Raw genomic sequence first — 57,671 nt, 5'->3', positions numbered from 1 at the left:
CTGAAGAGGAACGGATTTCGCCTTGCATGTCTGTATCAATGACACCAGGACTATAGGCAAGAATAGTATGATCCTTCCCTTCCTGCTCGAGAGCCAGAGTTTGTGTAAAACGATTGATGGCTGCTTTGGAGCTACTATATGTACTCCAGCCATGAATCGTCTTCTCTGCTGCACCAGAGGTAATGTTTATGATCCCAAGAGAAATGTCTCTTTCATTCGCTTCTTTCACAAAACGATTAACGGTAAGAATGGGCGCCGTTACATTCACTTGCATATGTTTTTGAACGGCATCTGCTTCCAATTCACCCACCGTTTCAATGGGTTCGATGACTCCTGCATTATTGACGAGATAAACATAATGCGTGTCCTTGTTGAAAACTAGATCGACCATTTGATTGAGCCCTCGATTTAAATCGTCCATGTCACTTAGATCACAGCTGACATGATGAAAACCCACCCCTTTTTCCTCTGCCAATGCTTTCAACTCTTCATTCTCTGAACGCGAAACGGCCACCACATTCACATTCTTTAAAATGTATTGACGTGCAATCGCTTCTCCTAAACCACGAGAAGCCCCTGTTACAACGGCGTATTGCATACGTATCATCCTTTCTTTCATTCTCTTTCTTGTTTTCCCATCTGAACAATCGGCAAACGCTCCGTTCAGAAACTTTACATCGCAGAATCCAGACGATATGATAAACGGAGCACAAGTGGACACATAAAGGAGTCTACCTATGAAATATTTGTTTCTATTTATCATCTATGTTGCAGGACTTGTCGTTTCAAGTCTTGGTCTTGCGCTGATCATAAAATCCGGTTTAGGAGTCGGTCCGGGAGACAGCATTGCTGTCGGTCTCTCCATGCATTTCCCTGTAACTGTCGGAAGCGTCATGATCGTCGCTTTTGTTATCTTATTACTTGTTAATGCCAAGTTGGAGCATAAACGCCCTCAATTCGAATCATTGATCCCGATTATCATCCGCGGAAGAACACTGGATATCTTTCTATACGGAATGCTTGAGAATATGGAGTATGAAGCATGGTGGGCTCAATGGGGCATTTTCTCACTCGGCCTCTTAGCCACAGCTATAGGAATCTCTGTTTATTTACGAACGCCATTCCCCCGCATTCCTCTGGATCACTTCATGATGATTATGAATGAAAAAACGAACCAATCGAAAAGTAGGGTGCGCATTTTCTCCGAATCTGGAATGGCTCTCATTGGTTTTTTGCTCGGAGCCCCGGTCGGTTTCGGGACATTGATTGTCGCCTTGCTATTAGGACCGCTCATTCAATGGTCTTTCCAGTGGGCCAGGCCGATTGCTGCCCTATGGACACAACCAAAGAAGAAAATGACACAGAAAGCGTGATGGAAGCATCACGCTTTTTTTCATTCCTCAAAGGAGAGCTTCGTCACACCTGTCTCTTCAAGCTTTCGACCGATTTCTTCCTCAATGGTCAGTCGCTTTTCCATTTGATCTTCTGTCAGTTTCCCTTCTAGGGGGCCGTAGATTTCCGTCATCTCTTTTTCAGCGAGTTTCTCGACCAACTTGTCCCAGAAGCTGAACTCATCGTATTCTTCCACGTGCGTATCTAATAGTTTCGATTCATAATCCACATCAAGGTCATGGACACCTATTTGTTCCTGATAGGAAACCTTGTCCTCAAGATTCCCTTCCTTATATTTCGACAAGACGAGTTCTCTTACATCTTCGAACTGTTCATCCAGCTCCAACTTTGTCGAATTGACCATCCATGTCCCTAAAAACACCATTTCAACCAGTGTTTCATATTGTTCTTTTGTCATTTCAAGTTTTACATTTCCCATAAAAGACCGCTCCTTTCCTCTTTTCCTTAGCATTATAGCATATCCAAAAGCCTCTATTTATTATCCCGCTTGCTCCCTTTTCTCACCGTTTACTCTCATGATGTCCCACACACCGTGGCGTACCAGGTACACGGTTTTCCTTTTCTGTACCTGGTACGCCATGGGCAGGGTAGTACGCACTTCTGTACCTGGTACAACCTGCAGGTTTATGGGTGCCAGCTATGATGCTCATTTATTCACAAAGGAAATAACGAAAAAGCCCGGCAGCCTAAAGCTACCGGGCTTCTATTATTCAGCTGCCGCCTGGCTTGTAAAGATTGAATCCTCCTGATTTATATGAGCATCTGCCTCATAACACTTTTGCAGCTTCCGCGTAACCGCGCCAGGCTGACCATCACCAATGGTTTGCCCGTCAACTTTCAATATCGGCATAATTTCTGAGGTACTGCTGGATAAAAACAGTTCATCCGCATAAGCAAGGTCCTCTACTTGGAAGGCTTCTTCAATAAAATCAATATTCTCCCTCTTACAAAAAGCCTCCACCCTCATTCTTACACATCCATGTAAAATGTTCTTCTTAGCCGGATGGGTGTACACTTTCCCCTGGCGCACAAAATAAACGTTGGAAGAGCTGCATTCTGTCACTTCTCCATTTTTATGGAGAATCGCCTCATAGCAGCCTTGTTCTTTGGCCGTCTGTTTAGCGAGGACATTCGGAAGCAAATTTAAACTCTTAATGTAACACCAGTCCCAGCGGACATCTTCCTGAGTAATGGCACTGACGCCCTCGCGTAAGAATGATTCTGGACGAGGGAGATCTTTCACATAGGCATATAAGTTGGCTTGTGTTTGATCAGGAAAGGCGTGATCCCTAGGCGCAGAGCCTCTGGTAATTTGCAAGTATACTTTGGCATCCCCTTTGATCCCGTTTTTCTTGAGCAGTTCATACAGCCTTTCATACATTTCTTCCTTTTTATAAGGGACATCGATTTTAACAGCTGCCGCTGACCGGTACAGCCGATCAATGTGTTCATCGATTAAGTAATAGCTTCCGTTATACACACGGATGACTTCATAAATCCCGTCACCGAATTGAAGCCCCCGTTCCTCAAATGGGTACTTCAATGTATCCTGTTTTACAAAATCATTCTCTGTCAATATATGGTCATGAATCGTCATTACTTTGCCTCCTCAAGTCATCTCTAGGTTTAACGAATAGTTTATCAGAAAAAAGGCCGGGGTTGGACCCTCAGTTGAAAAACTTTTTAAATGGTACCGTTCGACCTATTCCAATGTTTGAAGCTTGGAAGGTCGATGTGAAATGAGAGTACCCTCATCTGTACCCATACAAACCCTCTTCATCAGCCCTGGATGATCAAAATTGAAGATGTGGACAGGCAGCTTAAAGTCTCGTGCAAGAATGAGAGCGGACTGATCCATGATCTGGATGTTATGGAGAAGTATATCATCATAATTTAACGTGCCATACATTTGGGCTCCTTTATGTTTGACAGGATCCGATGTGTACACACCATCCACCCCTTGTTTCGCAACAAGGATCGCTTCACAATCCAATTCAATCGCCCTTTGTACCGCAGGATAATCGGTCGTCACAAACGGCTGCCCGTTCCCTCCCGCCAAAATGACGACCATTCCTTTACTCAGGTGATGCAAAGCCTTCAAACGAATATACGGCTCAGCTACACTTGCCACTGGTATGGAAGTCATGACCCGAATTTCTTTTTTTGATTTTTTCTTCAACACACCCCTTAGCATCAGACTATTAATAATCGTGCCGATTGTACCTATATTGTCAGCCTCTACCCGTTCAATCCCCCAGTCTTCAGCGGTTCTACCTCTGAAGATATTGCCACCTCCGACGACGACCGCAACCTCCATTCCACTTTCTAGAAGCGAGAGAATTTCGTTTGCGATATGGTCCAGTCGTTGATTGTCGAAGCTGTCCTTGCTGTCCCCTTTCAAGGCACCACCACTAATTTTTAGTAAGACACGAGAATATCTCATTAGGAGTCCCCTTTTCATTGACCATTGTTTATTCGAAAAAAAGAGCCTAGACCTGTGTCTAAGCTCAGCATAAAAAGAACCTTTCCACTAACATTCTTCAATGCTATCTTATGCGCTGGCAAGCTTTAATCATTCCACTTCTACAGTGGTTTCCAACCAGGGATGTTCGTAGGGGACCCCTCCCTTACCATCATCCATCATAGGATAAAAAGCCAAATCAAGCTCGTCCAGCTCCTTGTCATAGCGGAAGTCATCAAATTGGATATACCGGAACGTGGTGAACGTGCCTTCCTTGGTGCCAATCGTGTGTCCATTATACGTGGTGCCGTTGGAATCGACAGCTTTTACTAAAAATTCTATATGACCTTTCTCTCTCAACCAATCCTTTTCCTTATTTTTCATCACCGCATTTCTGTCTCCATACCACATTCCAAGATATAGTCCTTTTGCATCGTTCCTGCTGTAAAGCTTGGTCAAATGGACTTTCGTATCCCCAATTTCCTGAGAAGAAACCGTAATAGGTTCGGGGTGTTGTCGGGGGGCTTCCACCATCGGATAGGTCTGGTTGTTTTTCAGTGCGTTGACCTCTTTGTTGTCTACATAAAAAAAGACAGCGGCAATCAATACAGCAATCAAACCGAATATAGCCACGCGCACTTTTTTCATCCATTTCACCTCTTTTTATAGGAAGGTAAATCTTACCGTCATTATATCAAATTCCTTTTCTCGACGTTGTCAAATGAAGGGAGAGGTTTTGTCGATTTCTTACCGATTAAGTCTATTAAGTCTCTGACATGCTCAAACGCACAAAAAAACTGCTCTTTCTTTTAAAAGAGCAGTTTACGTTCTATAGATATTTCTTCTGTACTTTTTTACCACCGTAGCTGAAAACAACATCCCGTCCCTCAACTTTCGTTTCTATGTGGACATTTCGCCCCCACAGCTGATAAACATAAGGCAGTGTTTTTTCCAAATACCCGACATCGAGTTCAACTTCTTCATAATGGTGTTTTAAGTAAAGTTCCCCACCCTTCACATAATCACCATCCTGGACAGTGATATATGGGAATCCTCCATTCACCCTCATGGTGACAAGCTGATCGCGGACCGCTTCATGATCTTTATCTGTTATTTTATATTTTTGCCCTTGTTTTTGGAAAAGGTATAAATCCTCTCTCCGAACTAGTTCTTTCGTTAAATAATTGCGGATGAAGCTTTGATCCGATTCTATTTCCCGAACCTCGAACATTTTTTCTCTTCCTGAACCGGGTTCGATCCCGTGTTTGATCATTTCCTCCGTCGGATTGTCATACCGATCTTCAATATCCTCAAAAACCTTCAAACCTAGATAATACGGGTTCAGCTGGGTCTTACTAGGCTGCACAACGCTCGCATTAAGTTTAGCGAATTCAACAGACTCATCACTCGTTAAGTCCATTTCCCTTAAGATTCGCGCATGCCAGTAAGAAGCCCATCCTTCGTTCATGATCTTCGTTTCCAACTGTGGCCAGAAATACAACATTTCCTCCCGCATCATCGTCAAGATATCCCGCTGCCAGTCCTCAAGTTCACGGCTGTACTGTTCAATAAAAAGCAGCAAATCCTTCTCAGGCCTTGGTGGAAATTTCTTTTTCTTTCTAAACCTTGGCTGCTCCTCTGATGAAGACTCGTCGATCTTCCAAATATCATCATATTCTGTTTGAAGCGGTTTCTCTTCACTTTCTTCTTCGTCCATGGACCAGGCGAGTTTTGGCCGGACGAGAGATGGATCAATATGTTCCTGAATGGCAAGGACAGCATCAAGGAATGATTCGACCTCATGTTTGCCATATATTTTATCGTAAGTAGCGATTCGTTCCGCAGTCGCCGCCATACTCTCAACCATATCCCTTTTCGTATTCTGGAACCGGGCATTATTTTTAAAGAAATCACAGTGAGCCAGGACGTGGGCAACAATCAGCTTATTTTGGATTAAACTGTTTGAATTCAGCAAAAAGGCATAACAAGGATTCGAGTTGATGACAAGTTCATAAATCTTGCTTAATCCGAGATCATATTGTAGCTTCATCTTGTAGTATTGCTTTCCAAAGCTCCAGTGGGAAAAGCGTGTCGGCATCCCGTACGCTCCGAATGTATAAATAATATCATCAGGACAGACTTCGTAACGCATTGGGTAGAAATCAAGCCCGAAACCTTTAGCGATTTCTGTTATTTCTCTGATCGCATATTCGAGCTTCTTTTGGTCATCTGGTCTCAAAGATGCCCCCTCCTTCGATTTCGCTTATTTTACTATATGAGGGTAAAGCAGCGAACATGAAGGTTCAGACCATCTTCTTGTCCCCTATACTAGAATTTTAGCCATGACATACTCATCGACAGGCCTTCCACTGACGATAAGGGACTGTCTCTTCACTCCTTCTTTTTCAAAACCCATGCCTTCATAAAAGTGAACAGCTCTTTCATTATGGACCATAACCGTAAGTTCAAGCCTTATCACTCCTTTTTCTTCCGCCCATTCAAATAGACGAAGGAAAAGCTCCTTAGCGGATCCTTGGCCATGGAATTCCTTCAATACTCCCGTAATTACGCTCGCTGTATGTAAAATCCTTGGTGCACCCCCGCCAAAAACGGTGACATGCCCGATGACTTCCCCGTTTAATTCGGATAGGAAGATCGTAGAATTTTCTTCTTTCTCCACCTTTTGAATCAAGCCTTCCACCTGTTCTATGGTGGATTTTCTTTCGCCTTTACCAAACAGTAAAAAATCGGATTCTGCCTCCAGATTTTCAATGAGATCTCTATAGTCTGACGCATCACAGACCTCTGCCATTCTAATCATTATCCAATCCCCCTTTTTTCACATTTTATCAGAATAATGGATTGGCAACGTCACTCTTTTTCTTACTTCACCTGTTTGATGACAGCGGTGCTTTCCCCTAAAAAAAGACTACAATATACGAAGGTGCCTGAACAAAAAAAGAGAGCAAAAAGCTCTCTTTTTATACGGCCTCCTCCTGAAGGGAAGCGTTTAGTTTTCGATTTTTCAATACAAAATACATGACCGATAGTACGGAAGCTCCTAAAATGAAAGCTGTCAAAATAGAAGCATTCTGCAACATGAAGGCGAAATTGCCATCGGATATGATGGATTTGTATCCAGCCACTGAGTAAGTCATAGGTAAAAGTGGATTAAACCATTGTAACGGTTCAGGAATCAATTCTAGAGGAAAGGTCCCTGCACTCGTCGTCAGTTGAAGAATTAAAATCAAAATAGCCATGAATCTTCCTGGGTCCCCGAGCCAGGTCACGAGCATCTGTACCAACGTCATAAAGGTCAAACTCGTGAGGATACTGAACAAATAGAAATACCCTACATGTGTAACTTCTAGTTTCAACCCATACAGTATCACACTTGCCGCAATCACAGCTTGAATGGTGCCAGCCACAAACAAGACACCAAATTTCGCCGAGAACCACCCAAGCCCGCTTCTCGGATTTTCTACGGGATCACGGACAGGGTAAACAATCGTAATTAACAATGCGCCTACGAATAAGCCTAGTGACAAGAAATAAGGGGTGAAGCCTGTACCGTAATTCGGCACATGATTAAGGGATTCTTTCTCCACACCTACAGGTGATCCCATCATTTCTCCTGTCTCATCATCAGCTTTCACCTCATTCGCTTCCGATGAAGCTGTAGTTAGATTCGATTCGAACTCTTTCGTTCCGGCTGTTAATGCATTTGTCCCTTCTGACAAATCACCTGCTCCTTCTTGAAGTTGCCTAGAACCGTCAGCCAGCTGGTTGGACCCATCGAAGATCCGACTCGCTCCTTGATTGATGTCAGATGCTCCGGAGGCCACTTTCACAGCTCCCTCCTGAGCTTTGGCCAGTTCTTGAGAAAAGCGACCCATAGAGTTCCCCAACTTCACTTGCCCATCGGAAAGCTTGACGGATCCTTCATAGAGATTCGTTTGACCAGCGACTAGTGAATCAGCCCCTTTTTGCAGTTGAGTTTGTGCCTTGAGGAGTTCTTGAATTTCCCCGGTCAGCGGCCCAGTAGATTCGACGACACTTGCTGTTGCTGAGTTGAGAGAACTTGCTCCTTGAACAAGGCTGCCAGCTCCAGCCTCCAGGTCTTCAATCTTTTGGAGAAGAGCTTTTTGTTGTTCTTCAGGCATGGTTTCAACTAAAGGAACCATCTCTTTTCTTAGACTAGTGATACCTTCAGCCACCTGTTGGGCAGAAGTGGATACCTGACCTGCGCCTTGATTCAGCCTGACCATACTTTCATTAAGCTTTTCTGCGCCACTTTTTAACGGAGACGTTTTTTCAACCATCAAAGAGATGCCTTCGCTTAAAGATTCGGCTCCTTCTTTAGATTGAGCTATGCCCTCTTGTAAGTCTTCCGCGCCACCTTGGGCATCAGCTGTTCCTCTTTCAAGTTGCGAAAATCCTTCTTGTAATCTTCCCAGTCCATCACTCAAGTCAGACGACCCGGCAGCCAAATCAGACGCACCGTTCCGCAGCGTTTGCGTCCCACTTGCAAGCTCCAGTTGTTTCTCCGAGAATGTTTTTAATTTTTCTTCCAATTGTTTGGCTCCCTGGTCCAAATCGGCCGCTCCCTGGTCCAGGCTTCCTGCTTTCTCACTTGCTTCTGCTAAACCTTTTTGAAGTACATTGAACTGCTCAAACATAGCACTCGCATAGGTTTCTGTCATTTCACTGGATAATTTAGCTTTCATTTTTTCTGTTGCCGATTCTCCGATTTGGGCAGATAGGAAGTTAAACCCTTCATTCGGTACGTATTTCAACTGCAACGGCTTCGGCGTATCATCCATCACCGTTGTAGCATCCTCAGAAAAATTGGATGGAATCTCCACAAGCATATAATAATCTTGCTTTTCAAGACCTTCATAACCTTTATCCTCTGAAACGAGATGGTACTCAAAATCACCACTGTCTTCTAATTGACTCACGAACTCTTCCCCTACTTGAAGAGGCTCTCCACTGAACTCCGCCCCTTCATCAAGGTTGACAATGGCTACGGGCAATTGATCCATACTGCCATAAGGATTCCAAAACGCCCACAAAAACATGGCACTATAAATCAGCGGTATAAGAAGCACCGCTAAAAACGGTACGAGTACTTTTTTGTTCTTTCCGATATGTTTCCACTCTGAGATCCAAAGTTTCCAACCATTCATTTTCCATCCCCCAATAACATATGACTAAAATATTCATTTGGTCATTTTCGTGCAAAAAAAGAGGACCATCATTCGGGTGACAATCCTTTGAACACATAATCATCAAATAAATGAAGGATCTTTTCCTTAGATAAAGGCTCATGTCCTTCTTCCCAATCAATAATCAGTGCCGTGTATAACTTCAACATCATAAATGCCGTAATTTCCGGATCACATTGGCGAATATCTCCCTCTGCCACCGCTGCTATAACTTTTTCCTTTAGATAATCCAAAATTAGAGACTCTATATTTTGAAGGGCTTCCTTCACAGCTGCCGTTCCTATTTCACGAGCTTCGTACACGAGTTTCACTGTCAATTGATGGCTTTTACGGTATTGAAGCAATTCGACCAGTGATCGATGTACATTTTCTTTCAGGGATTGTTCGTCATCCATGACGGATTCAGCTTTTCTCTTCATTTCCAAAAGGAGTTCCGCGATAATGTCCTGAAACAGTTCTTCTTTGTTTCGGAAGAAGTTATAAATCGTCCCTTTTCCTACATTAGCGGCTTTGGCGACATGATCCATCGTTGTCGCTTTATAACCCAAGATTGAAAAAGATTGACGTGCAGCGTCACGAATTTCTTCTTTTCTATCCATATCAATCTCACCACCTGACCATTTGAACGAATTAGTCATTTTTACTACAGAATTGATTATACGCTCTTTTATTAGAGTTGCAACCTTTTTTTGAGGTACACTGAAAGAAATAAGAACAGAAGGGAGTTTTCATATGAAAAAGAATGTCCTCCACTCCTATGAGCATTTATCTTCGCATTATGAATTCGAAGTTGACCGAAAGCCCTACAATGCTTATCTTGAACGTCCGGCCATGGTCGATCTACTCCCTGATCTTCAAGGGAAAAAAGTTTTGGATGCAGGCTGTGCAGCAGGATGGTATGCGCGTTACATGGCCGATCAAGATGCAGACGTCACAGCGATAGACCTCAGTCCTTCGATGATTGCCGCAACCAAGCGGAGAGCAGGAAATGCCAAGGTCCACGCTTTCGTTCACGACTTAACAGACCCTCTGCCAATGGATGATAGATCCTTTGATCTTATTATCAGTTCACTCACTTTGCATTACATAAAAGATTGGGCACCCATTTTTCAGGAGTTCCATCGCACATTAAAACCAGGAGGCACCCTTCTTTTCTCTACCCATCATCCGTTCATGGATTATATGAACCATGAGGTGGATTCTTATTATGCCTGCCATGAAATCCAAGATGAATGGACAGTTGATGGAGAAAAAATTCCGATGACTTTCTACAGACGTCCGCTTGATGAGATTATTTCCTCAGTGACGGATCATTTTCATTTAATCAAACTCTCCGAGCCAAAGCCTACATTGGAATTTAAAAAAGTACACCCAGAAGGATTTCATAAAGTTTCAACAAAGCCTAATTTCATGATCTTAAAAGCTGAAAAGCCAGAACTTTAAAAAAGTCCTGGCTTTTCTTTATTATGAACGTTGGTCAGGGAAAATCCGGTCAACCATTTCTCCGAATTCACGGAAAAATCCTGTGACAGGCTCACCGTTTTGAGAGTCTTCCACATAATTGTTCGTCAAGTCAACAAAATCTGGATTTGTTGAAATGTAAACATTGTTAATGTCCTGGTCCGATGCTTTGACTGCTTTTTTGATTTGCTTTTCCATTTCATCAGAGACTTCGTTCTTGTCTCCTTTAGGATTATCAAGCTCTGCCGCTACATAGGCATTATCGCGTGTTTTCAGCACATAAACACGATCCACGCCATCGACATTCTTTTCGATACGGTTTGCTGCATCCTTGGCCACTTTATAATTCGTGTTATGAACCATTCCGCGATCATTGTCATACTGGTTCGCTTTTTGACCATTTTCGGCCATGTCATCAGCTGTACGTTCGAAGCTTGTATTTTCTACTCCGTTGTAGTTGCCATTGTCACCAGCTTCTTGTTCCGCCTGGCAGGCGACAAGAGATCCAGCTGCTAAAAGACCGATGGCTAATACTTTGATCTTCATGTTTTTCAACCTCCTTCCATCCATGTTTACGGTTAGTATGTGTGGTTGGAAGGCAAATATGCGATTGCTAAAAACAGGAAGTCAGCTTGCATATAAAGAAAATCCTCAGTTGAATGAGAACTGAGGATTAGCTATTCAGAAACGGGATGCTCCACCATATTTGAATGAAAATTAAATAAACGAAAAAAATAGCATTAATAAATAAAAGGAAAGCAGAAACAAGTTTATAATGACCCTCTATTTTTTTGTAACCGATCCGAATAAAGATAAAGCCCACAATTAGAAGAATGTACAATCCAATAAACCATATCCACGTATAAGGTGTTGCAGCATCAAACCCTACTTCGTAACCGATCCCATACAACAACCAGGGAGCTAAAAAACATAAAATGGATAGAGGGAGAAACCGTTGATCACTTTTTATGTAAAAAAGAGAAAGAATGGCAACAACCAGGGTTATTCCTCCAATGATTTCCGAAATGAGAATCATCACCTGTTGGGTGGCATCAGCTTCAGCTGTTACAAAGCCCAGGAATAATAACAATCCCAATAAGATGACACACCCCACATTTGCATAAAGCAGATTTTTTTCTGACATCACGAAGACTCCTTCCGTCAAAAGCAAAACTTTTCCATACTATCATAACAAAATTTCCAATGCTTTGCGGAAGAAAAAAGCAAAAATGTGTCGGGATTCCCAGAACTGTGACGAACTCTCTGATTGAGTAAGAACGCTCGCGGGGATAATAAGACCACTCCTTTCATAAAGGAAGTGTCATCCAATGAATCACTATGATTACGACAAAGCCCTGCATTTCATGATCTGGGGGCAATGGGACGACTTGCTCGTCCTCATGGTACGCACAAGGGATGAATTTCTTTCTAAAAAGATCGAAACATTCCTTCACTCGGCTTATTATCCGAGCAAACAAAGCGAAATGCTGGAATCTCACGAAGCCTTGTTAAGCTATATCGATCATGCTCAAGCGACTACACTAGAGCCCAGCTTTTTCACATAAATAAACAGACCAGGTCATCCATTTTTTGGATGACCTGGTCTTCATTTATACCCGTGGGTAATCTTGGATGAGCGGGTGGAGATGCATTTCATCAATGACCATATGTTTCGGCGCAAGCGCCATGTAGACGACGGCTTCCGCAATATCATGAACCTTGAGCCATTCTGATTTTTCAGGATCGCCTTGAGTCCCATTCGCAAAATAAGTATCCACCATTCCAGGATTGATGGTACCTGCCCGGATGCCATCTTTTCTCACTTCTTGAGCGAGTGACCCCATAAACCCTTGAACAGCGTATTTTGTGGATGTGTATAGGGCACCACCTTCTGGAATCGTATATCGAGAGACATCAGAGGCGACCGTAATGATCGTACCGAACTGTTGCTTTTTCATGATAGGAAGAACGGCTTTGGTCGCGAGAAATACACCCTGTACGTTGATATCGTACGTACGACGCCATTCTTCTACCGTCACTTCTTCAATTGGTTTAAAATCACCGATTCCAGCATTGTTGACAAGAATGTCTACTTTGCCATACGCTTTCTTGGTCCCTTCCACCACCTGGTCGATTTCGTTTTCATCACTGACATCGGCCATATAAGCCAAAACGTTTGTGTGCCCTTGCTTCTTTAAATCTTCCTTCGTTTGGTGAATTTCTTCAGAGCTGCCTATGATGGATAAATAAGCCCCTTTTTCAGCGAGTTGGAAAGCAATTTCTTTTCCGATTCCTCTTGAAGCTCCTGTAACAATAGCCACTTGTTTGTCCAACATCATCAAAATTCCTCCCTTACGTTCGTTCTGGCTTTTCTTCTGTGTCTAATTTAAATCGAAGATCAAATAAATCCCGACGTCTGTCCCGTAGCTGCCGGACAGTTCCTGACTTCCGCTGTCTTCTCAGTATTTCTAAATCAACATCTCCAACAACGACCGTTTCCACATTCGGATTACATTCACCAATAATTCCATCACGGGCAAATTCGAAGTCCGATGGAGTAAAGATGCCCGATTGTGCATATTGGATATCCATATTCTCCACTTGCGTCAGATTTCCTACCGTACCTGCAATAACGGTGTACACCTGATTTTCGACCGCACGAGCCTGGGCACAATAACGTACACGTAAGTATCCTTGTCTGTCATCCGTACAAAACGGGACGAAAATAATGTTCGCTCCTTGATCGACTGCATAGCGAGCGAGCTCAGGAAACTGGATATCATAACAAATCTGAATCGCGATTTTGCCACAATCCGTATCAAAGACTTTGACCGCATCTCCAGGCTGAATGCCCCACCATGTCCGTTCGTTCGGTGTTACGTGAATTTTGTATTGCTTTTCGATCGTACCATCGCGTCTGAATAGATAAGATATGTTATAAATCTGCTCTTCTTCCTCCACGAAGTGGGACCCGCCGATAATGTTCACATTGTATTTCACAGCAAGGTGTGTGAACATTTCAATATACTCTTCGGTATATGCACTCAATTTACGAACGGCTTGAGACGGGACTTTTTCTTCTAAGAAGGACATAAGCTGCGTAGTGAAAATTTCGGGAAATACCGCAAAATCAGATCCGTAATCAGCAGCAACATCTACGTAATACTCACATTGCTTTGCAAACTCTTCAAAGGAATCGATATTTTTCATCATATATTGAATGACCATAATTCTCACTGGATGACTTGTCTTAAAATAGCGTTTTGTACGGGCACGATAATCAATATTATTCCATTCCATCAGCGTCGCATACTTCAAAGACTGCTCGTCATCCGGAAGATAATCAGGGTTGATCCGCATGACAGTAAAGCCATTCATGATTTGGAAGGTAAGGACAGGATCATAAATGTTTTGATTGCGGACTTCCTCCACATATTCACGTGGGGACATTTCATCTTCGTACTTGTGGTAGTTCGGAATACGTCCTCCGATGATGATACTCTTCAAGTTCAACGCGCGGGCTAATTCTTTCCTTGCTTCATATAAACGTCTTCCTATTTTCATCCCTCTGTATTCAGGATGGACCATCACTTCAATTCCATACAGATTGTACCCGTCTGGATCATGATTCGTGATATACCCTTCATCTGTAATGTCATCCCACGTATGTTTATCATCATATTCATCAAAATTAACGATCAAACTTGAACAGCTTCCAATGATTTTCCCATCAAACTCAACGACAAATTGCCCTTCCGCAAAATGTGTCAAGTGGCTCTCCAGATGTTCCCTCTTCCATGGATCCATATCAGGGAAACAAACTTTTTGTAACTTAAAAATCTGTTCGATATCTTTATCCTGCATGTTTCTAACAATCATTTTCTTTTCATACTGAGTCAGATCAAGCTTCGACATCTAATCTTCCTCTCCTCATCATGATCATTCAACCATTTTCATCGTACTCAACCTCTATCCTTCTTGTCTAGTTTTTAACAAAGTTATTCAACTATATGGAAGGATTGTGGAAGACTCGATTTCGAGACTTTTCGGGGTTCGTTTGCCGTGTTGAGCGTTAGGGGGGGCTGGGAAGCTACTCGTCTAGCTCCACCGCCCAGACACTCGCGTCATAAGCCGAACAGCAAAGGAATGAAAAGGCACATTCCGTTGCTGTTCGGCTTATGCCAGTCGTGTCTACCAAGGCGGTTCCGCATTTGAACACTTTCCTGTGGGGGAGTGGCAAGCTTCCTCGGACTTCGTCCTGCGGGATCTCGCCTATCTCCTTTCTCCCACGGGAGTCTCGCAGCTTCCCAACCACCCCATTCGATGCATATGTGAAACGAACCCCTTTCCCGAGGATGAATGTCTTTCACAATTCCTGATTTATAGTAATTAAGCGCTCTATAGCAAGCTTTTTATCCAGAATAGCGGTTATGGGAATTCATATAGCTCTACTTTCCTTGTCAGTAAAAACATCCTATACCGTAAGTGGTTTCGAGACACTTATTGGATAAAGGGGCGGAGGGGAATGGGGAGACTCCTACCTTAAGTGTGCAGGCGCCTTGATCAGCGGCGTATGGACTGGACTGAGCTGGCGGAGATAAAGGAAACACGAAGAACGAAGTGATTCGATGTTGACTTATCGTACAGAAGCGAGGGAAGTCTCACTAGCCGCTAGGCGCCGGAACCGGATATCTAAGGGAAAAAAGTGCTTGGTGAGACCCCACAGGACGCAGTTCGAGGAGGCTCAAGAGAATAGAGGAAGTTCGATTATGTTCGGCACGTCCTGTGCCAACATCGAACGACCCCACTTCGTATGGGGCCCCGCGGAAAGCGAGCCATTCCCCTCCGCCCCCATCCACTCAACAAAAGTCTCGAAACTGAGTCTTCCACAATCGGGAGCTTATGTGGAAGATGGAGTAGTAAAGTCAGGGGGAGCGGAAATGAAATGTATGAATTGAATCGGTTCATAACTTCGTGTATGATGGTTTAAGAAGAGGTGTAGACAATGAATGGATTTGAAAGACGGAAAGAACGCAAAAAGCAAAATATCTTGAACGCCTCCCTGAAGTTGTTCTCAGAATATGGGGTGCAGAAAGTCAGCATCCAGGAAATTGCAAAAAAAGCACAAGTTTCTCAAGTCACCATTTATAATTATTTTGGCGGCAAAGATGAACTCCTATTCGAGACGGTTAAAAAATTCATTTACGAACGATTGGATCGTTTTCGTGACGTCGTCCACAATGACGACATGGACTTCAAAAAAAAGATTCGATTTGTCATTCAAGATAAAAAAGAAAACATCCTCCATATGGACCCTGGATTTCTTCAAACAGTGATGAGGGACCAGCCTGAGTTACAGGAACTGATTCAAACCTTCACAGAAAAAGATGCTGTCCCTTTACTGATGGAACTCGTGGAACAAGGAAAAGCCCAAGGGTACGTTCATCCGGATATTTCTTTCCGCTCCATCATGTTTTATATAGAAATGTACTACCAGGCGATGCGCTCGAAGGAAGATCTCTTCGACCATTCTTTACCGGAATTAAGTGAAGAGATTACCCATATGTTTTTCTATGGTCTGATGGGGAATCAGGACGAGCATTTGCATGAGGACAAAGACAATGAATAGCTGATATAAAAAATGCGTAGAGATTGTTTCTCTACGCATTTTCAATCCCTTGTTTATCTCCATTTTTTCACATACCAACGAATAAGATCATTCCATTTACTTCCGAACAGTTTCTCTCTCCAATAAAGGTCTGCGGTTTGAGAGACGACATTGTTTTTAGCAGGGTAAGGATGTACGACATTCGAGATGCTTTGAAACTTCTTATTGAGCGCCTGCACAGTCCCAACTTCCTGCATCCATTCTCCAGCCCCTTCACCAATAGCATGAGCTCCGACGATTTTTCCTCGGTCCGTTGTCAAAACTTTTACAAGTCCCTCTTTTTTCCGTTCCGCCATAAAACGATCGTTGTCAGCTAATTTTGTTTTGAAGGTCAACAAGTCTTCCCCATACTTCTCTTGTGCTTCTTCTTCAGTCAAACCGAGATGATAAATTTCAGGGTTCGAGTAGACAACCCATGGAATCTTTTCATAAGAAGCTTTTCTAGAAAGGCCCAAAACGGCATTAGATACGGCGATTTTACCTTCCATTCCTGCGACATGAGTGAAAGGCATCGATCCATTACAATCACCTACAGCATAAATATGTTTCTTATTGGTTCTTAAAGTTGCATCCACTTGAATCGAGCCTTTTTCAGTTACAATACCTGCCTTGTCCAGTCCAAGACTTCCGATGTTCGCTTTTCTTCCAGCCGCTACAAGGATGGTATCTGCAGTGATGCTGTTTTGAGCACCATCTTTCTTATAGTGGATGTGAACCTGATCCCCGTTTTTCTCCACGCGTTCAGCCTTTGCATTCGTTAAAATATTCAGTTCTTCAGATAACAAGCGTTGAGACAAGCTTGCTATCTCCTTATCCTCTTTAGATAGAATTTGTTCACTACCCTCGATCATTGTTACATCCACACCTAAACGACTCATCGCCTGAGCCAGTTCCACTCCGATAACTCCTCCGCCAATAACCACCATAGAAGAAGGTTTCTGATTCAGTGAAAAGATGGTTTCATTTGTTAAGTAATCCCCTTCCTCCAAACCATCGATCGGAGGTATAGCTGGGGAAGATCCAGTAGCTATGACAAAACGTTTGGCAGTAATCGTCTTTTCCCCTACTTGCAATGTGTGTTCATCTAAAAAGGTTCCTTCTGCTTCATAAATATCAATACCAAGGTTGATAAAGCGATCCTTTGAATCATGTTCTTGGACATCTTGTAAAGCATCTGCGACCCGTTCCATCGCTGATTTGAACAATTTTTTATATTCATCTTCCGTCCATTCAGCGTATTTAGCGGACTCTTTCACCTCTTTAGCCGCTTGAATCAATGCCTTTGAAGGCATGCATCCATAATGAAGGCAATCCCCACCAAGTTCGGTTTTTCGTTCAATAAGAGCTACTTTCGCCCCAAAGCTTGCCGCGCCTGCTGCGACCGTTAAGCCGCCTGAACCGCCACCTATGACGGCGATTTGATAATCAAACGTCATGGGATTCTCTCCTCATGGACTCATAATGTTCAGAGATGGCCTTCATTCGTTTCTTATTGACTCCAAAGTCGGAATGCCCCACTCTTGAAGCAGATCTGAAATGTATGACCTCTTCCTCCTGATCGAAATAGAACTCAACATCGTCCTTGAATTTCATCCACTTGGATTCGACCACGGCATGTATATAATTTTCGGTTTCCGTTTCAACTGCCGTCCTCTCCATCTCACTCAAGACTTTTTTGATTACAGACTTTGTTGTCTCCAAATCTTTAGAAAAAGCAAGCGCTGTCATCTTCTTTTCTTCTTGATCCGTTTGAGTACTCACACAGTTCGGAGACTTCGGACAGTCCGACAATCTCCCATTCTTAACGCCTATATAAGGTTTACTCATTATTACTCCTCCTTTTCTACACGATACCCTTATACTCACTGCTTCATCAACAAAAAAGCACTCCTAACTGTCTAGGAGTGCTTTCCATTCGAAGAATTCCCGTTACCGCGAGGAGGTTTCTCTTTTTCGTTCGAGCCTTTCCCTCTATTTCGGTCATCCTGCTTATGATTATGTTTCGAACCTGAATTCTTATCTATCTGCTTTTCTTTTTCTTTCTCTTTCTCTTTCTCTTTTGGTTTAGGAGAAGTTTTAGGCTTTCCCTTTGGTTTATCGCTCGCTTTCTGATCTTCTTTTCGTTCGTTTTCATTTTCTTTATGTTTTTTCTTGTTCTCTTTCTTTTCTATGTGCTTTTTCTCGTTGTCTTTCTTTTCTATGTGTTTTTCCCCTTGGTCAGGCTTTTTTTTCTGCTGACCAGGAGCTTGCGCTTTTCCTTTTTGGCCTGCTTGTTCGGGTTTCTTATTTGTTGCACCCTGTTTTTCAGGCTTCACATCAACAGCAGGTGGGACCACTGATTTCACATCAGAATCACGTACTTCCTCTTGTTTTTCTTCAGATGAATCATCTTTATAAAAGGATTGAATAATTTCTCGATCATCATCTTCAACATGAACAGGGAGTTCTGATTCTTCTGATTGGTCCATTTCTTCATTCTTTATTCGGTCTGCAACCATTTCATTGACAGATGCCTTTTGGTCTATGGCTTTTCTTCTTAGATCCTTCGGCACTAAGAAGGTAGCAATGCTTATATTTGTGGCTTTTTCCATAAGATACGTTTCAATCTCTTCCGTGTAATTTTGATTCACTTCTTCTTTTAAATAACTGATACCAATCAGGACTTGGTTCGCATCATTCACATACCCCCTTGCTTGACTCAATTCAAGCAACTCAAAGGTAACTTCCGATGCATCTTTCTTTTTCCAATCCTTCAGAGCGGAAACGATTTCTTCAGCCTCATCATTTTGAGGAATCATATCTATGACTTGCATTTGATCATTCAATTCAAGTTCAACACTAGGATTAATATCAATATTCATATAAGCAAACGCTTGGTTGCTTCCATACCACGAAAAAACAGGAAAAACCATCAGTAGAAACATAATGGCTACAACAGCTGCTCGCGTATGATGATTACGCAAAACCTGCGTCCATCGATGCAGGACTTTACGCTCATTAGCTGTTTTGAATTGCACTTCCATCCCAATATCTGCATGGTCAACCTTCTCAGCTCTATGAAATTTGCCATCACTAGTCATGACAATCATATATTCATTCTGCTGTTCCATGACAATACCTTTTTTCACATACCCACCCCTTTCAGATAATCCTTAAGATATACGTAATCCCCGTTCAGGATGAGAACTAATGCGATGATGAATTTACGGTTTCGTTCTAATGTTTTTTTACTAACATCGACACGATCGACCAGATCTTTGATCGGTAATCGTCCTTTGTCTATGACTTGCGAACACAAAAATTCATCTTCATAAACGAGCCTCGCCACCTGAACAGCGGATTCTCTGGCATCTCTATGTTTAGGAGAGGCATCAATCAGCTCATCAAAGGATAGCTTATACTTTTGCAATTGAGACTGAAATTCCATAATTTCCTCTTTACGATGCCAAGCTTCTGTTTCCAATTGGAACTTTTCCTTAGCCGCTGAAATTTCTAAAGGATTTTCCATTTGTTCTTCATCATGAAAATCCTCATCGAGCGAAGTGACTGGCACACGTCTTTGTTCATTACGAATATAATCAATCACTTTCCGCTTGATTACAAGTCTCGCAAAAGAAAGAAATGAACTTCCCTTATCACAAGAATAAGATTGGATGGCTTCATTGAATGCAAGCAAACCGATACTGAATTCATCATCTTTTTTAGGGTCTATATATCTTTTACAAACTTCAGAAACACTTTTGGCGATGAAAGGTTGATACTGTTTCAGCATTTCATTACGTGCATCATCATCTCCCTGTTTGGCTGAAGCTACTTGTTCATCCAGGGAGGGATCTGCTTTTTGAAAAAGACGTTTGATCAACCTTTATCACCTCCAGCCTATTAATGTTTTCGATTATGGCTTTTATTTTTTGGGTGTCTTTTTTAAGATTATTTCAATTGTGTTACAAAATCGTATCAACCAAAATTTCTGAAGTTTGTCTTTATGGGGTCAGGTAAAAAGGTATTGTCCTTGACCATGACCATTTTACTGAACAACACCTGAACGGTCTACTTCATAGGGGTTACATTTTATTAAATAACCATTTCAAAAAATAAGTCCTAAGACTCTTCCATGGTGTACAAAGATAGAAAAGAGACGAAAAAGCCCATTTAATAGGTATATATACTCATTAAAGTAGTTTGGAGCTTCTAAGTAATAAAAAGTAAAAACAAAAAGGAAACCTAAGGAAGGTTTCCTTTTTCCGTCTGTTCATAATAATAATCAATAGGTACCGCGAGGCCGACCCGCCCCTCTTCATCATCATGGAGTGTGGCGAAAACCACTCCGATCACTTTTCCTTGATCATTGATGACCGGGCTCCCTGAGTTTCCTCGGTAGATCGGAGCATCAAGCATGAGAACTTGTCGATCCCAATCAGCCAACTGTTTATAGCCAATCACATTCCCCTCATTAGCAATCCCTGTAAACTTTAGCGGATTCCCAATAAAGTACACATGTTCACGTGCATCAAAAACCGTTTCATCAGCAAGTTCTAAATGAGGGAGATTTTCTCCTTCGACATCAAGAACAGCGAGGTCGACTTCAGGATAAGATTCTACTACTTCCGCACCGAAAAGCCCATCATCTGGAAAGCCAACAGAAATTCTTTTTTCATCTTCTATGACATGATGGTTCGTAAGGATATAGCCGTCTTCAGTAAAAGCAAATCCCGTTCCTTTACTTTCTCCCGCCTCCACCACTACAACGGATTCCTTATAGGTCTGTACCTTTTCATCTGTCGAAAGTTTTGCTGAAGTCATAAGGAAGTCAATCGCTGGAATAGAAAAAGTATTCGGAAGAACGGCGACAATATTCAATACCATCATGAAAGCGATCAACCAAAATATCCATTTAGGAAAAGGACGTTTTTCCTTTTGCTGTTCTTTCTCCATCCTTTCCCGTTCATAAGCTTTTCTTTTCTCTTCCTGAACGAGTTCATACAATTCGTCGTCATCTATTTCTTCATACAGGTCATCATCGATGATGTCTTTCTTCTCGTATTCTTGCTCATGCATGTAACCTGCCTCCATGTAAGCAGTTTTGAGACCTATACCGCTTCGATACCCAGCGCCTTGCTGCATCTGGTACATACGATAGTACTCACCCTTGCTATGAATCAATTGCTGGTGGGTCCCTTGTTCCATTATTGTACCATGATTCAATACAAAAATTTGGTCCGCTTGTTGAATGGTAGACAAACGATGAGCAATCACCAGAGTTGTTCTTCCTTCCTTCAATACCTCCAGCGCTTTTTGTATCAGTTGTTCTGTTTCCGTATCAATGTTTGCTGTCGCTTCATCCAAAATCAAAATGGCAGGATCAAAGGCTAACGCGCGAGCAAAAGATATCAGCTGCCTTTCTCCCATCGACAAAGTATCCCCTTTTTCATTAACAGGTTCATCATATCTTCCGGGTAATTTTTCCACAAAGTGATCAGCACCGACAGCTTTCAACGCTTGTATGGCCATTTCCCGGGAAATACGCTCATCCTTCATGGTTACATTCGACATAATTGTTCCACTAAAGATAAAAGGATCTTGAAGAACAATTCCCATGTGGCTACGAACTTGCTGTCTCGACCACTCGTTCGTCGCCTTTCCATTGATCCGGATTGTTCCCTGCTGTGGATCATAGAAACGGAATAACAGATTCATTATGGAGCTCTTTCCTGAACCTGTATGACCAACGAAGGCAGCTGTCTCTCCAGAACTCACTTTGAATGAAAGATCTTTAAGCACATCATTCCCCTTTTCGTAGGAAAACGTCACTTGATCAAAGTGAATATCCCCTTTGTACCGTTCAATCGGTGTAGTTTCGACAGGCTCTCCATTTTCATTCAGGATTTCAAAAACACGCCCTGCAGCTACACGGGCTTCTTCGAGCTGCGGCAATTGATTGACAAGGTCTGTCACCGGCTGGAAGAGTCTGTTCAGATAATCAACGAATGCATAAAGCACGCCAGCAGTAACGATGCCTTCAGGACCGATGGAACCTGCTCCAAAGTACCAAATAAAAGCGACGAAAGCGAGATTTCTCAGTACATTCACGAGATTAAATGATGTTAGAGCATTTAGTCTGATCAATTTCCTCTGGTAGACAAAGTGACGCTCATTCAAGTTTTCAAAATCTGCTGACGTCTGTTTTTCCTGCCGAAAGGATTGGATGATTGACATTCCCTGGATCGCTTCATTTATATTTCCGTTCATGTCACTGAGGGTGGAACGCACGACTTGGTTATACCTTCCTGCATACCCTTTGAACAACTTCATCCAAATCAGCAATATCGGGATTAATAATAAGCTCAACAAAGCTAGTTTCCAATCTAATAACAGCAATGCGATATAAATGCCGCCCATATAAAAGAAACTCGTCACGAATGTCGCTAACACTTTTACATACAACTCACGGATCGACTCTGTATCATTCGTTACCCGAGCGACCACCTTGCCTGCCGGTTGGTCGACAAAGAATTGGATCGGCAGTGTCTGTATATGCGTGAAAAGATCATCTCTCATTTTTCTAATAATTCTATTTGAAGACTTTTGCAGCAAAAACGTATGTGAAAACTGAAACACGGATGAAATGAGCAGTAACCCCACGTATATACTGAGGAGCCAATAGATGGACTTCATTTCAGGAAGAAAAAAACGGTACAATTCCTGAAGCTCTATTTTTTCAGCACCTACAACATACGTACGGTTTGACGTTTCAACGGTCAATACCCCGTCCTGCCATTGACGACTGCCAGCGATGGGCACTTGTTCCTCCGTGAAATAATAGCTTCGATCAACTTGCAGAATCGTCCGAGTTTGAAGGATTTCATCCGACTCATTACTTCGATCGGAGCGTTTATACATATCCCCTCTGTACGTAACGGTATGTTCATCTTTTGTTTCGACCTGATGCCATTGAGTTTCAATTCCAATGATATGCTGATCAATCAGCCTTTTGGCAATGAATGGACCGGTGAGTTCTAAAGCAACGGCGATGATTAAACAAACCAGACCAATGAATATACGTTTACGAAACAACCACGCATACTGAAACAGCTGTTTTTCGGTCGATTTCTTCATCGTCCCACCTCCCCGTTTTCCAACTGTTGATGCTCATACTGCTGTTGATACCATCCGCCATTTTGAACCAATTCATCGTGCGTCCCCTTTTCGACAACTGCTCCATCGTCGAGGACTAGGATTTGATCTGCATGGGTTACGGCTGAAAGTCGGTGAGCGGCAATGAACGTCGTCTTTCCTTGCCGTTCTTTTCTCAAATGTTGAAGGATTTCAGCTTCTGTTTTCCCATCTACGGCTGACATGGCATCATCCAGCAATAGAATTTCTGGGTCCATGATAAAAGCTCGGGCAATGGAAACCCTTTGTTTCTGTCCACCCGAAAGTGTAACTCCACTTTCCCCGACTTTTGTGTCCAGCCCTTTAGGGAGATGCTGAATATCATTTGAAAAATGAGCAAGCTCTAACACTCGGTTAATTTCCTGGTCGGGTGCACCTGGTTTACCAAATTGAATATTCTCTCTGATTGTTTTTGAGAACAGCACCTGTTCTTGTGGGACGTAACCGATCCACGCCCTTGTCTGATCAAGACTAAGGTCTTCCAGAGAAACACCATTTACCTCAAGACAACCAGAAGCCCCCGGATATTCTCGAAGGAGCTGACGGAACAAAGTGGTTTTCCCTGCCCCCGTTCTCCCAACAACCCCGATGGTCTCCCCTTGCTTCACTGTTAAATGAATATTATCAAGACTTTTCTTATCTGCCCCTGGATAAAGAAAGGATAGCCCTTTGAACACAATCTGCTTCGGCTCTTCTATTAAAGCAGGTGTCTGTGGGTCTTTCACGTCCGATTCATAATCAAGCGTCGACTGTACACGATCCAAGGACGCATTTCCACGTTGCAAAACGTTAATCAGTTCACCAACGGCAAACATCGGCCAAATTAACATCCCTAAATAAACATTGAAGGAAACCATTTCTCCTAAAGTGATTTGGTTTTTGAACACGAGGTTCGCTCCGTATCCTAATCCAATCGTATAAGAAAGGCCAACCAATATTTTGATCGTCGGTTCAAATAGAGCATCAATCTTCGCTACTTCTATGTTTTTATCGTAAACTTCACTGGTCATTTTGTTGAATGACTGTTCATCATTCTTTTCTTGCACAAAAGCTCGAATGACTCGAACTCCTCGAATGGACTCAAGGACTTGATTGTTCAATTCTCCAAAAGATTCCTGTGCTTCTGTAAAACGCTGGTGAATTACTTTCCCGTACCGATTCATGACAAGAGCCATGATCGGCAAGGGAATCAACGCCGCAAAGGTCAACGGCCAGCTTATCGTAAAACCCATAACGGCAATAATCATCATCATAAACACGGTCGAATCGACCAGGGTCAGGATACCGAAACCCGCCGTCATCGTCAGAGCTTTCAGATCATTCGTAGCTCTAGCCATAAGATCCCCTGTTCGGTTCTTTCCAAAAAAAGTCGGAGTCATCCGCAGAAAATGATTCATCAAGCGGGACCTCATTGTTTTCTCCATCATCATCGCACCACTGAATAGCGTATAATCCCATAAGTAGGAAATGGTATAACTCGAGATGATGATGACCCCATAAATGAGTAACAGTTCCAATAGACGCTCTCTCGTAAAGGAATTGAACTGTATTTCATCAATCGCCATCCCCACAAGTTTCGGAGGAATCAAATCAATCATACTGACAATGATTAAAGCAATAATCGCCAATGTGTAACGCTTCCAATAAATTTTAAAAAACCAATGCAGCTTGAACAATACACTAAACATCAACTACCACCCTCTCTTCAAAACATTCGCTAACCGCTCTCTTTCCAATCTTCGTTCCATTCTTTCTTTTCCATGTAGTGAACCATTTTGATTCCTCCTCTAAAATTCTTTGATTTATATAAAAATCGGTCGTGTAACCGATTTCTATCCAAACAAAAAAAGACATACGTCCTTTGACGTATGTTTTCACACATAAAAAAGGCACGTACCTACGTGACCTTGTTCCTTCTATACGATTTTAATAAAAGTCAGATAAACAAACGGCTTTCAGTCACGATCGATATGAAGTTGTCTTTATATTGAAGACGTTGCTTTTTCATCATCGTGACCTCCCTTTTGTATCAATGATTATATATTATATATTTTTCAGAATTTTAAATCAACCATTTTTTAAAACAGTCGTTATTCAACAATAGGGCAGGATGGTGTAAGACTCGATTTTGAGGCGTTTGGGGGGTTCGTTGCTGAGTAGAGCGTCAGGGGTGGCTGGGAAGCAACTCGCTTTCCTGTGGGGGAGCGCCGAGCTTCCTCGGGAGTCTCGCAGCTTCCCAACCACCCCATACCATGAAGGTAAGAAACGAACCCATTTACTGTGTGATGGTGCCTTCTACTATCCTGCGCCTATAAATATAAAGCTCTCTATAACAAGCTTTCCGCATGCAGAATAGCGTGCTTAGGAGTTCATTCCCCTCAAATAACCACGTGCATAAAAGAAGCTTATTTCGGAAGTGGTTTCGAGATACTTAAATGGTAAAGGGGCGGAGGGGAATGGCGAGACTCCTGCGGGCAAAAAGTGCATGGTGAGACCCCACAGGACGCAGTCCGAGGAGGCTCACCGCGCTCCCGCGGAAAGCGAGCTATTCCCCGCAGCCCCCATCCACTCAACAAAAGTCTCGAAACTTATTTTTCAAGAAAAGGGAGCGATATTTAGATAAGATTCTGGCCTTCTAGGATGACGAGGGCTAGGATGAGGACTATGATGATAACGAATACGATGGATAGCGGGCGGGATACGTTTGCCCTCTGAACCTCATCCCAACGGACAGGACGAATGCCGCTGATTGAGAAAATGGAGACGGCCGCCAGAAGGATGGACATGATGTTTACCGTCACTAATAAGAATGCACCATAGGCTGCTGTCATCGATCCATCTCCAATCGACATACCCATAGCGACAGATGGTGGAAGCAAAGCTACAGCTACCATCACACCCACCAAGTTCCCGGATAAACGGTTCAAAAAAGCAAGCGCTCCAGCAGCGCCAGAGGCTACCCCTAATGGAATATCAATCAAAGTAACCTTCGTTCTATCCAAGTATTGAGCGTTTTCCATTCCGACATCAGTGAAATAACCGAAGGCTATGGAAATAAACAATACGATCGCTATACCATATAAAGAACTAACAGCTGATTGCCCAAGCCCTTTATAATCCCCAAGAATAGCAAAAAAAGCAACGGAGATAACCGGACCAATCATGGGCGCAATAACCATAGCCCCGATGACAACCGCTTCACTATCTTTAATAATACCGACAGTAGCTACGATAGCTGATAATAAAATTAGTAAGGAATAATTCATTGTAATATGACTGTTTTTTTCAGCGGCATTCATCAATTCATGCCGACTCGCTCGAAGCAGACGAGACCTTTCCTCTTCATCGTCTTCCTGTGCCTCTTCCTCTTTGGTTTCTTCATGAATGGTTTCCTTGGAGATATAGGTTTGAACAGGGATTAACAGGGTTTCAAACCCTTCCACCACATTCGAAACTTCCTCTAAATAATTGAGGATTTCTTCCACCTCATTTTTTTGGACGAGGATTCGGACAAGCATACGTTCTTCTGATTCACTGGAAACCCAATACGAACGATGATCATACCCGTTCAGCTTTTCATTGATGGAATCGAAGTGTTTGTCAGGGATGTACACTTCAATCAGTTGCAAGTTCATGCGGTTCACCTCTTATTCGACCATTCTGTAAAGAAGTTGATGAATCTTTAGATCTTTCTACTCTCTCTGAGGAAGTATTGAACCTCCTTCATAATGTCTCCTATTTTTCACATACTAATTCTACTTAGCCAAGAAGAGAAAGGAGGTTCCTTGATGTCTCTCCTACTACCGATGAAAAAAGAAGAATATCTATCGTCATCCAAAGAATTGCTTAACCAAAGCCCGGACCTCGTCCAAAAAGTGTTTAATCATGAGGGTCAATTAATTATTGTCCAATTCATTCATTATCAAATAAACAAAGATCAACTAGAGGATGAACTTCTAGAAATCATCACAAAATCTAATCGTCCCTGGACCAATGAAGCTCTGTTAAATAAAATTCCCATAGCTTCAACAAAACAAGAGAACAAAATGGATGCCATCATAGAGCAGATGATTCATGGAAGTGTATGCATTTATATTGAAGGTGAAAAGGAAGCTACGCTCTTCGCTCTGCCTAATCAAGAACACCGTTCTTTAAACCAAGCAGAAACAGAGTCACTGGTATTTGGCCCTCAGGTTTCGTTTACTGAATCCCTCATGACGAACCTGAATGTCATACGGTGGCGTTTAGATACATCAGATCTTGTTACGGAAAAATTGATTGTCGGCGAGCGGATTAAGTCGGAAATTCGTATCGTGTATTTAAAATCTCTTGCCGATACAGAAAATGTGGATACTATAAGGCAGCGGATCAGCGATTTAAAAGTCCCTGAAGTAGAAGACACGAGTGTCCTTGGACAATTGATCGAGGACTCCTCCAGTACAGTTTTCCCACAATTGATATTCACAGAATTGCCTGACCGCTTTTGCCAAGCGATTGTTAAAGGCCGTGTAGGAGTGATGGTTGATAAAAGCCCGACCATGTTGATTGGTCCAATGAACCTCTTCAGTTTTTTTGAGTCGACGGAAGATTTGTATATGCGCTGGAATATGGGGAGTTTCATAAGGTTACTTCGTTTCATTTCTATGGCTTTGTCCATCATTTTGACACCGATGTATGTAGCTGCTCTGACGTTTCACTATGAAATCATCCCAAGCACCCTGCTTGTATCGTTAGGCCAATCACGGTCAACCGTCCCCTTCCCACCCGTTCTAGAAGCCCTTTTATTGGAAATGTTAATTGAATTGCTTCGCGAAGCAGGGGCGCGATTACCTACCAAGGTAGGTCAGACAATGGGTATCGTTGGAGGGATTGTTCTCGGTCAGGCTGCTGTAGAAGCTGGGTTTACGAGCAACATTCTCATCATTATCATCGCACTCAGCGCACTGGCTTCCTTTACTGCCCCAAGTTATTTAATGGGGACAGCGGTTAGGATCATCCGCTTTCCGATGATCCTTCTGGCAGGCGCCTGGGGAATCATCGGAATTGTTTTTGCCCTGTCTTTCCTAGTCATACATCTATTAAAGCAGAAATCATTGGGGCGTCCATACTTGTCCCCTATCTATCCATTGCAGTGGGGTGACTTCAATGAATCAATATTCAGAGTACCTTTTCAAAAAAATGCGGAACGGTCAAAATCCCTCATGACCAAAGATAGATCCAGATACAATGAATCAAAAGCGGCCGAACGGAATGATGTGGACCGTCTATGAAAACGAATATTCCCTTCCACCCTGATCGTGCCGTTCAAGCTTTTTACCTTTTCTTTATCATCCACACCTCTCAAATCGGAGCCGGGTTAATGGGAGTCCCGAGGATTCTTGTCCTAGAAGCAGGGGTGGATGCCTGGATATCAGTTTTAATCGCGGGTCTTTACCTTCATTTGGTTGTTTTCATCATGCTGCAAATTTTAAAGTCTTATGAAAATGCAGACATCCTTGGGATCCAACAAGATTTGTTTGGCGTATGGATTGGAAAAACGTTGGGCACTGTGTACGTCCTTTATATTTTCCTGCTACTCTTGACGGTGATTAAGAATTACATTGAAGTTGTTCAGGTGTTTGTCTTTCCAGAGATGCCGATCTGGCTTATGGCTCTCTTTTTACTCTCGCTTATGGTTTATAGTATCTTAGGCGGCTTCAGAGTGGTTGTAGGAACGAGCGTCATTTTTTTCTTCCTTACCATCTGGCTTGTCTTTACGATCTATAAACCGATTACCTATATGGACTGGGAACACTTCTTACCAGTCTTTCGGACACCGGCTCCTGATTTACTAAAGGGCGTGCAGCAAGTCACCTTTTCCGTGCTTGGACTTGAGATTCTCTTTTTTGTTTATCCGTTTATCCAAGACAAAAAAAGAGCGGCGTTGCCTGCACATGCGGGTGTATTCTTTACGACTTTCCTCATCCTGTTAGTAACCGTTGTTTCCATCGGTTATTTCAGTCCTGATCAGTTGAAGGCCATCGTATGGGCCACTTTATCCTTGTTCAAAATCATTAGTTTTTCCGTTCTAGAACGGTTTGATTTTATTGCGGTGGCGTTATGGATGATGGTCATCATACCGAATATCGTTTTATTCGGGTGGATGATTGTCCATTCCTTGAAGCGACTGTTCAATGCTCCCAAGAAACCAACGCTATATGGATTGGCATTCCTTTTATTCTTCACTTCGATAACGGCTGAAAAAAGGGTCGCCCTAAACGAACTGACCAATTGGACGGGAGAAATCGGGTTTTGGATTGTTTTTGTCTATCCATTTTTGATTTACATGATGATTCTATTAAAAAAATTAATGAAAAAGAGGAATGCTTCATGAAATGGTCCTCCATTCTGATTATCGTTTTCATACTCGCAGGTTGTATTCCGAAGTCTTATATCGAAACATTAGGAATTATCACAGCTGTCGGGTATGATCTGACTGAAGACCAACGGATACGGGGCACTCTCGTCATGTACCAGTTCGATACGGCTGAAGCGAGCACATCACAGGTCGTTACAGGGGAAGCAGATACATCAAAAGGGATCCGATTTGCTACAAGCCGGCTCACCAGTCATCAACTTGTATCCGGGCAAGTGAGACTTGAAATATTTGAAAGCGAACTGGCTAAACGAGGAATGATGAAGTATATGGACACCCTTCAAAGGGATGCGGCGATATCGGATATGGGTTTTTTAGCTACCAGTGAGGTCCCGTCAGAAGACCTCTTGAAATCAGGAAATGATGAAGATCGTCCCAACACAGGAAATTACATTCAGGAGCTGATTAAAAAAAGCATCAACGAAGAAGCCATCCCCAATGCTGTTCTGACCAGTTTCCTGCATGACTATTACGATGCCGGCAAAGATCCCATCCTTCCATCACTTACCCTTGATGAGGATAAAGCAGTGATCAACGGGATCAGTTTATTCCAGGATGACCGCTACGTCCATACCACATCTCATGAAAATACGTTTTACATTATGTTGATGAAGCAGGAATTCGAGCACGGGCAATTTCAAATCCAACTGGCAGATGATGCTTTAAAGAAGTATCACAAGAAGGAAAGCATCGACAAACCAGGCGATGGTGCCCTGCATGTATCGATCCATGAACTAAATACCGAACATGACATCCATCCTTCTAAAGGAGATCCGACAAATCAATCATTCACACTGAAGATGGAAGGGCGCTTGTTGGAAATCACCCAAGATATCGATTTAAAAAATAAAGAAGCTGTAGAAGCTTTGGAAAAACAAGTTGAAAAAGAAGTAAAAGAACACCTTCAAGAAACATTGCAGATTCTAATCGAACATCAAGTCGACCCGGTCGGATTCGGAGCTAAATATAACGCCCAAAACAGAACGAATCGGGTCACAAAAGAAAATTGGCGCGAACAAATCCCAAGTCTCCAAGTTGATTTTGATGTATCGTTTAAACTACTCCGCTATGGCATTTCCGAATAAAGATAAAACCCCTTGTGAAGAAAGGTTCGCCTTTTCATCACAAGGGGTTAAATCCATTTAAACAATCCCCAAGCCCGTCTTTGTGTGTAATTCTATTTATGAAGATGAACCGCTACCTACGCTTCGATCTGGAAACATTTATGAGTCCAAAGTCCATCCTTGTCAGTTAGGAGAAAGTCATCAGGCTGCCTGCCAATCATATATAGACGATGAAGAGGTCTCGTCATAGCTACATAGAGCATTTTCAAATCCAATTCATTTTTCTCATAAGAATGTTCATTACAATAGAGAAAAACGACATCAAACTCCAGCCCCTTAGCAAGGTATGCAGGGAGAATGACACGATTCCCTAACATGTCCGCATTCTCTTCCATAATCTCGAAGGAAGGAAGTTCACGAGCCAGCTGCTCCGCCTCTTGTTTTGTTTTCGTAACGAAAGCGAAGTTGTTCATCCCTTTTCTGACTAAATCGTTGATCAGCTGATGGATGTTCCCTTTCCGAAGCTCATCCCTATAAAGAAAAGTAGGCACATCCCCATGTCGGACGACAGGCTCCGCTTTCGGAAGTGCATCCGGCATATCGTCTAGAAGACCATTCGCTAAGTTCATGATTTCAATTGTCGTCCGGTATGTCTTTTGCAAGGTGAGATAGTTCGCTGTTGGGAAAATTTCGTTTTGAAGTGTTTCCCAATTATCTAATCCCCGGTAATGATAGATCCCTTGAGCCAAGTCTCCTACAATAGTGAACAAATCCGTTTGAAAAGCCTTCCTCAAGCTGAAAATTTCCATAAAGCTATAATCCTGTGCTTCGTCAATGACCACTTTCTTTGCACGATCATCAGGATCAAGACCTGTGATAAAGGTCTTCAAATACAAAAGAGGAGCCAAATCCTCCGCAAAAAGCTTCCCGTTTGCGTGCACCTTTCTCGTATTCTCTCTCATTTGTTCCCACTCATAAGATTCTTCAGCATGAACCTTTGAAAACATTTTCTCCTCAAAGAGCTGCTGATAGATGTTCCATACCGCCACTTTCGGATATTTCTTCATAAAACGATTAACCGCTGTCCGGGCTGCTTTCTTAATTTCATCCAGCCTTTCCTCTTTCCGTGTAATTAAAAAACTGACGCGGATTTTCCGTTTCTCCGCATCCTTCATCCCATAAAGCGCATCATCCAGGGCTTCGTCATATTTGGCTGCTATTTTGTCCAATATTTGTTTCTTTTTTCTTCTTAATTCACTTTGCAATACGGCTTTAATTTTTTGGACGCGCACCTCGTAAGGAAAATAGCTGTATTCCTCAAAAAACAGACGATTGATGGCTTTTGCACTTTTAATCTTGAATCCTGCAAGCTTAAAATCACTCTCTACCTCGTAGCATTTCTTCCATATTTGCAGATAGCGATCCAGGATTGCTTTGAATGCTTTCGATCCTTTTAGTCGTGCACCATGAATAGAACTGTGATCCGAAGATTTTTCCACCACATTCATTAGCAACTCATGCTGAGAGATGACAGGCAGATGAATACCCGTAGCCTGTTGAACAAAATCGGTGAATGTCGTTTGTCTAGCTCGATCCACCCCAAGTTCCGGCAAGACTTCAGATATGTACTGAATAAACAGGCGGTTTGGCGCAAGAATAAGCATTTCTTCAGGACGGAAAATTTCTTTCATCGTATACAGAAAATAAGAAATCCGATGAAGAGCTATCGTTGTTTTCCCGCTCCCCGCGGCCCCCTGCACAATAATCGGCTTTCGTAAGTCTGCACGAATGATTTTATTCTGTTCTTCTTGAATCGTCGATACAATTTCAGTTAAACGCTTCTCTGCATTTTGAGCTAACGAATCCTGAAGCAATTCATCCTTTGTTGTAAGGTCGATATCCCGGTAATCCAACAGTTCTCCATCTTCGATTTGGTACTGTCTTTTTAAGGAAACATCCCCTTCGTATCTTTCTCCAAGAGCTTCATAACTCACTTCTCCCAAGCGTCCTTCATAATAAACATTTGATAGAGGAGAGCGCCAATCCAAGATGATAGGAAACTGAGTTTCTCGGTCAAATAATGACGTCTTACCAATATAAAAAATTTCTCGATCGGGCTTTTCTTTTTGATGAAAATCGATGCGGGCAAAGTATGGTTTGTTTCGTAGATGTTTGAGGTTCTCCAGCTGGTCTTTTGACATTTTCATGAAATTCGCATGAGAAAGCATTTCTTGATATCTAAGACTGCTGTCTTTGAAGCTAAGATTCTCAAGGGTGTCTTCCTGGCGCTTCTTCAGTGATTCCTGACCCGTTTCCTGCGAGGTGATCAGTCTGTCCATGTAAGTTTTCGTAAATGATAGCCGGTCTAGTTCTTTATTAAATTCCGGATGCCGTTCCGTCATTTGAGCCATTCCTCCTTCTTATTGTTCTGTAAGATTCACAGAACTTCTCCTTAATGGAATGACGCGTGAGCGCTGGCCCTTCATGCAGTTTTTCAAAGCAACGAATAAATAAGATACCACAACCACGATGGAAGCGCAATCATTTAATAAAATATTTAAACTCCCGATTGTGGAAGACTCAGTTTCGAGATGTTTGTGGGAGTTTTGGGGCTCCGGGAAACAGTTCGCTTTCCATGGGGCGGGCGCTGAGCCTCAGGCTACGCCTTCCGGGGTCTCAGCTGTCCCACACGTCTCATAGGAGTCTCACCGTTTCCCTCCGCCCCTTGTCCAAAAGAGTATCTCGAAACTACTTCCAGAATAAGCAGCTTTCCAGCGTATTGGTAGTTGGTGAATTAAACTTTTAAACAAGCTAGTCATTTGTATTCTAAAGCTTGCTATAGAGCGCTTCTCAACTAGGAAGCAGTGGTCATGGAAGACCCTCCATTCGTGTACGTGGGTTCGTTTATCTCATCTCTCAAATTAGGTGCTTGGGAAGTTGCGAGACTCCCGCGGGAAAGGATTGGCTGGGGAGACCCTGCAGTGCGAAACAGGCTTGCCTCAATCACCAAAGGAAAGCTACTTCCCAGCCACCCCCTAACGCTTAACACGGCAAACGAACCCCAGAAAGTCTCGAAACTGAGTCTTCCACAATCCTGCCATATAATGAAGATAAATGAAAAGCAGTTTAGTTTAAGTGTGCGCCTTGTTTGTGCGTACACCTAAACTAAACTGCTATTGAAAAGTCATCTTAGGGTCTTTTTTTGTTTTCCAAATATTTCGGCAGATGCATCTCAAATATAAAGAAGGAAAGAATACGCAAAAGCACAGGATATAAGGCCAGAAATCCTACCAAATCCCCAATCCCCCCGAGAAGATTGGTAAAAAGAAGAACGATCGCCAGAACAAGCATGAGAAAAACAGTTACAAGTCCTACTCTTCCGTTGATAGGTGTCCAGGCTCCTGCGATTGTTTTCGTATCCTGCTCTAAAAGTTCGAAACAACGATAATGATAAGGACGTATTCGGAACCAGTTGGATGCTGTCACAAGCTCGTCACGGTCCTGAATTTTTTTATAACAATACCGACAGATGTTTGTGTTCACGAAATCTACTCCTGATTGAGATATTTTTTCATTAGCAAACACTCGTTGCCCTTTTCATTATATCGCAAAATATCCATAACTCTAAACATTAACGTAATTCCACGTCCACTCTTCTCCAAATCTTCCACACTTGGAAACCAGTGCTTCACATCACCTGCCACTTGATAAGGTCTCCAGTTAAAACCGTCTCCATGATCATAGACTCTGACGACCAATCGTGAATGAAGAAAGTGAATTTTTAACAAAACGGGATAATCCGTCCTCTCATGGTGGCCATGGACCCATGCATTCCATACAGCTTCGGTAATGGATGCGTCCACAAGAAGTTGATCGTTCCCATAGTATTTGGCCAGATATGGTGAATATTTCCGTCGGACATCTCTCAGTTCTCTCGGATGTCTGATATTGGCTTCTATAGATGCCTTCATCATTCAGCCTCTCCTCTTCTAAGTCGATGATTCGCAATCATCGTTCTTAGTAAATGGATTTGTTCCCTTTCCTATTCCCTTTATCCAAATGACTTAAAAGGGAAAGTGTTAATTTCTTCATAAAAATGGAAAATAGATGCAACCATCCCTCCTCAACGGATGGAAGATACCTCACTTTCTTCTTTCATGACTTTGAATGATTTCCATTACTTTTTCTTTCGTCCGTTCACTTTGATAGCTCTGCATGGATTCAAGAATCTGGTCACGATTGTCAATCAGTTGACGGAGATCATTCAATAATGTTTCATTTGTGAGTTCTTCTTCCTCTCTTTTTAGCGCGTATCCCTGTTTAACAAAAGAGTCTGCGTTCAAAATCTGGTCTCCACGGCTCGCTTTTCTTGATAAAGGAATGAGAAGCATGGGTTTTTTCAAAGCTAAGAATTCAAAGATCGCATTTGATCCTGCTCTCGAGACGATATAGTCTGTAGCAGCAAACAAATCCTTCAGCTCATCCTGAACATATTCGAACTGGGCATAACCACGCTTGTTGATAGACGTATCTTTGTGCCCGTGCCCACAAATATGAACGATCTGAACTTCCTGAAGCAATTCATCTAAATTGTCGCGAATCGCATCATTGATTCTTTTCGATCCTGTACTACCTCCCATCACCATCACTACAGGTTTCTGTTTGTGGAATTCACACAAGGCTAAGCCTTTAGAGCGCTCTCCTTCAAACAGCTCTTCCCGGACAACGGCCCCGATATATTCGCCTTTTCCTTCTGGCAGGTGGTTCATGGTCTCTGGAAAAGTGGCCAAGATTTTTTTCGCAAAGGGGAAGGAGAGTTTATTGGCTAGACCTGGCGTATAATCCGATTCATGAATGACTGTCGGAACACTTTTCAAACGGGCCGCCATGACGACCGGTACGGAGACAAACCCCCCTTTTGAAAAAATAACTTGAGGCTTCCTTTTCTGAATGATGCGAAGAGATTGAGCTAATCCTTTCAACACCTTGAAAGGATCCTTGAAGTTTTCCTTTGACATGTATCTCCTCAGCTTTCCTGTTGAGATGCCATGGTAGGTGACTCCATCTAAAGGCTCGATCAATTTTCTTTCAATCCCACTGTAGGATCCGATGTAATCGACGGTGTATCCTTGTTTCTGGAATTCTGGAATCAGCGCAAGGTTCACAATGACATGTCCCGCTGTTCCTCCACCTGTAAATAAAATCCGTTTCTGACTCATATGTTAATCAACGTCCTTTCAGAGAGCTTCTTAAGTAGGTCTGGATGTGTTACTATGCTATAATCCTCGTATTCCTCTAAAGAGAATTGTACCAGAAAAGAGTGTGGCCTATGTATGAAACAAAGACATTAAAAGAAAAAATAAAATTGTTCTGCGTCATCCTCATTCCTATCCTGATCACACAAATCGGAATGTACCTCATGAATTTTTTCGATACCATTATGGCTGGTCAATCTGGGCCTGACCAACTGGCAGGAGTAGCGATAGGGTCAAGTATTTGGATGCCTGTATTTACAGGATTGAATGGCATCCTCATGGCTATTTCCCCAATTGTTGCCCAACTAAAAGGGGCAAAGAAAGAAAATGAAATTTCATATTCCGTCAAACAAGGAATTTATTTATCCATCGTTTTGGCCGGGGGGATAGGAACGATCGGATTCTTTTTATTGGATCCGATCTTGTCTGTACTAGACATCACTCCCGAGGTCCGGCATGTAGCGAAATATTACTTAGTGACACTGGGAATAGGAATCGTACCCTTATTTGTTTTCAACATCCTTCGGTCATTTGTTGATGCTCTGGGACAAACCAAAGTTTCAATGGCTGTCATACTGATGACACTGCCCATCAATATTCTTTTCAATTATATGTTCATTTTCGGTCGATTGGGTGCCCCTGAACTCGGAGGAATCGGAGCAGGAGTAGCTTCAGCTCTTACCTATTGGGTATCATTAGTTATTATTGTTACCATCATTCACAAACTCCGCCCACTAAAAACCTATAAGATTTTCCAATCATGGATTTCGCCTGAATGGAAAGAGTGGTGGGCACAATTGAAAATCGGCATTCCCATCGGTTTTGCGATCTTTTTTGAAACGAGTATTTTCGCGGCCGTAACATTTTTCATGACGGCTTACGACACGAATACGATTGCCGCTCACCAGGCAGCCATCAATTTCGCCTCTCTTCTCTATATGGTTCCTTTGAGTATCGCCTTCGCGCTTACAATTGCCGTTGGATTCGAAGTCGGGGCAGAAAGACACAAGGAAGCTAGAGCGTATTCTTATTTAGGAATTGCTTCGGCTGTAATAATGAGTGTTTTTGCAGGTCTGATTTTATTTTTGTTTGATGATACGATTGCAAGACTCTACAGTACAGATGACAGAGTGATTGAATTGACTAAGAATTTCATTATCTATGCCATCTTTTTTCAGCTGTCTGATGGATTCGGAGCACCTCTCCAGGGTATTCTCCGCGGCTATAAAGATGTGAACATTACGCTTGTCATGGCATTCATTTCTTACTGGGGCATAGGCTTGCCGAGTGGGTACTGGCTTGCGAACTATACGCCCCTCGGGCCTTACGGATACTGGTTAAGCTTAACGATCGGCCTGACCGCAGGAGCCATCACGCTCCTCATCCGTATGCTGTACATCCAAAAAATAAACACCCAAATAAGCTCCGCTTCCTAGAAACTATTATTAAACAATCTGGCAGGATTGTTTAATACTCGATTTCGAGATGTTTTGGGGTTCGTTGCTGAGCTGAGCGTCAGGGGTGGCTGCGAAGCAACCCCTACACTTAGAAGAAGCCTCTTCCAACCTCCTTGTCCAGTTGTCATAAAGCGCGAAGTAACAGCATTTCAATGGGAAGGCCTCAGACTTCTTCATTTCGACACATCTTGCAAACTCTGCTGTTTGTGGAAGTAGTCTCGAGACACTGAAATGGCAAAGGGACGGAGGGGCATGGCGAGACTCCTGCGGGAAAAAAGTGCTTGGTGAGACCCCACAGAGCGAAGCTCGAGGAGGCTCACCGCGCTCCCGCGGAAAGCTGGCTATTCCCCGCAGCCCCATCCACTCAACAAAATTCTCGAAACTGAGTCTTCAAGAATAGGGAGCATATCTTGGATATGAAAAGAAGCGTCCTGAGGATGGACGCTTCTTTTTGATTTATTATTGATGGTTAATGGTTTAAGTTAAGGACGATTAAGCGTTCTTCTGTCATGTCATCGATGGTGTATTTCGGGCCTTCTTTGCCCCATCCACTATCTTTCACACCACCATAAGGCATGAGGTCGACACGATATTGGGAGGAATCATTGACCATTAAGCCCCCAACTTCCACATTTCTTGCTGCATAAAAAGCGGTATCGATATTTTGTGTGAATATACCACCTTGGAGACCATAGGGGGAACCATTCACTTCCTCGATACATGATGAAAGGTCAGAAAATGGAATAATACTCACAACGGGAGCGAATATTTCTTCACAGACGACTTTCATCTCAGGTTTCACATTTGTTAAAACCGTAGGGTGAAATAAAGCAGCCTCACGATTGCCGCCATGGAAGACTTGGGCTCCTGCTTCCTTCGCCTCCTCCACCCATTGTTCGGCACGTTCGGCTTCTTCCTCGCTGATCATAGGACCGACATCGGTATTTGGATCGTTCGGATCGCCTACATTCAACTTTTCAATTGCCTGAATGAACTTTTCCTGGAATTCTTCACGTACATCTTCGTGTACATACAATCGCTGGACAGAAATACAAACCTGCCCGGCAAAGGCGTAACTTTTAGCGGCTACGTTTTCTGCAGCGGCGTCCAAGTCCGCTTCTTTATCGATAATGACTGGTGAGTTATTTCCGAGCTCCAGGACGAGTTTGTTCAGTCCTGTATTTTGTTTTAACTTCAACCCGACTTCTGCACTTCCTGTAAACGTGTACAGGTTGATTCGTTCATCCTTCATCATTTGATTCCCCACCGTGGATCCAGACCCAACAACCACATTAAGAAAACCTTTCGGGAGTCCTGCTTTTTCGAACAATCCGGCTAATTTCAGTGCAGAAATCGGGGTCTTACTTGCAGGCTTCAAGACCACCGCGTTCCCTGCCGCTATAGCGGGTGCGATTTTATGTGCGACAAGGTTAACAGGGAAATTGAACGGGCTGATAGCTCCGACAACTCCGACTGGGACCTTGATGGTAAAAGCCATACGGTTTTCAGACCCTGGTGCTGCCTCTACCGGAACACCTTCCCCATGAATCCGCTTCGCTTCTTCTGCGGCCAATTCAAAGGTCTGTGCTGCCCGATTCAATTCGGTTAACGCTTGTTTGATCGGCTTGCCAGCTTCCATCGTAATAGCTTTTGCCATGTCCTCTTGGTTTTCTTTCAATAGTTCACTCACTCTTTTCAATATTTCAAAGCGTTCATAAGGAGACATGGCATGCTTCTTATAGGCATGCGTCGCTGCTTCAATGGCTGCATCCACCTCTTTCTCAGACGCTCTAGCCACCTGTGCAAAGGTTTCCTGTGTGTATTTGTTCAATACGTCCAGTTGATCATTGGTGTCTATCCATTCTCCATTAATATAGAGCTTATAACGATCCATGAACCTCTCTCCTTTGAAATAGAATCTGCGGCTTTTCCTATTTCCTTATACGGGGATATATCGCAAGGATGTTAAAAAACAAAAAAAGCCTGAATAGAGGAAACCCTCCATTCAGACTTTTCGGCACTTTATAGGAATAATCCTGCAATCGTTGCAGAAAGCATAGAACCTAGAGTCGCACCGATAAGAAGTTTCATACCGAAACCAGATACTCGTCCACCTTTTTCCGCATCAATACCTTGAACAGTACCAGCTATGATACCGATAGAGGAGAAGTTAGCGAAACTTGTAAGGAAGACCGTTACAATACCAACTGTTTTCTCAGACACACTGTCAAGCATGTTAGAGAATTCAAGCATCGCTACGAATTCGTTCGTTACGATTTTCGTACCCATGATCGCACCAGCATCGACGACTTCAGCAGCTGGAATACCCATCAGCAAACCGATTGGTGCAATGATATAACCAAGTAGCTCTTGAAGCGTAAATCCGTTGAATACAGCTCCGAACAACCAGTTCACAAGTTCAAGTGATGCGATAAAGGCAATTAGCATGGAAGCAACGATCAGGGCGATTTTACCACCATCAAGTGCACCGTTCCCCATTGCTTCGAAAAAGCTTTTCGCGTTGGATACATCTTGAATATCCACTTTGTCATCTTCCTTAGAAACTTTAACCGGTGCGATGATGGATGAAACGATCAAAGCACTAAACATGTTTAATGGAAGAGCCACAAGGATATATTGACTAGGCAGCATTCCAAGGTACGCACCTACGATGGATGCAGATACAGATCCCATAGCGGAAGCACTGACAATGTACAAACGGTTGTCATTTAAGTTGTGGAACTGCGATTTGATAGCAATCAATGCTTCTGATTGACCGAAGAAAATACTGTTGACCGCGTTGAATGATTCAACTTTCGGCAAACCGGTAATTTTCGAAAGTCCCCAACCTAGATACTTAATAATGAATGGCAAAATCTTTAGATATGTTAGGACAGAAAGAATGGTTGCAAAGAAAATGATGATCAATAGAACGTTGAAGAAAAACACTCCGTTCTCTCCTACTTCTACGCCACCTAATACGAAATCAACACCTACAGAACCGAACTCAATCAATTTGTTGAAACCAGCGGAAATCCCATCAATAATGATTTTACCGATGGTCGTGTTGAACATGAACGCCGTTATTAGTAACTGAACGACAAGCATGACAGCTATACCTTTATAGTTGATGTTCTTACGATCATTGGACATCAGAAAAGCGATTCCAAGAATGATCGCGACAGCAAGAATTCCTAAAAGAATACCCACAATAAGTCCTCCCCTAATTGGTAAATAAAGTATTTATGAAAATGCTTACATCAAGTAATTCCACTATGGATTTTATCAGGTTGTCAGACGTCATGCAAGGTTTATTTGTATGTAATAAATAACAAATCATGACATGCTAGTTATCCTATGCTCTAATATGCCTTTATTTCTAAGGGTTTATCCTCTTTTAAGGATCTTAATAAAATTTTGTCATATGGGTATACACTTGTACACATAGAAAAAGAAACGCCTTTGACGTTTCTTTTTCTATGACTTTTGCATTTTTCTCAATAAGAACAAAAAGTACGGGGCTCCAATAACAGCAGTAAAAATTCCTGCTGGGACTTCTGTAGGTGGAAACAAGCCGCGGCCCAGATTGTCAGCAACCATTAAGAGTAGCGTTCCCGTAAGCGCTGAAACAGGTAGCAGATAGATATGCTTGTTCCCTACCAATTGCCTCGCAATATGTGGCGCAATTAACCCGACGAATCCGAGTGTGCCGACAACAGCTACAGAGGCACCTGCAAGAATAACCGCTATGATCAATAATAACAACCTTGCTTTTCTGACAGGTTCTCCGAGCCCTTCTGCGACATCGTCTCCAAGACTAAGTACATCAAGTTTTGGAGCCAGGAAAAATGTGATGGGGACAACAATCACAATCCAAGGCAGCAGCATCCACACATCTGTCCAATCTTTCCCCCATAAACTACCCGTCAACCAGACGAGCGCTGCATTCGTTTCCAACGGAAATTTTACCGTCAAGAACTGAATTCCCGCCTGACAAATCGCTCCTAACGCAATACCCACAAGAGCAAGTGTCGCTGGCTGCACGCCCCTTTTAAAAGCGAAGATATAAAGGCCGATTGTGACCAGACCCGCTCCTATGAACGCAGCAATCGGAAGACCGATGACAGGCAAAGAAGGAAAGAGGATAATTACAGCGACGGCTGCAAATCCAGCTCCCTTGGTAATCCCAATGACATCAGGTGAAGCCAGCGGGTTACGAATAATTCCTTGTAATACTGCTCCAGATATCCCCAATCCAGCTCCTACCAACAAGCTCATAATAATTCGCGGCAATCGGAAATTCTCGATGATATAGCCACTGCCCCCTGCATCCACTCCAACAAAATAGTTGAATATGGAACCAGGCGGAATCCAAACAGCGCCGACACCAATCGAAAGAAAAGCTCCTAATAAGACGAGTAGAGTAAGGGAAATAATAATCGTCATTGGATGCATCTTTTTCAAGCTCATGCTGCTCGTCCTCCCTTGCTAGCCAAATATAAGAAAAATGGGGCTCCGAGTAATGCCGTTACGATACCCACCGGAGATTCTGCAGGAAATGAAATGAACCTTGACAGCACATCAGAGATCGTTAATAATGCCGCACCAAAGACGGCTGACAGCGGAAGTACCAGTCGATAATCGGACCCCATGAGCTTTCGTACAATATTCGGTATGATCAAACCTATGAAACCGATTGGACCAGCAACCGCTACAGAAATACCGGCTAATAGAATGACTAAAATGGCTGATGAAGCCCGGATCCATCCAATTTTCTGTCCCAATCCTCTCGCGACATCGTCACCTAACCCAAGAATCGTTAGTCCTTTGCCTAGAAATAATGCGCCGATGAGGCCAGTCAGTGACCACGGGATCATTAACCGGACATCGGCCCAGTTACGACCATCGATGCCGCCGGCAAGCCAAAAAAGAACATCTTCGGTTGATGTTTCATGAAAAAGGACGATTCCTTCGATTAAAGAGGATAGAAACAGGTGGACAGTAATTCCTGCCAAAGCCAATTTTACTGGTGTCATACCGCCCCCTGTTGAAGAAAGAGAATAGACAATCGCCCCTCCGACAGCCGCACCTAAGAATGCGAAATATACGAGCGTTGAAGAACCAAGCCCTGGAAAGAGTACAACCCCGGCGACCACCATTAACGAAGCCCCTGCATTGACTCCAAACACTTGAGGTGAGGCTAAAGGGTTGTTCGTAATGGCTTGCATAATTCCCCCGGCAATAGCTAAACATGCGCCGACAATGATTCCTACAAGAGCCCTCGGTAAGCGGATTGTATGAATGATGGAGGCGGCTTTCCCTTCATCAGGGGAAAACAAAAGTTTCAATACATCGGCAAACGAAATGGCATAGGCACCAATGCTTAAACTTGCGATAAAGCTCGCAATAAGGACAAGAATACCTAACAAGAAGATAAGGACCATTTTATACTTGACTACGGATGATTGCTCAGATAAATGCTGCACTTGAATTCTCCTATCTATATACTCTTTTCACCATATCACAAACAATAGGAAAGCGTCCCCTGGTAAAAAGGAAAGAGCGAAGGGCCTCCCCTCCGCTCTTTAAAGAATTATTCCTCATATAAATAGTTGATAGCGTCCTCTAGAATTTTCTCAGATGAAATTAATCCTCGGAAACGGGACCACATATTACGATCCACTTCGTGAACTTCTCCATTTTCCACTGCTGAAATATTCTGATACAAGTCATTGCTTTCCCATTCATCAACGACCGTTTGATCTCCAGCCACCATATGGAACATCACATCTGGATTGAATTCAACGACCTGTTCCAAGTTGATTTTATTGTAGCGTTCGTCACCACTCTGGATCGCGTTTTTTAAACCGATGGATTCTAAAAGTGAACCGGTGTAGGATTCCATATTGTGAGCGAAGTACCCACTATCCGCTACGACTGCAGGAAGGACTGTGCGTTCTTCATCTTCAGGGACCTGAGCACGAAGTTCTTCCATTTTCGCTTCATGGTCAGCTAATACTTCATCCCCTTTTTCTTCCATTCCCATCGCTTTTGAAACCGTTTCAAAGCTTGAAATGATCCCTTCATAATCAGCGGCTAGAGAAGGAAGAATGATCGTCGGAGCAATGTCAGACAACTGATCATAAATATCTTTGTGTCTTTTCATGTCTGCAATAATCAAATCAGGTTGCAGGGAGCTGATCACTTCTAAGGAAGGCTGCTTCCTCGTACCTACAGAAGTATAATCACCGATTTTTTCACGGATTGGTTCGATGATGCGTTCTGAATCATCATCGTCTGCGATGCCGACAGGTGAAACCCCTAAAGAGGCAAGGTTGTCAACAAAGGAAAACTCCAGAGCAACGACTTTCTCAGGCTGACCTGTAATTTCAGTCTCTCCCATTTCATGTTCAATGACACGTGTATCTTCCGCTGTTTCACCGCTGTCAGCCTGTGGATCTTCTGAAGTTTGGTCTTCAGAAGATCCTCCACATGCACTTAAAACAAGTACAAGGACGAGCATAAATAACGAAACTATACTTTTCTTCATATGTAAAACCTCCATTGTTATTGATAATCATTATCAAACACTCTACTCATCATACTCAAATTTGGAATAATTGTAAAGGCCACAACAAAAGGACTGCCGCATCTTCTAAGAACGACAGTCCTTCCATTTATTGCGTAATAAACATTTGTGTCCAATAGTGACCGTAACTTCCACCTTGTGCATAACCTACGCCGATTTGTGTCAAATTTGGATCTAGAATGTTCTTTCTATGTCCCGGGCTGTTCATCCATCCATTGACCACTTCCTGTGGCGTTCGTTGTCCAGCCGCAATGTTTTCTGCAGCGCGATTGTAAGAAACATTGAAGTCTCTCATCATATCAAATGGGGACCCATAGGTAGGAGATGTATGGGAAAAATAATTTTTATTCGCCATATCTCTGGACTTGTACCTTGCCACGCGTGATAACTGCCAATTGGCTTTCAGTGCAGGAAGACCATTTTTCGCTCTTTCTTGGTTCGTCAAGTCAATCACTTGGCTTTCGACTGATTTGATATCCCCTTTCAGAGGAATTGTCACCCTGTCTCCTGGATAAATCAGATCAGGGTTGTTGAACTGTGGGTTTGCATTGATGATTTCACTCAAACCAATTTTGTATTTTTTCGAGATCTTCCATAATGTATCCCCACTCTTAACTGTGTAAGTATCCGTTGCTGCATGAGTCATTTGAGGGGTTTGCACAAACAACACCGCAGCAAAAATGATAGCGCCTAACCACATCCATACTTTCAAGTGCTCTCACTCCTTTATTTAGTGTCAGATGTAGTGTGGCTCTTACTAATAAAATTATGTATGTAGAGGAAAAGTTTAGGAATTAAAAACGCACCCACCGGTGGTCAGTCGGTGGGTGCTATACCATAGGGGAGGTATAATCATTTTATGAATGAAACGAGCGGGCCACTTCAACCAATTGTTGTCGTGTCACACTCTGTTCATTACCTGCTTCAGACGCCACACTGGCGCGGTAAGTCATTAAGTAAGTTACTCCATCTTTTTCCCAGGTCAACTTTTTGGAAAAACGGTTATCTTCATAAAATCCGTCTATATTGTCGAGGATGGAAAGCTCTTCCGGAGCGATCCACGGAGTATCGATTTCCTCTTGGGAAAATTTAATGGTCAACAGATCATTATCCGGTGTATAAAAACTCAAGTCCATCAATTCTGTACCTTCATCCTGATAAATGTCTGAAACGACACTTATCATCGGTACAGGGATATACTCAGGAAGATCTGGCTGAAACTCCAATTGTTCAACGGCCGAAGACACCTTTTCCATATTATAAGAATGGTATCCACTAGGGACCGCGTGGGTTTTACTACTACAAGCACTGATCATAAACAACAAGAAAATTAAAACACCAAACCTTTTCCACACACTGCTTTCCCCCGTCATTTCTATGTTTCTAATATAGAGACGAGATGAATCCCAAAAAGGTTTCACATAGGAGGAAAAAATTTTAATTAATGATCCCGTGCTGGATAATTTCTACCTTAACTTTAGGCTCAATCGATATTTCCGGAAATTCTTCCCTCCAGTCTAATTCCTTCCAGACTTCCGGATGATAAGCTTTCACTCTTCTTCCAATCCCGAATACATCACTGTTCGCTTCCTGGACCTGACTGATAATGTCTACAGACTCATCAGTAAGTTTCTTGGACAGCTTCTTGCCAATTTCCTCAATTCTACCTTTCACATATAAATGATCGGAAGGGTATTCCACGATTTTCACTTTCATATCAAGATTAATGGTTACAGCAATTTCTCCATCTTTATTTTCTATTTTCATCTTTCGATCATTTTCCGCTACACTCACCGTGATATAATCCAGGATTTCATCTTTCCCATGATCATCAATCTTTTTAGTCAAACGGGCGACTCTTCCCTTTTCCCCTTGCAACAGCATATACAGTGTCGTTTGTTCTGCTCCGATTTTTTCTCCTGTATAAGTTTTGTCATGGAACAACCCCATACCGCTGAAAGTGAGTAAATTTCCATCATCTTCTATTTTAAGTAGCGGGATAGAAAAATCGATTCCCGGTTCCAATAATTCCGCACAGAGAAGTTGAAGGTTTTCACCAGTTGCATGAGTGGACGAAACCGCAGCCTCCAGCAACCCGCTGATATAGTTACTGATTCTTGTCGCCCCAGTATGATTCATACTTATAACATCCTGGGCCGTCCCTTCTTCTACTACTGCAAGGTAAGCATTCAAGTTACTTCTTGGATTGCGATACATGTCGTCAAGGATAGGATAGATGTCTTGTTTCGCAAGGTCTTCTCCTAAAACAATTACTTTCACTTTAGCTGGATCGTATGATTCCGGTATCATTCGGTCAATCTTCCCCCTTGCTTGTAAAGGAGTGTGTGCTGAAGTTGATAATATTTGTAGACTTTCACTTCCCGGACCTTCGGTAGCTCTACTAACAGAAGGGATGGAGACCGTTTGTATAATTTGTCCTTCTTCCCCTTGGTCAAAGCCCAAAGAAAGGACTAGTTTGACGTTTTTAAACTGTCTTTCATCCCAGCACCCAGTAAGGAACAAGAGACTCACTATACCAGCTATTAAATATTTTTTCATGATGCCCCCCCCTTATCTTTTTTCTTTCTCAAATAACTGACAGGAACCATAATCAGCGGAAGAGTGAGAGAAAAAATGTAACCAGAATAGGTAACTACCTTATTGAAAGTTTCAATTTTTGACATATCTAAACCAATATATATACTTATGGAAAATACGCAGATACCAACGACAACGATCCATTGGTTTTGCGAATGTCTTTTAAATAAATCGGAAAGACCTAAACTCGATAAATAAAGGTAGGTAGCAAAAGAGGTTGCCACATTAATGACCCAAATCGATATGAAAAACAAATCGATACGTGCAATGATCGGGAGTGAAAATGTCTTCAACATATATAGCACAGGTTCAGGAACTAATGGAAGTTCACTCGTGCTGAAAAAGGTAAAGCTCGCAAAAACCGTAAACAAATAGAAAAGCGTAACAAACCAGTGGGCCATCACAATCGTTTTCAACTTTTGTTTGTTTGTCCCTTCCACTTTTGAAAAAATAACAAGGGAAACGATAAAGCCAAAAAAAGAAAAAATGGCTTTGTTAATTCCAGCAAATATTTTCCCCCACCCTGTTTCCAACATTGGGAACAAGTACATAATATGTGTTTCCTTTGTTGAAAAAATAATGAGGCACAGTAGAAAAACCAGTAGGAAAGAGAGCATCGTGTATAACCGGCCAAGTACAAGCAGCCCACCACCAACCATGTACATGCAAACCGTAACCATTAAGAGAGCCATAACCCACAATGGGGTGTTCGGTAAGACCCATATACTGATCATTCGGGAAAACAATAAAATGATTAACGTACCTACGCCGATAAAATAAAAAATATATAAGATGGAAAGCGGCCTTCCTACCCATTTCGTAAACATTTTATCGTTCATAGTAAACAACGTATCATGCGGGAAGTTCTTTGCAACGAACCAGATTCCTACAAGAAGAACTTGAATCGCTACCGCTCCTAATAACAGGGATATCCAACTATCCTGCTTGGCTACACTATGAAGTTCATATGGAACAGAAAGCACACCGACACCGATTTGAGTTTGAACAATTATAAAGAAAAACTGCCTTTGCGACAGCTTTTGTTCATTTTGTTGTGTCATCTGTTGAGGAGGGTTGGTCATTTCCCCCGCTTCCTTGCTTTGATTGGTTCTGTTCATCACGGTTCTTCCACTCCCTTGAAGGGTTCAAAGCTATAGGTTTAACTGCATGAGCATCCTTCGGTCTAAGCTTCATCATATACATGGGCAAACGGACAAACGTATCTTTTAAATCAACCAGACTCAATGGAGCAAGTGGAGCAAAGTAAGGGACACCAAAAGATTGTAGCCGGGTCAAGTGAATGATGATAAACAACATTCCAAATACGATCCCTATAAAACCGATCGTACCTGCGAGTATGATTAGTGGAAAAGTTAACAACCGAAGAGCTGTACTCAATTCATTGGAAGGAACGACAAAGGATGCAATGGCGGTCAAAGCAACTACGATGACCATTAAATTGGAAACAAGCCCTGCGCGGACTACGGCGTCACCAATGACGAGACCTCCCACGATCCCGATTGTCTGACCGATTGGCGCCGGGAGACGAATCCCCGCTTCTCTAATCAGTTCAATGATGATAACCATCACAAGAGCCTCCAGTATCGGAGGATAGGCAATCTCATTGATCGATGCTTTAACAGGAATAATCAGTTCATCCGGAATGACCTCAAAATGAAAGCTGACCACAGCAATATAAAAAGCAGGTAATGTGACAGCTATGATAAAACTGAATAAACGAATTAGTCGTACAAACGTCCCTGTGAACCAGCGCATGTTATAGTCATCTGGAGCCTGATAAAACATAAAAAAAGTCGCTGGTGCAATGAGGGTGGTAGGACTTCCTTCCGCCATGATGGCTACTCTTCCTTCCACCAGGTTCGCCGCTACTCTATCAGGACGCTCGGTATTCAACATCTGAGGAAAAGGTGAGTTCGACTTATCTTCTATAAATTCTTCGATATGCCCCGGGCTGTGAATCATATCCGAATCAAGGGAATGTAACCTTGTTTCAATCTCTTGGACAATCATAGGATCAGCAATTCCATCCATGTAAACAACAGCTACATTCGTGTTTGTTTTCTTACCTAACTTAAAATACTTTATTGTTAAGTCCCTATGCTCCACTCTTTTTCGGACAAGATTAATGTTTGTCATCATGTTTTCGACAAATCCATCGTGAGCCCCGCGGACTACCCTCTCGTTTTGTGGTTCCTCTGGCGTCCGGCCAAATGAAGAAGTCACACTGAACTGTGAAATTTCTTTTTTTCCTTCTTCCATATAAATGGCATGTCCACGTAAAAGTGTACGAACAACTTCTTCTAAGTCATTCGTCTGTTTTGCATTAGGAAGATGGAAAACGTCTTCTGTGTGTCCCATTTCGATGGGTGCAAAAATTTTCTCATGAATTTTTTCGTGTTCAGCTAAGGATTCAAAATATAAAAGAGCCGCATCTCCTTTTTTCAATACGCGGATCTTCAAATCATTGGATTGATGAAAAGCATCTAAAATATATTTCACGTTTTCTGACAGTTTCTTTGAGCTCGGTCTTTCTTTCTCATTTGAAGGTTCAGACATATGACGGTCTGCTAATTTGTCACGGTTATTCCTGAAGAATCGCGTAAAGATTCCCATATTTGCATCACCTAACCTTAATTTGCCACGGATAAAAAGGAATATACCAACCAAATCCTATTCCTCCCCCTAAAATCTCTCTCCCACTAACGCTCCCGATTGTGGAAGAATCAGTTCGAGACTTTTGTTGAGTGGATGGGGGCTGCGGGGAATGGCTCGCTTTCCGCGGGAGCGCGGTGAGCCTCCTCGGACTCCGTCCTGTGGGGTCTCACCAAGCACTTTTATCCCGCAGGAGTCTCCCCATTCCCCTCCTCCCACTTGCCGGAAGAGATTCTCGAAACTACCTCCCAGTAATAGGAGCTTTTATGGTTAAGAATCCTATATCGACGCGGGTTAAGGAGGATTTTACACAGAACTAGGCAGGGTGCTTTAAGAGCGATTTCGAGAACCTCATATGGTAAAGGGGCGGAGGGAAACGGTGAGACTCCTGTGGGAAGTGCGTGGTAGATGAGACCCCGCAGAGCGTTAGCTCGAGGAGGCTCATCACTCGCCCACGGAAAGCGAACCTTTTCCCGGAGCCCTATACTCCCACAAACGTCTCGAAATCAAGTCTTCAACAATACTGCCAGTTTCTTTAATAACATAGAAAAAATCCTATGGCTGATAGCCATAGGATTTGGTGGGGTTAATGTCCTGGGAAAAAGACCATTTGTAATATGAAAATAACCGCGAACATATACAACATCCAGTGCACTTCTTTTCCTTTACCCGTTACGAGCTTCAATAAAGGGTATGTGATAAATCCGAAAGAAATCCCTGTTGCAATACTGGATGTGAGTGGCATGGAAAGGATAATGATGAAGGCTGGGAAAGCATCATCGAAACTACCCCAGTTCACCTTTGCAAGACCACCCATCATAAAGCAACCGACAATGATCAATACAGGAGCTGTAATAGCTGGTAAGCCGGAAACCGCTCCAACGACAGGTGCAAAAAACATGGATAGAATAAACAATAGCGCAACGACCATTGTGGTTAAGCCTGTCCGCCCTCCAGCTGCTACCCCTGAAGAAGATTCAATGTAAGCGGATGAAGGACTCGTTCCGAACATAGCACCGACAGTTGTTGCTGATGCATCGGCCATTAAAGCGGCCCGTGCTCTCGGCAGGCTTCCATCTTTGCGGATAAAACCTGCTTGTTCTGCAACACCGATCATCGTTCCTGTTGTGTCAAAAATCGTGACAAGAAGGAAAGCGAAAATCACCGTATAAAGACCATTGCTGAATACCGCTCCAAGATCCATGTCCCAGAAAACAGGAGCCGGCGGGGCATCGATGAAGCCATCAAGCTGAAGCTGGCCTGTGAAAAAGCCAATGATGCCTGTTACAAACATGCCGATAAACAATCCTCCCGTCACGTTTCTCGCAATGAGGACCAACGTGAAGAAGAGTCCGAATACAGTTAATAATGGACCTTTTGCCGTCAAGTCACCAAGCGTAACCAGGGTCTCTTCACTAGGCACGATGATTCCTGACATTCTTAACCCCAGAAAGGCTATAAATAAACCAATTCCTGATGTGATTCCATATTTCAACGAAGGAGGAATCGCTGTAATCAACGTTTTACGTAAGCTTGTCAGACTAAGGAGAACAAATAATATACCAGAAACAAAAACAGCTCCAAGAATAACGGAATAACTGACATCCTGTTGGACGACTTCTGTGACGAAATATGCGTTCAATCCCATACCAGGTGCAATGGCGATGGGGTAATTGGCGGCAAATGCCATAATCAACGTACCTACGACCGCTGCAATGATCGTCGCCATGAACACTTGATCGAATGGCACCCCAGCGCTAGAAAGAATTGCCGGGTTAACGACAACGATATAGACCATTGTCAGAAAGGTCGTCACTCCTGCAAGCAGCTCTGTTTTAACATTTGTATGATTTTCATTTAACCGGAACCATTTGTTTAACATTTGGAAACACCAAACTTTCAATAAGAATTACAACGTGTATTATAATATTATTTTCACGAACAAAAATCAATAGATACAATAAAAATGTTCGTTTTTATTAAATTGACATAAAAAAACCGTCCGAGAAATCATTCTTCAGACGGTTTTTCACCTGCTCTCTTGATTCTATACCATTCCATCATTTCTTCCGTATCCTTTTTCTCAAGGTAGTAGCAGGAGGCGAGCGACCTGCCTCCTCCCGATGTCAACATGACCTCTATGCTTGAGAGGTGCGCCCTTTTTTGAAAATACGTCTGTTTTTCATAAGACGCCTGGATGCGGTACTTTTTCATCAAGTACGTCTGTTTGATAATTCCTCTTGATCGTAAGGTCAGCTGATCTCCAAGAATATTCCAACCTGCATCATGGAAGGCAAGCCAGCCGAGTACGGCTAAGAAGCACCCCGCCACAATGGATAATAGACCATAAGGGAAAAAGAAAATGCTGATGGGTATCGACGCTAAGAAGCCGAACCATGAATGACGCAGAATATAACGGAATAACGATCGCTTAGGTGGTTGATGGAAATCATCCACAACATCATAATCAGGAAGTACCTTTTTCAAAATCTCCCCCACTTCTGCCTTTTTGATCATTGGCAGCAGGCGTAACTGATGCTCATCATTTTTCAATACCGAGCCCCCTGCACTGATCAACGTGACGGAAGCGTATCCTAATGGCTGCCGAATTAAGTTTTCTTCCATTCGAATGCCCTGAATCCGATTCAATGGTATGGTCATCTGCTTTTTCTCCAGCCATCCACGGGTGATGATTAAATCATCTTCATCAATAAAAACAGAAAAGTTCGCATACCTTAGAATCGTCATCACTATGGATATCCCATAAGCGACTAATAATATGACAAGAGCGGTAAAGGCGATGACCAGCACACCTATTTGAATCCAATCAAGGATTTCATTGTAGATCGTCCCTACAGGTAAAAGGTCCATGAATTGTGAGAAGAAGACAGCTACCCCGGAGATGACTACTCCCGCTCCTCCAGATGTAATGGCCATCATCACGATTTCCTTCATGGACATGGCATAGACCTTTTCACGCTTCGGTTCTTCCATCTCTGCTTGGACTTCTTCAGTATCCCAAGTTTCGTCATCCTGTCTCCCGTTTCTTCGTTTCTTTTCCTGGAAAATGGCTTCCTCCAAGGAATCTGCTTCTTCTCTTCGGATCGCTGTCAGTTCAGCCTCTGCTTTTTCATTCCCTGTTGATCCAGCCGTCTCAACCGAAACCTTTACGAGATTCAAAGGACGGTGAAAAATACCCTCCGAGAAATCAAGACTCTGGATTCGATCGATAGGGATATACCTCTTTTTACGGAAAATAAGCCCATATTCAATTCTCAGCTCTCCCTCTTCCATACGGTATGTAAAGCGCAGCCAGCGAATGATCCCTGACCCCAAAACCAGGAGCAGGACACCGATCCATATGAGCAGTGGGATCCACTCCACTTCTCCACTGAATATATTTCCATTTAAGACGAGCACAATGATCAATGGCAAAGCCGCATCTTTCAACGTCTTCACGAAGTTGATGATAGCTGAAATCGGGTGAAGTCTTTTTGGTTCAAACATCATCTTCCGCCACCCTTGCTAAGGAAGAGATGGACTGACGTAGACGCTCGGCTTCCTGCTCATCCAATGCCGGGATTTTATGTACCGTCGCAGCCGTAGAAATGCTGATGGTGGATAAACGGAATTTCCTGAGTAATGGCCCCTGTTCTGTATCGACGTGTTGAACTCTGACCATAGGTACCAGCGTTCGTGTCACGATAAATAATCCGTACTGCAAGTCGATCTCTGTCTCAGTGACATCATACCTCCACCTTTTCCAACGTAAACTTGGCACGAGCCAGACAAATGAAAGCACTTCTAGTAAAGCGATGCCAAGCCCAATCAAGACAATCCACCATGGCCAATCCCATAGGAAAACGGTGACGGTTAGACCGATTGTCAACAAAAGTATGATTCCTACTTGGATCCATCCGTAAATGCGCCACAACGTCAGCGCACGCTGTGATATTCTCTGTGTCGGTTGCTGTTCCATTCTTCCACCCCCTGTGTATGATTACGATTGACTGATCGAAATGTTTCATTATTTATAAAAGAAGCCGGACGTAACAGCCCGGCCATCCCTTTATTTTTTTCCTTCTGATAATGCTTTGGACTTCTCTGTACAAGCTGTCATACCTTGAATAATCGCATTTCTGAATCCAGCTTCTTCAAGCTTCGTTACACCTGCAATGGTTGTACCGCCTGGGGTGCAGACGGCATCCTTCAGTTCACCAGGGTGACGACCGGTCTCTTTGACCATCTGAGCCGCCCCTTGGACAGACTGGGATACCATTTTATAGGCTTTGTCTCTAGGGAAGCCTTGTTGGACAGCTGCATCTGCCATGGCCTCAATGAGCATGTAGATAAAAGCCGGTGAAGATCCGCTGACGGCCGGAACCGCATCCATCAACTTTTCTTCTACGATTTCAGCTTCTCCAAAGCTTTCAAACACTTCCATTACTTCTGCTAATTCTTCTTTTGTCACGAAATCGTTCGGACACAAAACACTCATGCCTGCTCCGACAAGCGAAGGGGTGTTCGGCATAGAACGAATCACTTTCACATTGCGACCAAAGGCTTCTTTCATAGCATCAAGTGTGATGCCGGCAGCAATGGTGACAACCACTGTATCCTCGGGTACTTCATCCTTAATTTCCTGGACGACTCCTTGATACACATAAGGTTTCACCGCCAAGAAAAGCAGATCACTTTCTCTTGCCACTCGTTTATTTTCATTGGAAATGTTAATCCCGTATTCATCCGTCACAAAGTCAATCGTTTCATCGGATAAAGCCGTCGCAGCGATATCACTCGCCTTCACAAGGCCTGCATCAATCATGCCCTGAATCATCGCCTGCCCCATTTGGCCACAGCCGATAAAACCTATACGTTTGTTCACCGTACATCCCTCCTTGGTGATTCTTATTGTATAGGAAGATTGTCGAACGTACAATTCCATATTGGATTTCCCTTGTTTCTCTAGTAAAAATTACATGTTTTTTCTAGAAAAGGTTTACAAACCCGCCTGTCTTACCTATAATAATAACTGTATTCTTCATATCATAGTGAAACGCCCAAAATATCATAGCTGCTACGAAAAAAGCCGAGCTGCCTTAAGCTCGGCTTTTTTCGTGTTCTGCTTCCTCTTCTTTAATCGCCTCAAGCAGCTTCTTCACTTCTTTTTTATTTTTTCTCGCTACAAGGATATACAGCGTATCTCCGGCTTTGATTTCTGTTTGACCATAGGGGGTAATCACATCCCCGTCACGAATGATTGCATTGATTAATGCTCGATCAGGCAATTCCATATCCTCTAAAGTCTGGCCAACAACAATATTCCTTTCCGTTACATCAAACTCAATCATTTCAACATTTGCTTTTCCGATGGAAATCAACTCAAGAGAATGAATCGGATTTCCAAGCTTATCGGAAACAAGTTTGAAACGTTCAGCGATCCATGTGATGGAAGAGCCTTGTACAAGAGCTGAAGTCAGGACAGTAAAGAAAACAACGTTGAAGATGAGCTGGCTGTTCTGAATTCCTGCGAGCATTGGGAAGATGGCAAGGACGATGGGTACAGCACCGCGCAAACCAGCCCAGGATAAAAAGTACACTTCCTTCATCGTAAAGGAAAAACCGGCCAGGCTTAAAAGCGTGGCTACAGGCCTCGCAATGAAGATGAGCACAAGGGCTATTAACAGACCATCTACCATAACGGGCCAAGTGAAGACTTCTGTTGGAGAAACGAATAATCCTAGAATAATAAACATAAGGATTTGCGCCATCCAACCAAATCCTTCATGGAAACGCAAGATAGAATAACGATACGCCAGTTCAGCATTTCCAATGACCACAGCTGTTACATATACAGCTAAAAGACCACTGGCTTGAAGAAGTGAACTTGAACTGTATGATAAAAAGGCGAAACCTAAGGCGAACAAAGGATAGAGTCCACTGGAATCAAGATTAATCCGGTTTAGCGATAAACTTGCTAAATAACCAATCCCAGCCCCTACCACCAGCCCGGCCCCCATTTGCCAAAAGAAAGACCCCACCAAACCAAATAGATTGACCTGATCAATTGTGAGCAATTGTATGAAGGCAATCGTTAAAAACACGGCCATTGGATCGTTGGTACCGGACTCAGCTTCAAGTGTGGCCTCAAGCTTAGGTCGAACGTTTTTACCTTTGAGAACGGCAAATACGGCAGCCGCATCTGTAGACCCCACAATGGAACCGACAAGGAAAGCTTCAAACCAACCGATATGTAAAATGAATTTAGCAGCTAAGGCAACGATGGATGTCGTAAGCACGACTCCAACTGTTGCTAAGGTAATCGATGGAGCCACCACAGGCCTTATATCTTTCCACTTCGTCAGCATACCACCTTCGAACAAAATGACAATTAAGGCGATGACACCGATCAACTGAGCTATTTCAGGGTTATCAAAGTAAATGAACCCAAGTCCATCATTCCCCACGAGCATTCCAACGGCAATAAACAAAACAAGAGAAGGAACCCCAAGCCTGGAAGAGAATTTTGTAACGATGATACTTACAATAAGTAATAGAGCCATCAGCATGATGAATTGATTGGACTCTAAGATTTCCTGAATCATAAACGATACTCCCTTTTATTTTCTATATATACACATTATAACAATGAAAGATTGAGTGTAAGCAATAAAACACTCGTCCACCTTTTGAAAACACAAAAAAGGCCAAGCAACAAGATGTTACTTGGCTTCTTCTTTGCAACATCAGCTTAGCATCTCTTCTACTTGTTCACTGAAGAATTGTTTCATCGCATGAAACACATCTGCTTTTCTTCTCAAAATGTAATAGCGGAATTTCGGGTGATCGATTGATTTATAGGCCTGCATCAAACTTGAGGAACGGTTGTATTGGTTTACTTCTCCATAACCGAACATCTGTGAAACTTCAATGAGCTGTTCGATCAATCCCAGGCATCGTTTATTATCGGAAGTTAAGTTGTCACCATCTGAGAAATGGAACGGATAAATGTTGTAACGTTCCGGCGAATACTTCGTCTCAATCAATTCTAATGCCTTGCGATAAGCTGAGGAGCAGATCGTGCCTCCACTCTCTCCTTTGGAAAAGAAATCATCCTCACTGACGACTTTTGCCTGGGTGTGGTGCGCAACAAATTCAATTTCTACTGTTTCATAATTCCGGTTCAGGAACCTGGTCATCCAGAAAAAGAAACTTCTGGCCATATATTTTTCCCATTGCCCCATGGAACCACTTGTATCCATCATTGCAATAACGACAGCTTTTGACTCAGGCTTGGTTTTCTCATTCCACGTTTTGAAGCGAATATCCTCTGGATAAATGGGTGCAAATGAAGCTTCACCGCCCAGAGCGTTTCGTTTGTACGCTTCGAGCATCGTCCTCTTCTTGTCAATGTTTCCAGTCAACCCTGTCTTTCGGATATCGCTGAACTCTATATCTGTGTGAATGATATTGTCTTTTTCCTTCTCATCCAAATTCGGTAAGGTCAATTCCTTAAACAAGGCTTCCTCTAACTCTGCTAATGAAATCTCTGCCTCATAATAATCTTCGCCAGCTTGATCACCGGCTCCATCTCCATCGCCAGGCTTACCTTTCGATTGCTGCGGCGCTTGAGCAACGACATCTCCGACTTCACTATCTCCTTCACCTTGTCCTGCATGCTTATTCTTCTCGTGATTATAACGGATCTTATATTCATCAAGCGAACGTATTGGAATCTTAACGACACGCTTTCCATTCGACATCACAATATTTTCTTCAGTAATGAGATCAGGTAACTGCTTGCTCATCGCATCCTTCACTTTTTCTTGATGTCGCCGCTGATCGTCGTAGCCTTTCCGATGGAGGGACCAGTCGTCTTCGGCGATTACGAAACTCATCTCTTCATCCATGTAATTCCCTCCTAATCGAGTATTACTCTATCGTATGCAGGTCCACGGTAATGGATGAAAGATATTGAGATATACATGGATTATTTGTTTCTTTCGCCTATATTTGTCTACCTTTTCACAATCAATTTGATAGTCCATGTTGGTAAATAAGTTGTTCAAGTATATGGCAGGATTATGTAAGACTCAGTTTCGAGATGTTTGTGTGCGTTTAGGGGCTCCGGGAAACAGTTCGCTTTCCATGGGGCGGGCGGTGAGCCTCCTCGGACTTCGTCCTGCGGGGTCTCACCTGTCCCACACGTCCCATAG

48 protein-coding genes (1 of these 48 running past the window's edge) are annotated in these 57,671 nt (G+C 42.9%); 8 read left to right on the top strand and 40 right to left on the bottom strand.

Annotated features, from left to right (window positions below):
- Positions 1 to 598, bottom strand: the 5' portion of a protein-coding gene (locus BLS23_RS13630) for a (S)-benzoin forming benzil reductase (RefSeq protein ID WP_089653164.1). 161 nt of this gene lie to the left of the window's left edge; 598 of the gene's 759 nt are visible here — the first part of the coding sequence; the start codon lies at positions 596 to 598; its stop codon lies off the left edge, out of view.
- Between the two features lie 139 nt (positions 599 to 737).
- Between BLS23_RS13630 and BLS23_RS13625 the strand changes: the two genes are divergently transcribed.
- Entirely contained in the window at positions 738 to 1,373 is a 636-nt protein-coding gene (locus BLS23_RS13625; protein ID WP_089653163.1) for a YczE/YyaS/YitT family protein, read from the top strand.
- A gap of 20 nt (positions 1,374 to 1,393) precedes the next feature.
- Here the strand turns inward: BLS23_RS13625 and BLS23_RS13620 are convergent, their stop codons facing one another.
- The 8 genes from BLS23_RS13620 to BLS23_RS13585 form a co-directional block, all read right to left on the bottom strand.
- Positions 1,394 to 1,831 (bottom strand): hypothetical protein, encoded by a 438-nt coding sequence (locus BLS23_RS13620; RefSeq protein WP_089653161.1) that lies wholly within the window; start codon positions 1,829 to 1,831, stop codon positions 1,394 to 1,396.
- A gap of 288 nt (positions 1,832 to 2,119) precedes the next feature.
- Positions 2,120 to 3,010, bottom strand: coding sequence for a D-amino-acid transaminase (gene dat, locus BLS23_RS13615; protein ID WP_089653159.1), 891 nt, complete (start codon positions 3,008 to 3,010; stop codon positions 2,120 to 2,122).
- A 105-nt stretch (positions 3,011 to 3,115) separates the two neighbouring features.
- Positions 3,116 to 3,856 (bottom strand): UMP kinase, encoded by a 741-nt coding sequence (pyrH, locus tag BLS23_RS13610; RefSeq protein WP_089653156.1) that lies wholly within the window; start codon positions 3,854 to 3,856, stop codon positions 3,116 to 3,118.
- A gap of 129 nt (positions 3,857 to 3,985) precedes the next feature.
- Positions 3,986 to 4,522, bottom strand: coding sequence for a hypothetical protein (locus tag BLS23_RS13605; RefSeq protein ID WP_089653154.1), 537 nt, complete (start codon positions 4,520 to 4,522; stop codon positions 3,986 to 3,988).
- Positions 4,523 to 4,703: 181 nt separating this feature from the next.
- Positions 4,704 to 6,113 carry a SpoVR family protein gene (locus tag BLS23_RS13600; protein WP_089653151.1) on the bottom strand — a complete coding sequence of 470 codons (1,410 nt, stop codon included), beginning with the start codon at positions 6,111 to 6,113 and terminating at the stop codon, positions 4,704 to 4,706.
- An 84-nt stretch (positions 6,114 to 6,197) separates the two neighbouring features.
- Positions 6,198 to 6,695 carry a GNAT family N-acetyltransferase gene (locus BLS23_RS13595; RefSeq protein ID WP_089653149.1) on the bottom strand — a complete coding sequence of 166 codons (498 nt, stop codon included), beginning with the start codon at positions 6,693 to 6,695 and terminating at the stop codon, positions 6,198 to 6,200.
- Between the two features lie 160 nt (positions 6,696 to 6,855).
- On the bottom strand, positions 6,856 to 9,063 hold the full coding sequence (locus BLS23_RS13590; protein WP_089653147.1) for a YhgE/Pip domain-containing protein: 2,208 nt from the start codon (positions 9,061 to 9,063) through the stop codon (positions 6,856 to 6,858).
- A gap of 68 nt (positions 9,064 to 9,131) precedes the next feature.
- Complete coding sequence (locus tag BLS23_RS13585; protein WP_208599186.1) at positions 9,132 to 9,707, bottom strand: TetR/AcrR family transcriptional regulator; 576 nt, start codon at positions 9,705 to 9,707, stop codon at positions 9,132 to 9,134.
- A gap of 127 nt (positions 9,708 to 9,834) precedes the next feature.
- Between BLS23_RS13585 and BLS23_RS13580 the strand changes: the two genes are divergently transcribed.
- On the top strand, positions 9,835 to 10,545 hold the full coding sequence (locus tag BLS23_RS13580; protein WP_089653144.1) for a class I SAM-dependent methyltransferase: 711 nt from the start codon (positions 9,835 to 9,837) through the stop codon (positions 10,543 to 10,545).
- A gap of 21 nt (positions 10,546 to 10,566) precedes the next feature.
- On the opposite strand, the gene BLS23_RS13575 is transcribed toward BLS23_RS13580, so the two are convergent.
- Both BLS23_RS13575 and BLS23_RS13570 read right to left on the bottom strand, forming a co-directional pair.
- Entirely contained in the window at positions 10,567 to 11,109 is a 543-nt protein-coding gene (locus tag BLS23_RS13575; RefSeq protein WP_089653142.1) for a YhcN/YlaJ family sporulation lipoprotein, read from the bottom strand.
- A gap of 127 nt (positions 11,110 to 11,236) precedes the next feature.
- Entirely contained in the window at positions 11,237 to 11,707 is a 471-nt protein-coding gene (locus BLS23_RS13570; protein WP_089653140.1) for a hypothetical protein, read from the bottom strand.
- Positions 11,708 to 11,891: 184 nt separating this feature from the next.
- On the opposite strand from BLS23_RS13570, the gene BLS23_RS13565 reads away from it, so the two are divergent.
- Positions 11,892 to 12,128 (top strand): YhdB family protein, encoded by a 237-nt coding sequence (locus tag BLS23_RS13565; RefSeq protein WP_089653138.1) that lies wholly within the window; start codon positions 11,892 to 11,894, stop codon positions 12,126 to 12,128.
- 45 nt (positions 12,129 to 12,173) lie between these two features.
- On the opposite strand, the gene BLS23_RS13560 is transcribed toward BLS23_RS13565, so the two are convergent.
- The gene (locus BLS23_RS13560; RefSeq protein WP_089653256.1) at positions 12,174 to 12,899 is read right to left on the bottom strand and encodes an SDR family oxidoreductase; all 726 of its coding nucleotides are present in this window, start codon (positions 12,897 to 12,899) and stop codon (positions 12,174 to 12,176) included.
- A 16-nt stretch (positions 12,900 to 12,915) separates the two neighbouring features.
- Positions 12,916 to 14,478 carry a GNAT family N-acetyltransferase gene (locus BLS23_RS13555; protein ID WP_089653137.1) on the bottom strand — a complete coding sequence of 521 codons (1,563 nt, stop codon included), beginning with the start codon at positions 14,476 to 14,478 and terminating at the stop codon, positions 12,916 to 12,918.
- 1,090 nt (positions 14,479 to 15,568) lie between these two features.
- On the opposite strand from BLS23_RS13555, the gene BLS23_RS13545 reads away from it, so the two are divergent.
- A complete protein-coding gene (locus tag BLS23_RS13545) occupies positions 15,569 to 16,192 on the top strand; it encodes a TetR/AcrR family transcriptional regulator (protein WP_089653133.1) in 624 nt (207 codons plus the stop codon).
- 53 nt (positions 16,193 to 16,245) lie between these two features.
- Here the strand turns inward: BLS23_RS13545 and BLS23_RS13540 are convergent, their stop codons facing one another.
- From BLS23_RS13540 to BLS23_RS13500, 7 genes are all read right to left on the bottom strand, one after another.
- Complete coding sequence (locus BLS23_RS13540; protein WP_089653131.1) at positions 16,246 to 17,667, bottom strand: dihydrolipoyl dehydrogenase family protein; 1,422 nt, start codon at positions 17,665 to 17,667, stop codon at positions 16,246 to 16,248.
- The gene (locus BLS23_RS13535; protein ID WP_089653130.1) at positions 17,657 to 18,058 is read right to left on the bottom strand and encodes a DUF1499 domain-containing protein; all 402 of its coding nucleotides are present in this window, start codon (positions 18,056 to 18,058) and stop codon (positions 17,657 to 17,659) included. The genes BLS23_RS13540 and BLS23_RS13535 overlap by 11 nt, the downstream gene beginning before the upstream one ends.
- Before the next feature lie 71 nt (positions 18,059 to 18,129).
- Complete coding sequence (locus tag BLS23_RS13530) at positions 18,130 to 19,359, bottom strand: anti-sigma factor domain-containing protein (protein WP_089653128.1); 1,230 nt, start codon at positions 19,357 to 19,359, stop codon at positions 18,130 to 18,132.
- Positions 19,356 to 20,093 carry an RNA polymerase sigma factor SigI gene (gene sigI, locus BLS23_RS13525; protein ID WP_089653127.1) on the bottom strand — a complete coding sequence of 246 codons (738 nt, stop codon included), beginning with the start codon at positions 20,091 to 20,093 and terminating at the stop codon, positions 19,356 to 19,358. The genes BLS23_RS13530 and sigI overlap by 4 nt, the downstream gene beginning before the upstream one ends.
- Before the next feature lie 362 nt (positions 20,094 to 20,455).
- Complete coding sequence (locus tag BLS23_RS13520; protein WP_208599184.1) at positions 20,456 to 23,347, bottom strand: ABC transporter transmembrane domain-containing protein; 2,892 nt, start codon at positions 23,345 to 23,347, stop codon at positions 20,456 to 20,458.
- The gene (locus BLS23_RS13515; RefSeq protein ID WP_089653125.1) at positions 23,344 to 25,092 is read right to left on the bottom strand and encodes an ABC transporter ATP-binding protein; all 1,749 of its coding nucleotides are present in this window, start codon (positions 25,090 to 25,092) and stop codon (positions 23,344 to 23,346) included. Before BLS23_RS13515 ends, BLS23_RS13520 begins: the two co-directional genes overlap by 4 nt.
- A 927-nt stretch (positions 25,093 to 26,019) precedes the next feature.
- On the bottom strand, positions 26,020 to 27,039 hold the full coding sequence (locus BLS23_RS13500; RefSeq protein ID WP_089653118.1) for a TIGR00341 family protein: 1,020 nt from the start codon (positions 27,037 to 27,039) through the stop codon (positions 26,020 to 26,022).
- Positions 27,040 to 27,192: 153 nt separating this feature from the next.
- Here BLS23_RS13500 and BLS23_RS13495 point away from each other — a divergent pair, with 153 nt between their 5' ends.
- Genes BLS23_RS13495 through BLS23_RS13485 form a run of 3 tightly spaced genes read left to right on the top strand, consistent with a single transcriptional unit; the run spans position 27,193 to position 30,904 of the window.
- Positions 27,193 to 28,674 (top strand): spore germination protein, encoded by a 1,482-nt coding sequence (locus BLS23_RS13495; protein ID WP_089653116.1) that lies wholly within the window; start codon positions 27,193 to 27,195, stop codon positions 28,672 to 28,674.
- Positions 28,671 to 29,777: a GerAB/ArcD/ProY family transporter gene (locus BLS23_RS13490; RefSeq protein WP_089653114.1), complete on the top strand. Its 1,107-nt coding sequence runs from the start codon at positions 28,671 to 28,673 to the stop codon at positions 29,775 to 29,777. Before BLS23_RS13495 ends, BLS23_RS13490 begins: the two co-directional genes overlap by 4 nt.
- Positions 29,774 to 30,904: a Ger(x)C family spore germination protein gene (locus tag BLS23_RS13485; RefSeq protein ID WP_089653112.1), complete on the top strand. Its 1,131-nt coding sequence runs from the start codon at positions 29,774 to 29,776 to the stop codon at positions 30,902 to 30,904. The genes BLS23_RS13490 and BLS23_RS13485 overlap by 4 nt, the downstream gene beginning before the upstream one ends.
- 116 nt (positions 30,905 to 31,020) lie before the next feature.
- On the opposite strand, the gene helD is transcribed toward BLS23_RS13485, so the two are convergent.
- From helD to BLS23_RS13460, 4 genes are all read right to left on the bottom strand, one after another.
- A complete protein-coding gene (gene helD / locus BLS23_RS13480; RefSeq protein ID WP_244157210.1) occupies positions 31,021 to 33,285 on the bottom strand; it encodes an RNA polymerase recycling motor HelD in 2,265 nt (754 codons plus the stop codon).
- A gap of 787 nt (positions 33,286 to 34,072) precedes the next feature.
- Complete coding sequence (locus BLS23_RS13470) at positions 34,073 to 34,426, bottom strand: hypothetical protein (RefSeq protein WP_089653106.1); 354 nt, start codon at positions 34,424 to 34,426, stop codon at positions 34,073 to 34,075.
- 5 nt (positions 34,427 to 34,431) lie between these two features.
- Positions 34,432 to 34,857, bottom strand: coding sequence for an ATP-binding protein (locus BLS23_RS13465; protein ID WP_089653104.1), 426 nt, complete (start codon positions 34,855 to 34,857; stop codon positions 34,432 to 34,434).
- Between the two features lie 168 nt (positions 34,858 to 35,025).
- On the bottom strand, positions 35,026 to 36,102 hold the full coding sequence (locus tag BLS23_RS13460; RefSeq protein WP_089653102.1) for an undecaprenyldiphospho-muramoylpentapeptide beta-N-acetylglucosaminyltransferase: 1,077 nt from the start codon (positions 36,100 to 36,102) through the stop codon (positions 35,026 to 35,028).
- Between the two features lie 110 nt (positions 36,103 to 36,212).
- On the opposite strand from BLS23_RS13460, the gene BLS23_RS13455 reads away from it, so the two are divergent.
- Entirely contained in the window at positions 36,213 to 37,574 is a 1,362-nt protein-coding gene (locus BLS23_RS13455) for an MATE family efflux transporter (RefSeq protein ID WP_089653100.1), read from the top strand.
- 490 nt (positions 37,575 to 38,064) lie between these two features.
- Here BLS23_RS13455 and BLS23_RS13450 read toward each other — a convergent pair whose 3' ends face one another.
- The 16 genes from BLS23_RS13450 to yhbH all read right to left on the bottom strand — a co-directional run bounded on the left by BLS23_RS13450 (position 38,065) and on the right by yhbH (position 57,365).
- Complete coding sequence (locus BLS23_RS13450; RefSeq protein WP_089653098.1) at positions 38,065 to 39,489, bottom strand: aldehyde dehydrogenase family protein; 1,425 nt, start codon at positions 39,487 to 39,489, stop codon at positions 38,065 to 38,067.
- Positions 39,490 to 39,617: 128 nt separating this feature from the next.
- Complete coding sequence (locus BLS23_RS13445; protein ID WP_089653096.1) at positions 39,618 to 40,805, bottom strand: NupC/NupG family nucleoside CNT transporter; 1,188 nt, start codon at positions 40,803 to 40,805, stop codon at positions 39,618 to 39,620.
- A gap of 267 nt (positions 40,806 to 41,072) precedes the next feature.
- A complete protein-coding gene (locus BLS23_RS13440) occupies positions 41,073 to 42,065 on the bottom strand; it encodes a FecCD family ABC transporter permease (RefSeq protein WP_167356088.1) in 993 nt (330 codons plus the stop codon).
- Positions 42,062 to 43,039 (bottom strand): FecCD family ABC transporter permease, encoded by a 978-nt coding sequence (locus tag BLS23_RS13435; protein ID WP_089653254.1) that lies wholly within the window; start codon positions 43,037 to 43,039, stop codon positions 42,062 to 42,064. Before BLS23_RS13435 ends, BLS23_RS13440 begins: the two co-directional genes overlap by 4 nt.
- A 149-nt stretch (positions 43,040 to 43,188) precedes the next feature.
- Positions 43,189 to 44,145 carry an ABC transporter substrate-binding protein gene (locus tag BLS23_RS13430; protein ID WP_089653094.1) on the bottom strand — a complete coding sequence of 319 codons (957 nt, stop codon included), beginning with the start codon at positions 44,143 to 44,145 and terminating at the stop codon, positions 43,189 to 43,191.
- Positions 44,146 to 44,272: 127 nt separating this feature from the next.
- Positions 44,273 to 44,884 carry a SafA/ExsA family spore coat assembly protein gene (safA, locus tag BLS23_RS13425; RefSeq protein ID WP_089653250.1) on the bottom strand — a complete coding sequence of 204 codons (612 nt, stop codon included), beginning with the start codon at positions 44,882 to 44,884 and terminating at the stop codon, positions 44,273 to 44,275.
- Positions 44,885 to 45,041: 157 nt separating this feature from the next.
- Complete coding sequence (locus tag BLS23_RS13420) at positions 45,042 to 45,539, bottom strand: hypothetical protein (RefSeq protein WP_089653092.1); 498 nt, start codon at positions 45,537 to 45,539, stop codon at positions 45,042 to 45,044.
- An 82-nt stretch (positions 45,540 to 45,621) separates the two neighbouring features.
- Positions 45,622 to 46,743 carry a Ger(x)C family spore germination protein gene (locus tag BLS23_RS13415; protein ID WP_089653091.1) on the bottom strand — a complete coding sequence of 374 codons (1,122 nt, stop codon included), beginning with the start codon at positions 46,741 to 46,743 and terminating at the stop codon, positions 45,622 to 45,624.
- Positions 46,740 to 47,900: a GerAB/ArcD/ProY family transporter gene (locus tag BLS23_RS13410; RefSeq protein WP_089653090.1), complete on the bottom strand. Its 1,161-nt coding sequence runs from the start codon at positions 47,898 to 47,900 to the stop codon at positions 46,740 to 46,742. Before BLS23_RS13410 ends, BLS23_RS13415 begins: the two co-directional genes overlap by 4 nt.
- Positions 47,827 to 49,416, bottom strand: coding sequence for a spore germination protein (locus tag BLS23_RS13405; protein ID WP_089653248.1), 1,590 nt, complete (start codon positions 49,414 to 49,416; stop codon positions 47,827 to 47,829). Before BLS23_RS13405 ends, BLS23_RS13410 begins: the two co-directional genes overlap by 74 nt.
- A 625-nt stretch (positions 49,417 to 50,041) precedes the next feature.
- Positions 50,042 to 51,337: an NCS2 family permease gene (locus BLS23_RS13400; RefSeq protein WP_089653088.1), complete on the bottom strand. Its 1,296-nt coding sequence runs from the start codon at positions 51,335 to 51,337 to the stop codon at positions 50,042 to 50,044.
- A gap of 128 nt (positions 51,338 to 51,465) precedes the next feature.
- Positions 51,466 to 52,965, bottom strand: coding sequence for a PH domain-containing protein (locus tag BLS23_RS13395; protein ID WP_089653087.1), 1,500 nt, complete (start codon positions 52,963 to 52,965; stop codon positions 51,466 to 51,468).
- Complete coding sequence (locus BLS23_RS13390) at positions 52,955 to 53,434, bottom strand: PH domain-containing protein (protein ID WP_089653085.1); 480 nt, start codon at positions 53,432 to 53,434, stop codon at positions 52,955 to 52,957. Before BLS23_RS13390 ends, BLS23_RS13395 begins: the two co-directional genes overlap by 11 nt.
- 90 nt (positions 53,435 to 53,524) lie before the next feature.
- Positions 53,525 to 54,340 carry a pyrroline-5-carboxylate reductase gene (proC, locus tag BLS23_RS13385; protein WP_089653083.1) on the bottom strand — a complete coding sequence of 272 codons (816 nt, stop codon included), beginning with the start codon at positions 54,338 to 54,340 and terminating at the stop codon, positions 53,525 to 53,527.
- Positions 54,341 to 54,554: 214 nt separating this feature from the next.
- Positions 54,555 to 56,060: a potassium/proton antiporter gene (locus BLS23_RS13380; protein ID WP_089653082.1), complete on the bottom strand. Its 1,506-nt coding sequence runs from the start codon at positions 56,058 to 56,060 to the stop codon at positions 54,555 to 54,557.
- Between the two features lie 141 nt (positions 56,061 to 56,201).
- Complete coding sequence (gene yhbH / locus BLS23_RS13375) at positions 56,202 to 57,365, bottom strand: sporulation protein YhbH (RefSeq protein ID WP_089653080.1); 1,164 nt, start codon at positions 57,363 to 57,365, stop codon at positions 56,202 to 56,204.
- Between the last annotated feature and the right edge of the window lie 306 nt (positions 57,366 to 57,671).

It is taken from the genome of Halobacillus aidingensis (assembly GCF_900104185.1).
Classification (GTDB): Bacteria; Bacillota; Bacilli; order Bacillales; family Halobacillaceae; genus Halobacillus; species Halobacillus aidingensis.
This window is presented reverse-complemented; position numbering and strand designations above follow the sequence as displayed.

What these genes read in the sequence shown, in the direction of transcription:
- BLS23_RS13625 (WP_089653163.1), top strand. Translation starts at nt 738, where the DNA reads ATGAAATATTTGTTTCTATTTATCATCTATGTTGCAGGACTTGTCGTT.
- BLS23_RS13620 (WP_089653161.1), bottom strand. Translation starts at nt 1,831, where the DNA reads ATGGGAAATGTAAAACTTGAAATGACAAAAGAACAATATGAAACACTG.
- dat (WP_089653159.1), bottom strand. Translation starts at nt 3,010, where the DNA reads ATGACGATTCATGACCATATATTGACAGAGAATGATTTTGTAAAACAG.
- pyrH (WP_089653156.1), bottom strand. Translation starts at nt 3,856, where the DNA reads ATGAGATATTCTCGTGTCTTACTAAAAATTAGTGGTGGTGCCTTGAAA.
- BLS23_RS13605 (WP_089653154.1), bottom strand. Translation starts at nt 4,522, where the DNA reads ATGAAAAAAGTGCGCGTGGCTATATTCGGTTTGATTGCTGTATTGATT.
- BLS23_RS13595 (WP_089653149.1), bottom strand. Translation starts at nt 6,695, where the DNA reads ATGATTAGAATGGCAGAGGTCTGTGATGCGTCAGACTATAGAGATCTC.
- BLS23_RS13590 (WP_089653147.1), bottom strand. Translation starts at nt 9,063, where the DNA reads ATGAATGGTTGGAAACTTTGGATCTCAGAGTGGAAACATATCGGAAAG.
- BLS23_RS13580 (WP_089653144.1), top strand. Translation starts at nt 9,835, where the DNA reads ATGAAAAAGAATGTCCTCCACTCCTATGAGCATTTATCTTCGCATTAT.
- BLS23_RS13575 (WP_089653142.1), bottom strand. Translation starts at nt 11,109, where the DNA reads ATGAAGATCAAAGTATTAGCCATCGGTCTTTTAGCAGCTGGATCTCTT.
- BLS23_RS13570 (WP_089653140.1), bottom strand. Translation starts at nt 11,707, where the DNA reads ATGTCAGAAAAAAATCTGCTTTATGCAAATGTGGGGTGTGTCATCTTA.
- BLS23_RS13565 (WP_089653138.1), top strand. Translation starts at nt 11,892, where the DNA reads ATGAATCACTATGATTACGACAAAGCCCTGCATTTCATGATCTGGGGG.
- BLS23_RS13560 (WP_089653256.1), bottom strand. Translation starts at nt 12,899, where the DNA reads ATGTTGGACAAACAAGTGGCTATTGTTACAGGAGCTTCAAGAGGAATC.
- BLS23_RS13555 (WP_089653137.1), bottom strand. Translation starts at nt 14,478, where the DNA reads ATGTCGAAGCTTGATCTGACTCAGTATGAAAAGAAAATGATTGTTAGA.
- BLS23_RS13545 (WP_089653133.1), top strand. Translation starts at nt 15,569, where the DNA reads ATGAATGGATTTGAAAGACGGAAAGAACGCAAAAAGCAAAATATCTTG.
- BLS23_RS13540 (WP_089653131.1), bottom strand. Translation starts at nt 17,667, where the DNA reads ATGACGTTTGATTATCAAATCGCCGTCATAGGTGGCGGTTCAGGCGGC.
- BLS23_RS13535 (WP_089653130.1), bottom strand. Translation starts at nt 18,058, where the DNA reads ATGAGTAAACCTTATATAGGCGTTAAGAATGGGAGATTGTCGGACTGT.
- BLS23_RS13520 (WP_208599184.1), bottom strand. Translation starts at nt 23,347, where the DNA reads ATGAAGAAATCGACCGAAAAACAGCTGTTTCAGTATGCGTGGTTGTTT.
- BLS23_RS13515 (WP_089653125.1), bottom strand. Translation starts at nt 25,092, where the DNA reads ATGTTTAGTGTATTGTTCAAGCTGCATTGGTTTTTTAAAATTTATTGG.
- BLS23_RS13500 (WP_089653118.1), bottom strand. Translation starts at nt 27,039, where the DNA reads ATGAACTTGCAACTGATTGAAGTGTACATCCCTGACAAACACTTCGAT.
- BLS23_RS13495 (WP_089653116.1), top strand. Translation starts at nt 27,193, where the DNA reads ATGTCTCTCCTACTACCGATGAAAAAAGAAGAATATCTATCGTCATCC.
- BLS23_RS13490 (WP_089653114.1), top strand. Translation starts at nt 28,671, where the DNA reads ATGAAAACGAATATTCCCTTCCACCCTGATCGTGCCGTTCAAGCTTTT.
- BLS23_RS13485 (WP_089653112.1), top strand. Translation starts at nt 29,774, where the DNA reads ATGAAATGGTCCTCCATTCTGATTATCGTTTTCATACTCGCAGGTTGT.
- helD (WP_244157210.1), bottom strand. Translation starts at nt 33,285, where the DNA reads ATGACGGAACGGCATCCGGAATTTAATAAAGAACTAGACCGGCTATCA.
- BLS23_RS13465 (WP_089653104.1), bottom strand. Translation starts at nt 34,857, where the DNA reads ATGATGAAGGCATCTATAGAAGCCAATATCAGACATCCGAGAGAACTG.
- BLS23_RS13460 (WP_089653102.1), bottom strand. Translation starts at nt 36,102, where the DNA reads ATGAGTCAGAAACGGATTTTATTTACAGGTGGAGGAACAGCGGGACAT.
- BLS23_RS13455 (WP_089653100.1), top strand. Translation starts at nt 36,213, where the DNA reads ATGTATGAAACAAAGACATTAAAAGAAAAAATAAAATTGTTCTGCGTC.
- BLS23_RS13450 (WP_089653098.1), bottom strand. Translation starts at nt 39,489, where the DNA reads ATGGATCGTTATAAGCTCTATATTAATGGAGAATGGATAGACACCAAT.
- BLS23_RS13440 (WP_167356088.1), bottom strand. Translation starts at nt 42,065, where the DNA reads ATGAGCTTGAAAAAGATGCATCCAATGACGATTATTATTTCCCTTACT.
- BLS23_RS13435 (WP_089653254.1), bottom strand. Translation starts at nt 43,039, where the DNA reads ATGGTCCTTATCTTCTTGTTAGGTATTCTTGTCCTTATTGCGAGCTTT.
- BLS23_RS13430 (WP_089653094.1), bottom strand. Translation starts at nt 44,145, where the DNA reads ATGAAGAAAAGTATAGTTTCGTTATTTATGCTCGTCCTTGTACTTGTT.
- safA (WP_089653250.1), bottom strand. Translation starts at nt 44,884, where the DNA reads ATGTGGTTAGGCGCTATCATTTTTGCTGCGGTGTTGTTTGTGCAAACC.
- BLS23_RS13415 (WP_089653091.1), bottom strand. Translation starts at nt 46,743, where the DNA reads ATGAAAAAATATTTAATAGCTGGTATAGTGAGTCTCTTGTTCCTTACT.
- BLS23_RS13410 (WP_089653090.1), bottom strand. Translation starts at nt 47,900, where the DNA reads ATGAACAGAACCAATCAAAGCAAGGAAGCGGGGGAAATGACCAACCCT.
- BLS23_RS13405 (WP_089653248.1), bottom strand. Translation starts at nt 49,416, where the DNA reads ATGGGAATCTTTACGCGATTCTTCAGGAATAACCGTGACAAATTAGCA.
- BLS23_RS13400 (WP_089653088.1), bottom strand. Translation starts at nt 51,337, where the DNA reads ATGTTAAACAAATGGTTCCGGTTAAATGAAAATCATACAAATGTTAAA.
- BLS23_RS13395 (WP_089653087.1), bottom strand. Translation starts at nt 52,965, where the DNA reads ATGATGTTTGAACCAAAAAGACTTCACCCGATTTCAGCTATCATCAAC.
- BLS23_RS13390 (WP_089653085.1), bottom strand. Translation starts at nt 53,434, where the DNA reads ATGGAACAGCAACCGACACAGAGAATATCACAGCGTGCGCTGACGTTG.
- BLS23_RS13380 (WP_089653082.1), bottom strand. Translation starts at nt 56,060, where the DNA reads ATGATTCAGGAAATCTTAGAGTCCAATCAATTCATCATGCTGATGGCT.
- yhbH (WP_089653080.1), bottom strand. Translation starts at nt 57,365, where the DNA reads ATGGATGAAGAGATGAGTTTCGTAATCGCCGAAGACGACTGGTCCCTC.